This is a genomic window from Desulforhopalus sp. IMCC35007, assembly GCF_005116575.1.
Classification (GTDB): Bacteria; Desulfobacterota; Desulfobulbia; order Desulfobulbales; family Desulfocapsaceae; genus Desulforhopalus_A.
Map to the genome: position 1 here is coordinate 115,344 of NZ_SWCN01000009.1, position 57,671 is coordinate 173,014.

Genomic DNA, 57,671 nt, shown 5'->3' on the forward strand with positions numbered 1-57,671 from the left:
ATCCTTGAGATCAACCAACTCCTCATTGAATTCCATGAGAACGTCGTCTGTAATCTCCCAGTCTATAGAGAGAACAAGACTTTTTAAGCGACTTATGGGAGACTCATCATCTGGAGTATAACCAAAAAGGTCCTCAGCACCTGTATAATAAGAATCATCATACTCACCGCTGCTATCCGTCAAGTCGTCATCGTATTGTTTTTCAGTATACTGTTCCACCACAGCTCTCTCTAGAGTAGTTTTTTCTGAATTGAAATCACAGAAGAAGATATGATTTTTTTCAATGTAGCCGCCACATTGTATCCTGTAATTGCACTCGCCTCAAAATAAGGTACTTTCAATCTACTGTTGAGATCTTTATCCAAAACTTCTGTTGGCAAAATTGGGATACCATGCTCTTTGAGATCAATTTTATTGTACTGCATGACAAGGGGAATTTTAAAAATGCTCTCTTTATATGATTGGAGATTTTCATGGAGCTGATTTAAAGACCGAATATTTTTTTCCCTCTGCTTCTCCATGGCATCAGCTACAAAAACTATCCCATCGACTCCCCGTAACACCAGTTTTCGGGTGGCATTATATTTGACCTGACCAGGAACAGTGTACAGTTGAATTTTTATATCATAGCCTTTGATCTGTCCCATATCAAACGGTAAGAAATCAAAAAACAAGGTCCTGTCACCATGGGTCTTCAAACTGACCATCTCTGACATTATCTGCTTACGGTAGGTCCTGTTTATATATTCGAGGTTAGTGGTTTTTCCGCATCTACCTGGCCCATAATATACAATTTTAACCTGAACAACTTTGTCTTTTAAGTTGATAAAACTCAACGTTCTACTCCCTATCGGCGTATCGCCATAAACATTCCTGAAATGAGCGACTCAGTTTCTAGCAGTTAAGTCCACGTTCGCTGAAGGTATTACTTCTTATGCCATATGGCTCTAATTTTTTCTATAACATCAACAACATTCAACCGTAGAAACCCAAGTGAAATATCCCGTCCAAACATCGATATCAGCAATAATTCATCATCGATTTTGCTAAAATGAATATTTGACTCCTGTCCCTTGTGAAAAAGAAGAGAAAATTCCTGTTCACCAACAAGTTTGGCCATCGCATCAACGGTTGCAAAATTCCCTGCAGCTAGGGCAGCAAAAGAGTAGACATCGTACTTGCTCTCGCCGTTATCTTTTGCAGTTATTATATTTCCAGCCATGTCAATAATAATGACACAATCAACGCCGAGTTTTATTAATTTCTCCGACAAGATCCCATCTATCTGCTCGAGTTGCTCTTGACTGACAATCCCATAATTCATGCCACAAACCTCATTGTAAAGTTGGTTGCTGCGATCAGCTTATTTGAAGGCCTAATAAAAAACGTGTTTTATTTTACGTGATTTAGGTATTTAGATTTATTACAAACTGTGGGGCTAGACATGCTTATACAATTTTCTTCGAAGAAATAATTGTCGTCCACCGTATTGTTTGATTATAGTGCATTTAATAATAGTCAAAATGTACAACAAAATTTTACTGTTATCAATATACGATAGATTTCTGATGATATGAAGAACTATTTTACAATTTGTAACGATTCCATTCCACCATGAGTAAGGCAGAGTCTACATTGATACTTGAGGCTTAACGGAGTAATAATATTACGACCTTAATTTCTATATTTTTTTCAGCTCTGTTTCAATCATATTAAATCCCCTATCTGAGAGAATGCTTTTTTGAAAAATCCACTGAGTTCATTTCCCAGCCTGTCAGCCGGCAGCTATTTAATAGACACCCATTGCCATCTCGACATGGAGGCATACGCTGATGACCTCAACGAGGTGATTTTTCGGGCACAAAAGTACGGAGTCAAGACTATTATTACGATTGGTATTGACTTACCAAGCTCTAAAGCTGCAGTCAAACTTGCTCAAAAACATAAAGGTGTCTATGCCACAATAGGAGTCCATCCACACGACGTTGACCATCTCGACGAACACACGTATGAAGCTCTTCGTCTTCTTTACCGTAACCATAAACAACAAATCGTTGGATATGGTGAAATTGGCCTCGACTATGTAAAAATGTATTCAGAGCCAGCCAACCAGAGGAAACATTTTACCAGGCAACTGGAATTGGCACAGAACCTTGGCCTGCCTGTTGTAATACACAACAGGGAAGCTGATACCGATACGCTTTTCACCTTACAGGCACAAAAGAACTTTCCTAATGGTGGAATTATGCATTGCTTTTCCGGAGATTATGATTTTGCTGTTAAAATTATCGATATGGGTTTGAAAATATCAATTCCTGGGGTTGTAACTTTCAAAAACGCCACAAAACTCCAAGAGGTAGTTACCAAAATCCCCATAGAACATATGATAGTCGAAACCGACGGACCGTTTCTGAGCCCCCATCCCTTTCGGGGTAAGCGCAATGAACCGGCTCATGTGTTGTTTACCGCAATGAAAATCGCAGAACTAAAAAACATTTCAATAGACGAGGTCGCGCACCACACCTCTGTCAACGCAACAACTCTTTTCAATCTTAATTAGACAATGATATCTGACAATATTCATCACATTAAACAGCAAATACAAAAAGCCGCAAAACAAGTAAACAGAAATGCTTCAGACATTAAACTCGTGGCAGTCTCGAAACGCTTTCCCATAGAAGCTATCCAGGAGGCATGCCACGCAGGTCATTTTTTATTTGGAGAAAATTACATCCAGGAACTCATCCATAAACGACCAGCAGTACCAATGAATGCCAGTTTTCATTTTATAGGTAATCTCCAGAGCAACAAAGCCAGACACGCGGCTGAGCTCTGTGATATGGTTGAAACTGTAGACAGGGAGAAGCTCGGCAAAGAGCTGAATAAACACTGCATCACTCTCAACAAAACACTCGACATTCTTGTTCAAGTAAACATAGGCAATGAACCGCAAAAATCGGGCGTTGAACGGAGAGAGGCGGGATCCTTAATCCAACACCTTAATCAACTGGATAACTTAAGAGTCTGTGGACTAATGACTATTCCTCCAGCTACAGACACCCCGGAAGAAAGCAGAGCATTTTTCAGAGAACTGCGCACTCTCTCAGAAGATTTTATGGCCAAAGGACTCTTCCCCAAAATTGCCCGACCAGAATTATCAATGGGAATGTCGAGTGATTTTCATATTGCAATTGAAGAGGGTGCAACTATCATTCGAGTTGGAACAGCCTTGTTTGGACAACGTGGGACCTGATACACCGCATACGAAAAGGGCGCGAATCAAACTCGATTCGCGCCCTCAAAAACAATTTGACCTTGTATCCAGAATTACTTTCTCTTGGAGGCTCTCTTTGCAGCTTTTAGAGGGTTAATCCTTACCTTCACAATGTTGATCTCAGGCTTTGCATGGGTGGCAAAATTACAAAGTCCGAGCTTCCATTTCGCTTCGGGATAGAGATAACTTTTACAATACTGAACACCTTCCTGTTCAACAACACGAGCACAACCATCACATTTCTCGATAACTGGCTGGAACCGACCATCACTATAGCTTACAGTGGTCTCATTTTTCATAACTTAGTCCTCCGACCCATATAATACTTACTGGTTTCTTATCACCAGGAAATAGCTATTAAAAGCTACAATTAATATCAAACAATACTTCACAACCTTTCATCATACCAAAACGACATGGACAACACAAGGGTTTTTCTCTACTGATATTGCAATTCTCATATCATTTTTTACATCATCCTTACCATCGATAAGATTTGCTTGTGGAATAAATGCCAAAAGGTTGTAATCAATAACCTCATGATATATAATCGATATTGCGTGATGCGATCTGTTTTATTCAAGATTAATATTATACACTATAGTTAGCACAATTGGAGAAGCAAATGCCAACGTATATCTGGAAGGGGAAAAACTCATATGGTGAAAAACGCAAAGGTGAACTTGAAGCCCCCGACCTCTCATCTGCTACATCTCAAGTAAAACGACTTCGCATCTCAAATGCAGTAGTTAAAGAAAAGCCAAAGGATATTTTAGCTGAAATACCCTTTTTCAAACCAAATGTTACAGGCAAAGATATTGTAATATTCACAAGGCAGCTGTCAACTATGATAGATGCCGGTCTTCCTCTTGTTCAGGGACTGGAAATTTTAGAAAAACAGCAGAGTAATACCACTTTTAAATCTGCGCTCGGAGAGATCAGACTCGACGTTGAGGCGGGCTCAACGCTTGCTGATGCCATGCGGAAAAAACCAAAAATATTTGACAATCTTTTTACCAACATGATTGAGGCCGGTGAGACAGGCGGTATTCTTGATACCATACTTTCACGTCTCGCGGTTTTTATGGAAAAATCAATGGCACTTAAAAAGAAAATCAAAGGGGCCATGACCTACCCTGCGATTTGTCTTGCCATCTCCCTACTCATCACAGCTATTATTCTGGTGTTTGTCGTTCCGGTATTTAGTAAAATGTTTGAAGATTTTGGTTCTACACTGCCACTTCCCACTCAGATTGTTGTGGATATCAGTGATTTTTTCAAAAACAATTTTTTTTATTTTATAATTGCAATCGTTTTTCTGGTTATGGGGGTTAAGAAATTCTATTCCACTGAAAAGGGGCAAAAGGCTATTGATAAAGGTTTACTCCATGCCCCTGTTATTGGAATGCTCCTGCGTAAGGTGGCTGTGGCAAAATTTACCAGAACTCTCAGTACCATGCTGCAATCTGGTGTTCCTATTCTTGAAGCTCTGCAGGTCGTTGCTAAGACAGCTGGTAATAAAGTTATCGAAACCGCTGTGTTCAGAGTCGGTGACTCGATAGCGGAAGGTCGCCCACTTGCTGACCCTCTTGAAGAAACAGGTGTTTTTCCAAATATGGTTGTACAAATGATTAATGTAGGTGAATCTGTTGGTGCTCTTGATGCGATGCTTGAAAAAATAGCCGACTTTTATGATGAGGAGGTCGACCAGGCTGTAGAGAATCTCACAGCCATGATTGAACCTTTTATGATGGTTTTCCTAGGTGGGATGATAGGTGGTCTTGTCGTCGCTATGTACTTGCCGATATTTAAGATCGCCTCTGTCGTGTAACAATTTGTTTTCAACTTTTCTTCATAGAATTTGACTTTCCCGTAGCAAAGTATATGATTAGTGAATGGTTGACAAAGACATCAATAAAATATGGAGGAAAATATGACACTTACGAAAGCAGATCTCGTTCAGCAAGTGTATAAAAACCATGAGGAGCTTACAAAAGCTCAGGCGACAGATTCTGTTGAAGCTTTTCTTAGAATCTCAAAAGAATCGCTCATAAGTGGCTCAGATCTACTTCTTAGCGGTTTTGGCAAATTTAACGTGAAAAGCAAAAATTCAAGACGGGGGAGAAATCCTCAAACTGGAGATGAATTGACATTGGATGCCAGAAGAGTCGTAACCTTTAAACCATCAGGAATACTAAGAGACAGAATAAACAAATCTTAGATTATAGCTGATACATTAATATCCAAATTTCTCATTCTGGTTTTAGAGATCTCCCCTAAGTGCAGACGTGCTTAGGGGAGATTTTTTTCAAGGCCTGCTCCATACTTCTTTTCTTTCTCGACGAAATGTATCTTCAATACCGTTCAATATCACTTGATAATATTAGTCCATCAACAAAGTGGAATCTGCATCCATGGGCTCTAGAGAACTGCCCCGAGCCACTTTTCCAGTCTTTTGAAAAATTTGGCGTTATATTCCCCCCTCTGATACTGGAAACAGAGGACCATTTTTACCAGATAATCTCCGGATATCGAAGAATAGAATTTACCAAAAAACATACTTCAATATCACGCATTGACTGCAGGGTAGTACAAAGTGGGATTGACCCTCATCTGCTTTTCAGTATTATCTTAATGGATCAGGCTGCTTCAAATAGTCTGTCCTTAGCTGAGAAAGCCATGTTTCTTTTAAAAGCTTCAGAATTTTTATCAAAAAACAAACTGGCGAGCATGTTTTTTCATGATCTGGGTCTTCAACGGAAACAATCATTTGTAGACGACCTGCTGACATTGCTGGGCCAGAATAAGGTTTTTATTGAACAAGCAGACAGTGGTCTTATCGAAGAACAGATGCTCACAGAACTTTTACGCCTCAAAGAATCTGACCGGGAGGCGCTGCTGCATCTTTTCTGCCAATTGAATTTAGGTGCGAGTAAACAGAAAAGAATGCTAAACCTTCTTCGTGACGCGGCATATAAAAGTGGCGCAACGCTCCAACAGTACCTGAAGAACGAAGATATCCAATCTATCCTCGCTGACAACAATTTGAACATACCCCAGAAAGTCAGTCACCTCGACAGGTTTCTACAATTACAGATATTTCCCCAGATACTTGCGGCTGAAAACAACTTTGCAGCAGAGGTAAAAAAAATAAAACTTAAACCAAATCAGCAAATTACCCATGCCCAGGCATTTGAGAGAGACACGGTCACACTCGCAACTGAATTTCAGTCACTTGATGAATGTCGATCCTTCCTGGAAAAAATGAATTCTAAATAATTACTCTCTATCGGGATACAGCAGCTTTCCGCTAACCAACATATCTTCGCCAAGTGTTTTATATCGAGGCGAAGATATGCTTGGCGCCATATCACGGGATGTAACGTTGAATCCCCGTACAAGTGCTTGCCCCGAATCCCCCGCAAAACGGGGGCCATAAAACAGATATGCATAGTCGTAGAGTTGTTCTCTTAAAAAACTCCCGTGTAACAAGCCACCACCTTCCACAAGTACGGAAAGAATACCCTCCTGTCCTAAACGAGAAAGCACCTCTTTCAAATCCAGACCATCATTATTTTTTTTTACGGTGAATACTCGCACGCCAATTTTTTCAAAAGCATTGCGTTTTTCCTCGCGTACAGTCTCTGCACAAAAGACCATAGGTGCAGCATCTGATGTGTGCTGATAGACCTTTGAACGAAGCGGTGTTGCAAGAGTTGTATCAAGAATTATTCGTACGGGATCTCTACCATTTTCTCCAGGCAGACGGGTGGTAAGAGACGGGTTGTCAATTAAGATTGTGGAGGAACCAACCATTATCGCATCCAGTTGATTTCTCAACTGATGAACAGTACGAGATGTTTTATCACCGGTGACCCAACCGGACATCCCAGATTGATAGTTGATTCGGCCATCTAGGCTTATACCAGCTTTCATCACCACGTATGGTATCTTTGTTTTTATATATTTTATAAATGGCCTATTGATCTCTTCGCACTCTTTTTCAAGAACGCCTGATTCCACGTCAATTCCGTGATCTCGTAGATATTTGAGACCTCTACCATCAACGAGAGGATTAGGATCCCTCATACCGACAACAACGCGGTTTATGCCGGCTTTTTCTATAGCTGCACAGCAGGGTGGAGTTTTTCCTGTGTGGCTGCATGGCTCAAGGGTAACATAAATTGTAGCTCCCTGAAGCGGGATTCTCGCATTATTTATCGCATGAATTTCCGCATGAGGCGTTCCTGCCTTTTGGTGATATCCTCTCCCTACTACTACACCGTCTTTAACTATCACTGCGCCAACAGCGGGGTTTGGTGAGGTACGACCAATGCCTTTTTTCGCTTCTTTAAGCGCAAGCTTCATATAATCGGAATCGAACATCAATATTCCCCTTCACTTCGAGACTCAAGTAAAGATTTCAGCTCATCCATAAACTCATTTACATCCTTAAATTGTCTGTAGACCGAAGCAAATCTTACATAGGCAACCTCATCAAGATGGGGTAATCCTTCCATAACCCATTTCCCGACTACCTTCGAAGGTATCTCTTTTGCACCATAATCTTGAAGCTTACGTTCTATTTCGTCGGTGAACTCATCAATTTTATCTCGACTGACCGATCTTTTTTCACAGGCCTTTTCAAGACCTGCAATCAACTTATGCCGGTCCCAAGACTCACGTCGTCCATCTTTTTTTACAAGTACCGGCAGCATGACTTCAAGCCGCTCATAGGTTGTAAATCGCTGGTCACATTTCAGGCACTCCCTGCGTCGCCGCGTAATCGTTGCATCCTTATTTAACCGTGAATCAATCACTTTGTTGTCTAGATGTTCACAATATGGACATTTCATAACAAGTCTCCTAAATATTTACAAAAAGCTCTACAAGCAGTAAACAGCGCCCGACAATAGAATCTGCAACAATCATAATAGCCAACTTTCACAAAATATCGAGTAGGGTGAGGCAAGTTAATTAAGCTCGCCTCATCCCTCTCACAGAACCGTACGTACGGGCCTCGTATACGGCTCCTGTTTATTTTCCTTCATATTGAAACAGAAATTCCGGTTTTTACAGCGCCGATATCAAAGAGCCAGTGATCTTTATGCAAACAATCATTGGGAATCGCATAATGGCTCAACGGACAGCCTGCGTTTGCCCAGGAGTTCATGCGAATGAAATCAAACTCACCAGTATAGCCAAGCTGTCTCAACCTGCGGTGAAGCCGCTGTGGCTTTTTCCACAATTTCAACTGAATGGCTCGCAAACGCCTACGTATCCACGACGACAACTTCCGCATCAATCCGCTACAATTAGCTATCCGATAGTAGAGAGCAAACCCTCTTAATATTGGATTGAGATCGTCTATGATCGTATCCAGGTTAACCGGGACGGTTCGCCGGGTCATTGCTTTCACTTTCTCCTTGAATGACTTTATCTTTCCCTTTTTGATTTGCGTATAATTGGAGTGTATCACTACTCCAAGAAACTTAACACCTTTCCAACTGTGGGTGATATGAGTCTTTTCACGGTTTACGGTGAGGAGCAAATCTTCTTCCAGATAACTGCTTGCTTTGGCAAGTGCATTTGTTGCCGCGATCTTCGACTGACAGAGGATCAGAAGTCGAGTAGCCCGAGAGAACCTCCCCCTCAGGCTCTCACAGAACCGGACGTGAACGTCTCCGCTCATCCGGCTCCTATCGTCCAGCCATTGCGTATAATAATCTCCAATGAGCAAACAAGTACGGCTGTTTTCTCGCAATGCGGTCCAGCCAGTGTGTTGCTCGTCGTCGGTGATTCCGTAAACGCTTGTATTTTCTTGTCGCCCACATTACAAGGCGACGATCGAGACATCTTAGGGTCGGGTAGAGAGCTGATTTGTAATAGCGACCGTAATAGTTGATCCACCCTCGTATGGTCGAATTGAACATATAGGCCAGATCTTCTAAGTCTTTATCACTACGTAACGACCAGTTCCAGTCACGCGATTTCTGCCGGATGGCTTTTGCTGCTTTATTGCTGATTGCTGGTGTGAAGTTGATAAAATGTTTACCCCATCTGTTCTTCGAACGACGTGCACGAAAAGTATACCCCAGAAAATCGAAACTCACCTGCGGATACTCACCTTGCCGATCATCATCTTTGCAGTAGACGATCTTCGTCTTCTCAGGATGAAGCTCCAACCCCACCTCTTTCATACGAGCTTCAAGATCACTCTTCAATCGCTCAGCTTGAGCCAAAGTTGTACAATGACATACTGCATCGTCGGCATATCTTTCAAATGGTACATCAGAATATTCCCGAGATAACCATTTGTCGAATGCATAGTGCAGGAAAAGGTTCGCAAGCAGAGGACTAACCACGCCACCCTGTGGGGTGCCTTTCTCTGGAAATACCAATGTCTCATCCAACATTTTCACAGGAGCCTTGAGCCACCGTTTGACATACAAGAGAATCCACATCTCTTTTGTATGTGCTCTTACAGCCTTCATCATCAACTCATGATTAATATTGTCGAAAAATCTTTTGATATCAAGATCCAGAACCCAGTCCCTTTTCCAACAGCATTTCCGCGCTCTTCCCACTGCATCAAGTGCCGATTTTCCAGGGCGGTAGCCGTAGGAACACGGAAGGAAATGTTGTTCCAATTCCGGCTCCAGGCTTTGTTTAACCACCATCTGAGCAATTCGATCAGCTACAGTAGGAATTCCCAATGGCCTCATCCGCCCATCTCCTTTAGGTATCTCTACCCTCATGACTGGTGGCGGAAAGTAACTGCCTGATGACAAACGATTCCAGAGTTTATACAGATTATTAGTTAAATCCGAATCAAACAACTCTATCGTCTGGCCATCAACTCCGGCAGCACCTTTGTTGGCCTTGACCCGTTTATATGCCTCCCAAACCTGCAGTTTGGAAATACTAAACGGCTTTGCCTGTTTCAATCCAATCCTCCCGTTTCCGGTTGTTTTCTCTAATCCAAGCTGGACAATGCTTCCCCTTCGCTCCAGTTCCATTACAGAACCTTCATCACTACTACGGGTCGCTCCGCCCCTGTGCTCTGCATCGGTACTCTCACACTTATGGGGCTTCCACTTGTGTTTCTCCCTTAACATCAGAGCGACAGGTTCCCACGTTCCGCATAAAAGCCTGTATCACGTTCACGCCATCTTCATGCCGGAGGCCAGCTGGCCAGTAAACAGGTTGCCGCCAGACTTATCCCAAGATAACGACTACCCCTTGGTTTTGACACTCGTCCCTACGCTTTCGACACTTCAGCAACGGTTCATTTGCATTCGTCTCCGTGATACCTATCTGACAAGATCAAGCCCTGCCTTTTCCGTAACGCTCACCACCCCGGCTCTTTACCGACGCAGCTTACGGTGATTTGAAGCCTCCACCTGTATGGCGGCTCCGAGGGGCCGACCCTCATCTTTTATGCAGCATAGCTGCACGGGGTGTGAAACACCCGTGCGTGCCTTCGTGGCACACTATCATCCGCATAGCGGACTATTCGGTGCCCGCGCCCTTTCATAAATTGATCGAAAGAGTCAAGATAAACGTTGGCAATCAGAGGACTAATAACGCCTCCTTGTGGACTACCTATCTTGCTGGCCTGCCATTCATCCCCTACCATAACTCCGCTTTTCAAAAACTTCTCCAGTAAATCCAGAATACTCCCATCTTTTACCCGCTTGCTAAAGGAGGCGATAATTAAACCATGATCCAAAGTATCAAAACATTTGGACAGATCCATATTAACAAACCATTTTCGCTGGTACTCACGGATAAACATTGTCGCTTTCGTTATCGCATGGTGACAACTGCGACCAGGACGATAACCATAGCTTGACGGATGAAACTCTGGATCAAATATAGGCTGGAGAATATCTAGCAGAGATTGCTGAACTACACGGTCACGGACTGCAGGAATGCCAAGCAACCTTACTCCTCCTCACGCTTTGGGTATTTCAACCCGACGCACCGGCTGAGGCTGGTAACTCTTCTCCTGTAATTCCGTCAAAATTTGGTCTATGTTGCTGGTTAGCGATTCAGCAAAGTCTTTAATGCTCTGACCGTCTATGCCGCCAGCTCCATTTGAAGATTTTACCTTTGAGAATGCTTTGACAAGATTACTCCTGTTTAACATCCTGCTATACAGACTGTACCAGACTTTGACCATTCTCTTGTCCTGCGTTTTCTTCTGCCTGCTTTGCATACAATCATTGGGTCTTCACAGCAGTCCTGCTGCCTTCTAGCCATAAGGCAATGTACAGTGGGTGCTCTTGCTACTCCAGTGGACAGCCAGAATCAGCAGTGTTCCTGTCACGGTGTACCGCCGATAACGCGCCTCGCCCCGTCGGGCAACTTATGTCCAGACTGTATGTGTTGCCAAGTTTCTAAAAACCTTCAAATAAACTTCATCCCTTCGCAACCGACACGGCTTTGGGCACATATCAGCTCCAGACGAACAGGCCGTCCAGTCATCCCGGTTTTACCCTCCACACTGTTACCAGCTTTCACAGGCCGGGACTTCAACACTACTACGGAATCATCTGCCACCTCACATCGCTTCGGTCGGCCTTGAGCTACCTCTTGAACCTCCCTATCCCAGCTACTACATTGACTTACAGGAACAATGCAAGGCTTCCCCGGTTAAGGCGAACTCCCTGTGGGCAATCGCATCCTCAAACACATTACGGGACTGATCAGGTATCGGGCTTCGTGCTATTTTGGACACTTACCCTCCCGCAACGCCGAATCAGGTTTGCTTACGCTATGTACTGCTCACTTCCTATCGCTTCCTTCAAACCTCGCCGTTACCAGCAACGCCCTTGCGATTCGGATTGTCTTCCCCCTGATCGGGGTGACGCCAGCTTCACGCTGGTTGGGGTTGCCCGCCATGCCGGGCAAACAAAAAAAGCCAGCTTTGCATTTGCAAAACTGGCTCTCAATAAGAAGACCTAAACTTTGTATTATTTACTAAACTTTTCAATTCTTGTAGTGTGTCTGCCACCAGCAAAGTCAGTCTTCAACCAGATCCGAACCATATTTAGAGCTGTCTCTTCAGAGAGTACCCGTGCGCCAAGACAAAGAACATTGGCGTTATTGTGTTCGCGACTCAAGGCTGCAGTGTTTTCGTCAAAACAGTTGGCTGCCCTTATCTCATAATGGCGGTTCGCGGCAATAGACATACCTATCCCTGTTCCACAAATAAGTATACCATATTTTGCCGTGCCACTAACGATTTCCTGAACCACCTTTTCTGCATAGTCGGGGTAATCGACGGAATCATTGGAGTGACAACCTACATCGCTTACAGTATGACCATTTTCCGTCAACCAATGTATTATCTTTGTTTTTAGTTCATAGCCACCGTGGTCGGCTCCGACTGCAATAATCACAAGATTCTCCTTTTGTCCTTACTCCAAAATGCCCCGTATACAGTTTAGTACATTTGCAAGCCCCTGATCCTTCGAGTGAGGTACCTACAATAATTGAGGATGTACACCTGCCTTTTATGAAATAAGATTATATCAAACCTTCTTCATGGCTATAACTGCATTGGTACCACCAAAACCAAAAGAGTTACTAATGGCTACATTAATATCCATGTTCCGTGCTTGATTGGGTACGTAATCAAGATCACATTCAGGACTTGGCTGCTTATGATTGATTGTCGGTGGTGCAATATTCTCACTTACACTAAGAGCAGTAAAAACAGCCTCTATACCACCGGCCGCCCCAAGCATATGACCGGTCATGGACTTGGTTGAGCTGACGGCAAGTTTTTTGGCATGTGAACCAAATACGGTTTTAAGGCCGAGCGTCTCACATTTATCATTTAATGGAGTGGACGTCCCGTGGGCATTGACATAATTGACATCTTCAGGGGAGAGTTTGCCATCTTTCAAGGCCATTCTCATAGCCCTCACACCACCAGCACCATCTTCTGGAGGAGCTGCTATATGATATGCATCACTGCTTAATCCATAGCCACATACTTCTGCGTATATCTTTGCCCCGCGAGCCTTGGCATGTTCGTATTCTTCGAGAATAAGCATACCTGAGCCTTCGGACATAACAAAACCATCCCTGTCCATGTCAAATGGCCGTGAAGCTTCTTTGGGATTATCATTTCTGGTAGAAAGTGCTTTCATCGCCGAAAAGCCTGCGACCCCTAAACCGCAAATAACAGCCTCAGTTCCTCCGCTTACAACCATATCACACATACCATACTTGATGTGTCTATAACCTTCTCCTACGGCATGGGTACCTGCAGCACATGCGGTGGTCAAGCACAGATTGGGCCCGGTGCTGTTAATTTCCATGGAAATGTGCCCGGAAGGCATATTGGGAATAACCATCGGAATAAAAAAAGGGGTGACACGTTTAGGCCCACGCTCCATTGAAACCTGATGATACTTTTCGATGGTAGGTAGTCCTCCCATCCCGCATCCGGTGATAACTCCCACACGTTCCCTGTTGGCTTCAGTAACAACGTAACCACTGTCCTGCATCGCCATTCGAGCGGCGGCAAGAGCGTACTGAACAAACAGGTCAAGATGTTTTGCGACCTTTGCCTCAAAAAAATCTTCAGGCTGAAAATCTTTAACTTCGGCAGCAATTTTCACTGCATAATCACTAGTATCGAAGCGCGTAATGAAATCAACACCACTCACCCCTGCACAGATATTTTTCCAGCTTTTATCAACACCTGTACCCAGCGGTGTAACTAAACCGACACCCGTAACTACAACCCTTCGCGTCACAATGAAACTCCTTCTCTTTTATTGCCACACTTTAAACGTGGGAAAATAAAAATTGCTGCCTTCTGACCTGAAAAAACTTACTTCTGCTTCGTCACATAATCGATTGCGTCCTGAACTGTGGTGATACCCTCAGCGTCTTCATCAGGAATTTCGATATCAAAACCTTCTTCCATGGCCATAATCAGTTCGACGAGATCGAGTGAATCTGCACCGAGATCATCAACAAAAGATGCCTTTGGTACAACCTTATCTTTTTCTACACTGAGCTGCTCAACGATGATATCGATCATTTCTTGTTCTATAGACATTATGTTCTCCCTTACTTGGATTTGCCCTGGTTCATTTATCATTCCATGGCATGTTTTTAGTTGTTTCAAAAAAAATAACCCTCAAAGAAGGTTACATATACATACCGCCATTAACATGTAAAGTCTGACCTGTAACATAGGCTCCATCTTCAGAGACTAGGTATGCCACAGCGCCTGCAATATCTTCACATCTACCAAAAACAGCAAGTGGAATTTCACTTTTTATCTGGTCCTGGGTTTCGCTACCGAGCAGTTCAGTCATCTCCGTTTCAATATATCCTGGTGCAACACTATTGACGGTTATGTTTCTGGAAGCATACTCACGTGCCATTGATTTCGTTAGCCCGATAAGCCCTGCCTTGGCTGCTGCGTAATTCACCTGCCCGGCGTTGCCTGCAAAGCCTGAGACAGATGAAATGTTTATTATACGTCCGGATTTATTCTTCATCATGGAGCGAGACGCCGCTTTGGCACAGAGAAACGCCCCTTTTAAATTGGTATCAAGCACATCATCCCAATCCGATTCTTTCATCCTGGCCATGAGGCCATCACGCGTAATTCCTGCATTGTTAACAAGTATATCAACTGATCCGGCTTCATCTACAATAGTTTTGAATGCCTGTTGAACAGCTGTACTGTCGGCAACATCAAAACCCACAATTTTTGCTGTGCCACCGGCAGCTTCAATTATTTTCACTGTCTCTTCTGCGGCTGTAGACCTTGAGACGTAATTGACATATACAAGAGCACCCATAGCCGCCAGTCTGAGACATACAGCCCTACCGATACCACGACTACCACCGGTGACAACGGCTATCTTACCTTCTAAACTCATTGCTTTCGACGCTCCTCAATCTTGCTTATCAATTTAGGTACAATCTCAAAAATATCTCCGACGATACCATAATCAGCCACATTAAAGATCGAGGCATTTTTATCCCGGTTTATGGCGACGATAGTTTCAGCAGATTGCATACCTGCTACATGCTGAATGGCTCCTGATATCCCGCAAGCTATATACAGTTTTGGTGCGACAGTCTTGCCGGTCTGACCGACCTGATGAGGATAAGGAATCCAGCCCGCATCAACAACGGCTCTGGATGCAGAAACGTTGGCACCCATGACATCAGCAAGCTGATGCATTAGCTCAAAGCCCTTAGGACTCTCAAGGCCTCTTCCTCCAGAAATCAGAATATCTGCTTCCTGGATATTCACATTGGAGGCCTCAGCGACGACACTTTCAACAACACGAATACGGCTTTGTTTTTGACCTTCCTTCAAGGCCACCTCGATTACATTACCTTTCCGGGCCGAATCAAACTCAAGACCTTTCATGACCTTCGGACGTACGGTCGCCATCTGGGGTCTGGAATTCTCACAGACAATGGTTGCCATGATGTTGCCACCAAAAGCTGGTCGCGTCTGCAACAGCGCCCCATCACTTTCTCTAATCTCGAGTTGGGTACAATCGGCTGTAAGTCCGGCATTCAAATCGGTTGCAACGCCAGGAACAAAAGATCGCCCGATTGCAGTAGCTCCCGCAAGGACAATTTCTGGCTTGTGTTCTCTGATCAAAGAGGTCGTTACAGAGCTGAAGACATCCTCTTTGAAATCCACAAAAACTTCGTTATCACAAACGTAGACATTGTCTGCGCCGTGTCCAATCAATCGCTGTGCAGTTTCACCCACATTGTAACCGAGAAGTACAGCGCTGAGTTCTACTCCTCTTTTATCCGCGAGTCGTCTTCCGATGCCTAATAATTCAAGTGAAACAGATGCAAGTTCACCACCTCTGAACTCACAAAAAACCCAGACGCCTTTCCACTCTGAGAAATCACTCTGGACTTTTGCTTGTTGAATTTCAAGGGTAATTGCCCCGACTTCACAACTTTCGACACAGGCTCCACAGAGTGTACAACTATCCCCTGCAACCGCGAGACCGGCAACGACTTCAATTGCACCAAAGGGGCAACTGTCCTCACAGATACCGCAACCAATGCATAATTCTTGGCTAATTTTTAACATATCAGGATCGTCCGGTAGTCTTATAGATATGGAACAAGCTTGTCAACGAGTTGTTCAATCTGTTCATCAATAGAGCCCTCAAGTACCGCCCTTTCTCCTCTTGCTGGAGGCGGAAACACGTCAACGACCTTGGTTGGAGAGCCTGGCAGACCAATACAGGTAGTATCAGCGCCAATATCTGCTGCGGAAAGTGTAATGATCTCCGCTTTTTTTGCCTTCATTTTACCTTTAAGTGAGGGAACCCGGGGCTCATTTATATCTTTGACAACTGTTGCGAGAAGAGGAAAATCGGCAGCAACTACATCATAGCCGTCATCCATCATCCTTTCCATGACAAGTCCCGTTGCAGTTGCTTCCCGAACCTTTTGAACACAGGTGACAAAGGGAATACCAAGTCTTGTGGCCAGCCCTGGTCCAACCTGTGCGGTATCGCCGTCGATGGCCTGCTTCCCGCAAAGAATAAGATCATAGTCGCCTATCTTTTTCAATGCCTTTTCAAGGGTATAGGAAGTAGCCCAGGTATCGGCACCAGCAAAAGCACGATCTGACACCAGAACCACCGTATCTGCACCGCAGCTGATTGCAAGACGAAGCATTTCCTCAGCCTGGGGTGGTCCCATCGTCACGGCGACAACCTCTCCACCATGAACTTCTTTCAGACGCACAGCCTCTTCAAGTGCATGCTGATCGTAAGGGTTCATAATGGATTGAACCCCTTCTCTTGCAAGGGTATTTGTGACAGGATCCAGTCGTACATCCTTGGCATCTGGAACCTGTTTTATACATACAATAATCTTCATTAAAATCTCGTCATTGGGATGTGGTGCAGAAACATTTAAGCCTTTGAATATTCTTTGTTGAGTTCCTGGCCAATAACGTTCCGCTGAATCTGGTTTGTTCCTTCATATATTTGAAGAATTTTAGCGTCCCTCATCATTTTTTCCACTGGATATTCAGACATATACCCATATCCACCCATAACCTGAACAGCATCGGTGGTAACCTTCATTGCCATATCGGTTGCAAATGTTTTACATATTGCAGACGCCTTGGACATATCTTTTGGATGTGCCTGAATATGTTTGGCGGCAGAATATACCAGTGCGCGCGCTGCTTCAACACCAATTGCCATGTCTGCAAGCATGTGCTGAACTGCTTGAAACGCCATAATAGGTTTGCCAAACTGTTTTCTCTGTTTTGCATATTTCCCTGCCTCATCAAGAGCTCCCTGGCCAAGTCCAACTCCAAGTGAAGCAATTCCAGGGCGGGAAAGATCAAGAGTTTTCATGACAGTGATAAAACCTGTCCCCTCACGTCCGATCAGCCTGTCTTTGGGTATACGGCAATCTTTAAAAATCAATTCCGTGGTTGAAGAGGCACGGATCCCCATTTTCTTTTCTTTTGGACCGCATGTAAAACCGGGATCACCCTCCTCAACGACAAATATGGAAGCGCCCCGAGGTCCACGACTTCTGTCAGTGATCGCAACAACAGAATAGATCTGGGCTTCACCACCGTTGGTGATCCACTGCTTGGTTCCGTTGAGAACCCACTCATCCCCGTCTAAAACTGCTGTCGTCTGAATACCAGAAGCATCGGAACCGGCATTGGCCTCAGTAAGACCGAAGGCTCCAAATTTTTTACCAGTTGCAACATCAGGAAGATATTTCTGTTTCATCTCCTCGGAACCGGAAATAATAATAGGATAAACCCCAAGAAAGTTTGCAGCAAACGCGGTTCCTACCCCGATACACCCCCGCCCAAGTTGCTCTACTGTGAGGACAATATCAAAACAGCCACCACCAAAGCCACCATACTCTTCAGGAATTGGAACACCAAAGAGGTCGGCTTTGGCCATGTCATTTAATATTTGCCTTGGGAACTCATGATTTTTATCGAGTTCTGCACGGTTTGGTATTATGCGTTCGTCAGTGATTTGTCGAGCAATATCAACAATCATCTGCTGTTCTTCTGATAAAAAATAATCCATATCCAAATCTCCTGTTTACCACTTAATCAGGGCTGCTCCCCAGGTAAAACCACCACCGAAGGAACAAAATAAAACCATATCACCTTCTGCTATCAAACCTTGTGAATTTGCATCATCCAGGGCAATTGGTATAGAAGCAGCAGAAGTATTACCATACTTAGAAACGTTAATAAACACCTTATCTGGCGTTACTTTTAAGCGTTCAACCAATTTATGAAGTATCCTGATATTTGCTTGATGAGGAATAATCAAAGAAATATCATCGATGCTTAAACCTTTACTGGCAAGCAGCGTATTAACGGAGTCTTCCATCGCCCGTACCGCATGCTTAAATACCTCTCGGCCTTCCATGCGAATGAAGGCACCGGTATTATTTTCAACTTTCAGATCAGGATTGGAGCTTTCCGGACCATGCATATGTAAGAGTTCCCAGAGACTTCCGTCAGAGAGCATATGCGTTCCAATGATTCCACGATCATCATCAGTAAAGCCAAATACTGCAGCTCCGGCACCATCGCCAAAAAGTATGCAGGTGTTTCGATCAGCCCAATCAAGTCTACTGGAGAGTGTTTCTGCACCAATGACCAGCACTTTCATTGAATGATCGGCGAGAATATATTTGTAGGCCAGATCCAGGCCATACATGAATCCCGAGCAGGCCGCATTGAGATCATAGGCAAAAGCATTTTTTGCACCAATTTCAGTCTGGACAAAACACGCTGTAGATGGCATCTGCATATGTGAGCTGATCGTACCAACAACAATGAGGCCTATCTGATCTGGTGTAACCTCAGCCGCGACCATCGCTTTTTCAGCGGCTCTTGAGGCAAGTATGTAGGTCTGTTCGTCTTTACCGCCAATGTGTCTTGACTCTATGCCCGTTCTCGTTCTGATCCACTCATCATTCGTATCGACAATTGATTCAAGATCCACATTACTCATAACCCTTTTCGGCAGGCAAGAGCCGGTACCCAGTACAACAATTCCCATTACATCTCCAAATATTCGACGTTATGTCGCAAGTCCTTCGAGGATATCCTGATTAATGTTGCCCTTAGCCATTTTTTCAGCTTCGAGTACCGCGTTTTTAATTGCGTGGGCACTGGACTTACCGTGACAGACAATACCAACTCCATCAATTCCCAGAAGAGGTGCTCCACCATATTCAGCGTAGTCAACCCGCTTTTTAAAAGACTTGAAGGCTTTTCGAGCTAGAAGATATCCAATTTTTGCAGGCCATGACTTCATTATTTCATCGCGCAACATCATCATCGCCGCATCTGCCAGACCTTCGCTGACCTTAAGACAGATATTTCCAACAAAACCATCACAGACGATAACATCAACGTCTCCCTGGAACACATCCCGTCCTTCTACGTTGCCAATGAAGTTGAGTGAACTCTTTTCCAGTAGCGGGTATGTTTCTTTAACAAGACTGTTTCCCTTACCCGTCTCTTCACCAATGGTAAGCAGCCCCACTCTTGGTCTCTCCAGACCATGGATGCGGGAAAACGCCGATGCCATCACAGCAAACTGAAAGAGATGCAATGCCTTGCAATCTACATTTGCACCAATGTCCATCAGTACAACTGGTTTTTTCCGGGTTGGAAAAATCGAAGCAATACCCGGTCTTGCGATACCATCGAGGCGACCAAGCTTTCGTATTCCAGCAGCCATGGTCGCACCGGAGTTACCCGCACTTACGGCTGCATGAGCTTCACCGCTTCGAACAAGATCGAATGCGACCATTACAGATGCATCTTTTTTCTTACGTATCGCATCGACCGGATGTTCATTCATCTCAACAACCTGAGAGGAATGAACTATATTTAGCAAACTCGCAGTTTTGGAATCAGGGGCAAGGGTCTCAAGATGAGATCGAAGAATAGTCTCATCTCCGACAAGGCTAACCCTCAGGCCAGACTTTTGGATGGCAAGCAACGCCCCGGCTATTAATTCCTTTGAGCCATGGTCTCCGCCCATGGCATCCAGGGCTATATGCACAACGTTCTCCTACTCTACTTCAGTATCAAGAGAATATACGGTTCTTCCCTTGTAAGTACCGCAGTTGCCGCAAAGACGATGTGGTTGTTTGGGCTCTCCACACTCGCTGCATATTGACAGACCGGTTGCGGTTAAAGCATCATGGGAACGTCTGAGGCGGGTACGGGAACGGGAGTGTCTTCTTTTAGGTAAAGCCATTTTATCCTCCAACTTTGGTATATTTGATACCAGTATTTGCTACTTATTATTAATCTTGCCAAGAATCGCAAAAGGCGAGTCACTATAATCAACAGAGCACCTGCAGCTTTCACTGTTCAATTGTGCTCCACACCCGGGACAGATCCCCCTGCAGTCCTCACCACAAAGCATCCGAACCGGGCTCTCAAGATATGCCTGCTCTCGCAGAACTTCATCTATATCGAGTTCGGGTCCCAGAAGATAGATAGTGTTGAGATCATCCTCAGGACACTCTATTTCCTGTACATCCTGCACTTCTTCTTTCTGATTGGTAACAAGGTGTTCGAAGGCAAACTGTAAGCACTCATCAACCTCAATACCACAACGGGCACAGATTCCGTGCAGCCGGCCACTACACTCTCCCTTAAGACTTAGCGTCTCAGGGGTATGCCGAACAACGGAAACCCACGATGGTCCTGTAATGACCAGATCTCCGAGCTCTTTTGGAAACCAGGCCACCGAAGTAAGATCGTATCGCTCTGTTTTATCGGTAATTTTGTCAAATGTAATCTTCATCACATAATATCCAGAACCAAGGTAAAGCTAAGCCCAGAAAATAAAAGAAAGGAAAAATAATCAATTTATTGAAAATTGGCTAGAAAAAAAAGACAAACCACCAAAGAATCTATAGATAAACATTTCCCTGTTGTGACGCCACCCATGAACAGCAGCACCACATTGCTGTAGCCAACCTACTGATATGAAGAAGATTAAAGGATATGAGCCAGACGCTCGGTACTGCTTTTAAGGCGAAGAGAAACACGCCCCAATAACCAGCGAAAAAAAGTCACTCCAAAATCAGGCCGCTCTTTACAGAGCTGGTCAAATGCGTTTTTCGAGAGATACAAAAGCGTTGAGTCTTCAACGGCCACAATTGTGGTCCCACGAAAGGACTCAGGCAAGAGCCCTGCCTCACCCACCGGTGCACCTTTACCAAGTAGAGCAACAACCTGTTTTCGCGAGGCAAATCCAGTATTTTTTTCAACTGCAAGTCTGCCTGCAACGACAAAATACATCCCTTCAGCTGTGTCACCATAGGTAAAAAGCGTACCACCACTTGCAAGAGAGTGAGACTCCATTACCGCAAAAAGCGGTTCCACATCTGAGTCTGTCAAAAATAATGTAAAGAAATCGTGCAATTCCGCCTGATATTTGACCATAATCTTTTACTGCTGTCCCTCAGCAAAGGATTTGTTTTTTTCTTCAAGAACCTTAACCAAACCGGAATATTTGTCTTTTCTCAAAATAGACTTAAACTGCTCCTGGTAGTTTCGCACAAGGCTCACACCTTCAATATTAATGTCATAAACCATCCATTTCGCATCCTCTCTACTCATAATGTAGTGTACCGGAAGTTTTACATCATTATCCTCAATAAGTGTTGTGACCTGCGCTCTATCACCTTTAATAATTTCATTAACATATTCAATTTCACCGCCGGAATACCCCTCAAGCTTGCCGACATAGACATTCTCCAGCAGTTTCGTCATGATTTCCGTAAACCTCTCCTGCTCTGCTGCATCGATATCCCGCCAGGTTTTACCCAATACACGCTTGGACATCTCTTTAAAATCAAAACCTTTTTTAATTTCGGTCATTATTTTTGCGCGTCGCTCTTCTTTTTTTTCATCCCCCTTAAGGCTTTCATCTCCGAGCAACCCCACAAGACTGGTGAGTGCAGGCTTAAGATCTTCAGTGGGAGATTCTCCGGCAAAGACAGAGCTACTACAGGCAAGACATATAACACACAACAGCTGAACAAAGATTTTCATCGAATCACACCTACAATATAATTATACAAGAATTGAGTTTGAACATCAGTATCCTTACTACTTACCTATTTTGCACTACCAAAAGCAAACTTGGAAATAAGCGATTCTATATCCAGGGAGGATTCAGTATCACTGATAATTGAGCCAGGTGCAAACACTTCTTCATCCCCTCCTGGACTCAGCTGAATATACTTATCTCCAATTATACCCTGGGATTTTACAGAGGCCATTGAATCAATTGGGAGCTTAAGGCTCTTATCTATCTTCAAAGAGAGAATAGCAGCTTCATTATCACCAAGCCGCACCTCAGCAACCTCTCCTACAACAACCCCTGCAACCTGAACCGTCGCACCTTTTTTCACACCGGAGACATTATCAAACTCAGCCTCTATGACATAGGTTCTACTGTCAGTCAAAAAAGAGACCTCTCCGAGCTGCAACGCCAGATAAACGAAAGCTGCAAATCCTACTACCATGAACAAACCGACAAACATCTCTATAGCATTCTTCATTTTTCCACCAATTGGCTCTGATATATTTCGCCCATAGTTGTCTTTACAAAATCCTGTATATGTTCTTTTTCCGACCACTGTATTTCTTCAGGACTTTCAAAAACATCCATCCGGCCCTTATCTAAAATAATCACCTGGTCGGCAAGATTAAAAATCTTCGGAATATCATGACTTACAATAACTGAAGTAAAGCCAAATTCAGCCTGCGTACTGGCAAAGAGGTGATATATTTCCTGGGTCATCACAGGATCAAGTCCGGTCGTAGGCTCATCAAAGAGCATTATAGAAGGCTGCAGCTGCATAGCTCTTGCCAGTCCCACTCTTTTACGCATTCCACCGCTCAACTGGGCGGGATACTTTGCATCATGGCCTGTCAACTCAAACTGAGCAAGACTTGCATGTACCTGCTCGAAGATTTCTTCTTCACTCTTTGATGTTCTTTCCCGAAGAGGCAGGGCGATATTTTCGAAAACTGTTAAAGAATCAAAAAGAGCGGATCCTTGAAAAAGCACGCCAAACTGGGTTCTCAAGGTTTCAAGCTTTTTCCCTCTCACCCGGGTCACATCTTCACCGTGGATAAAAATCCTGCCGCTGTCAGCATCCATTAAGCGAAGAACTAGTTTTAGAGTCACACTCTTTCCCTGACCACTGCCACCGGCAATAACGGTTGTCTTGCCCGGCGGTACTATAAAGTCCACACCGTCTAGAATGTGCTGCACAGAGCCATCTTTTTTGGTAAAACTTTTACGTACATCTTTGAATTCTATTGCCGCGTTAACCATCAGAGCAACACCGCCGTTAAAAGATAATCAAAAACCAGCACCGAAATGGAGGACAAGACCACTGCCTGGGTGGTTACCCGACTCACACTCTCCGCACCAAAACCGGCTCCACGGATTTCCTGGACAAAATAACCACGGCCACAGCATATCCATACAACCAAAACAGCAAACACTACGGATTTTACAGCACCAATCATAATATCATGATTGGTAACACTGCTCGTCATCCCTTGCATATAACTTCCAGGACTCACACCCATAAGCTTAACTCCTGCAATATAGCCTCCTGCAATACCTACGACATCAAAAATTGAAGTAAGCAATGGAATTGCAATAATGGTTGCCAGAAATTTAGGGGTAATAAAATACCGAAAAGGATCGATGGCCATACAGTCTAAAGCATCAATCTGTTCTGAAATCCTCATGATACCAAGCTCCGCACACATGGCCGAACCAGCGCGTCCTGCCACCATCAAGGCAGTAAGCACCGGACCTAGTTCCAGTATCAGGGTGAGAGAGACCGCAGAACCGAGCATGCCATCGGCTCCAAATTTATTCAGAGAATAATACCCCTGCAGGCCAAGGACCATACCCGTGGATAAAGCGGTAAAGAAAATTACAGTGAGGGAGCCCACTCCGATAAAATGAATTTGACGAAGAAATTCTCCCATTCTAAAAGGACGCCTGAAAACACCTCGCAGGGCTTTTGATACAAAAAATGCCATGCGCCCAAGATCCGTGAGGACATACATACCTGTATTTCCGAGGCGTGCCAAAAAATTGGTGTTCATGAATTATCTACATAGTAGTGGTTAATGTTCATCTGCATTACCGTATAAAATTGTCTGCAATATAGAGTAGATAATTTTACACACGGCCTCACGATAAAAACTGTATGACAAGAAGTCAACAATCAGAGAGCAATTACCATAGAGAGATATAGAGTCGCAAGCTCTCTTTAGCTTCCACCTTCCGTTCTGACAAGCATCGATGGTTTTTTTCATAATCTCCCCGAGAACCTCGTGAGTAATTATGTCGGGGTCTGCGGTGCTATCCTGGACGTTAAGCCACAGTAAAGAGACCAGCAGAATCCCAAAATGATGGGAGATTGGTAACAGGGAGCGTGTTAGAATATACCAGATTATCCAATACCCGTGTTTTAAACGCGGGATGGCGTATACGATCCAGCAAAGGCTACTATAGCAATTTAAAGATTTGAATAGAATAATATTTCTTGTCTTTTTTTACTCTTTATGTCTTTTTACACTCCTAGAGATACGACTTCATTGTCCGCTGACAGATGTCACCACATGGTATGCATAAAGAGCATCTTAAAGAACTCTACAATTCGTGCAAGGTGGTCGAAAAAAACAATAAACTTCTCTTTCTTTCTCAATCAGGCGGACAAAACACATTAACCACGGCAGATAAGTCATTGATATCTACAACAGACAATTAGGCAACAGGCATGGAAAAGCTGAACACATTAATACAAAACGAGAAGGACCTCGACCTGCTCGTTCAAAAAGCACGACAAACTGATGCGGTGGCCCTGGATACTGAATTTGTCTGGGAAAGAACCTATTACCCGCAACTCGGCCTGATCCAGATCGCTCTCTCCGACGAAGAATGCTATCTGATAGATCCACTTGCCATCAAAGACCTTTCTGCCCTGGGTAAACTCCTCTCCGACCGTGGAGTTGTGAAAATTCTTCATGATGCACCTCAGGATCTTGCAATCCTCCAGCGGGCAACGGGTGCAACCCCTCAAAACATTTTTGACACAAGGCTTGCCGCCGGCTTTTCAGACCTCTCCGCGACCCTCTCGCTTGGCAATCTGATCAAAGAACTTCTGGACATTGACCTTGCCAAAAATGAAACGAGAACAAATTGGCTAATGCGCCCGTTGACTAAGGCACAGGTTGACTATGCCCTCGACGACGTACGATATCTCCGAGCAATCCGTATTATCTTATTAACCAGAATAATCGGACCTAAAATTAAATCCTGGCTGCAGGAAGAGCTCAATCTCCTCAATAATCCTGCTACTTACAATGGGGTCAGCAGCAATGATCGCTATCTTAAAGTAAGAGGAAGCAACAGTTTGAACCGACGAGGCCTTGCAGTTTTAAAAAATCTGGCCACATGGCGCGACGGTACGGCCCAGAAGCTTGATCGGCCAAGAGGACACATCATTTCTGACACCAACCTGGTCGAAATATCCAAATCATGTCCGCAAAACGCAGAATCACTGAAAGAAAAAACATCTCTCTCAGACAAGGCAGTCACACGTTACGCCGCAAATATCACGGCAATTGTCTCAGCGACTCTGGACCAGGATCCTGCACTCTACCCGGAACCAAAAAAGCCAACCCGACTAACAGCTGGTGATAAGCAAAATCTAGAAAAGCTGAACGGCCTCATCACCCTCAAATGCGACCTGCTGGGTATAGCACCAAGCCTTGTGGGAAACAGTTCTGAGCTCAAGCAGCTGATCAAGACCTTGCGAGCCAATAGAGAAAAAGAGGTACAACAACTCCGTCAGGCGTCGGGGTGGAGAAAGAGCTTTCTTGAAGATTTTTTCAGGCAAAACCGGGAAAAATAATTACCGTTGTCAATCAGGATATTATATAAACCTCACCGGTGGAGTGCACCATGAAAACAGGATATACAATTCTTTTATTTCTCTTCATCTTCCTGATATCTACATGCATACCTCTGCACAACAGCCATGCCGAGGAAGCCTATTTGGGCTGGGAAGAGGATTCTCCTTACAATAAGCTCTACAACAACCAGGACCGGGACTCACTGAAAGGCGTTCTCGTCAAATTCACAGAAATCACACCCATGAAAGGTATGGTGGCTGGGACCGGCTTCATTCTCCGTGAAGGTAACGAGGAGATCAACGTCCACCTCTGTCCGTCAAGCTACGCAAACGCTAAACAGACTGGACTCAAGACGGGGGAAAAGACGAAAGTAAAAGGTGCATGGGCTGTCGTTAGCGATAAGGACGTGTTTATGGCCGCCAAAGTCAAGCAGGGTGAGAGTTTTGAATTTAAGGTCAGGCGAACCAAAGATGGCACTCCTTTCTGGACAATGTCTGAAGAAATGCTTGCACAGGAAAAAAATCAAAACTAACACAAAATATGTTTGAGACCATACAGCATCGCTACACTACGGTGTAGCGATCTCCAGAGGGACCGCAGACTCAACGGTTCGGGCTGGGGATTCATTGCAAACATCCTGATTCTCACTGCAAAGGATACTGAGATTTCGCCGGGCAACCTCATTACCGTTTGCAGCAGCCTGGCTTAACCAGAAACGTGCCTTCTCCGTATCAGTTGCAACCCCCACCCCTTTAATATAACAGTATCCCAGCCTGCTCTGTGCCAGGACAAAACCCTGTTCTGCCGCTTTTTCCCACCAGAAAAATGCTTTTTCCGGATTGCGATCAACTCCCAATCCTTTATAATACATACGCCCTATATTGTATTGCCCCGATGGATCACCGTTCTCGGCAGAACGTTCATACCAATGGGCCGCCTGAATATAATCCTGTTCAACCCCGATACCATTGCTATATTTCCAGGCAATATTATTCTGGGCCAGAACATAGCCCTGCTCGGCTGCTTTTAAAAACCATTGAGCCGCTTTTTCTTCAGAGGGTTCAGTACCATCACCTTTAGCATACATCATAGCTAAATTATATTGCGCTGTGACAACACCCTCCTGAGCAGCCTTTGTCGTCCAGAAAAAAGCTTTCTCGATATTTTTTTCTGTACCTTCTCCGAGATAATACATACTTGCAATCTTCACCACGGAGTTCAGGTCTCCTCCTTTTGCAGCTTTAAGGAAGAGGTCCAAAGCAACGATTTTATCAGGAACCACACGTTCACCACGGTAGTACATCCAGGCCAGCTCGCGAAGGGCGTCGCTGTCGCCAGCCGACGCCGCCTGCCTTCTCCAAAAGAGCGCCTGCTCATAATCCTGGGCAACGCCATCACCTAAGGCATACATTTCGCCGAGCTGTCTTTTTGCTGGAATTGATCCTTTTTCAGCCGCCTTTAAAAACCAGCTATGAGCAAGAACCTTGTCCACGGCAACCCCTTCACCTAGAAACAGAGCCCGAGCGTACATGAACTGCCCTTCCGCATCATCTTTTCCCGCAAGGATTTTCAGCCAGTACACCGCTTTTTCAGAGTCTTTTTCAGCACAGATCCCATCATTATACATCTGTGCAATATACTTTTGCCCCTCGGTATTATTTTGCCGGGCCGCCTTTAAAAACCAACGATAAGCAAGACATTTCTCTTTGCCCTTAACCGTAAGGTAATGCCTGCCGAGTTTCATCATAGAAGGAACACTTCCCCGATCAGCAAGAGTCGTCAGCTCCTCTACGGACTCAGCGCAAACAGGGGGGACAGTCAGGGCGCACAGCCAAAAGCCGAAACAGAGAACAGAAGCTGAAATTCGCAAGATTAAAGACAACTTTTTTTCAATTACCATTAAGAACATCAATACTCACCGCAACACACAATAATGACCCACGTTGCTTAAAAATTAATACCGTACAACAATTTCCACTTACTCACTTACCTTCGGCAGTTGATCAAGATACCATTTCAATGGATCAAGAAGTTCAAATCCTAAGTCAATGAGTTTCTTCTTCACCCCTATGACATTATTGGTAAGCAGATAGGGAAATATAGCTCTCTTATCTTCTTCCCAATAACGGGTAACTAAAACACTTCCAAGGGAGATATTCTCTTCGCTAATTATGTCTACAATTTTTTTCATTTGTCCAGGCTGGTCTTTAACAACAATACACAGCAACGTCCCGGGCTCATCAATATTAAGCACATTGACAAAGGCCCTCAGCAGATCTCTGGTTGACAAGATACCTTTCAGATACCCCTCTTCATCGACCACCGGTAATGCTCCCACCTTTTTTTTCTGCATGACAAGTAACGTATCCTGCAGGGTATAATAGGGATAAATAGTAAGAGGCTTGCTTGTCATGATATCTGAGACCGGAAACCCGCCAATCTTCCCAAGAGTAATCTCGTAATCGGGTTTTTTTAAAAGAGTAGACGGCATGGCATCACGCATATCCCTATCAGAAATTATCCCAAGGAGCTTTCCCTTGCTGTCGACCACCGGGAGATGGCGAATGCTTTTCTCACCCATCAGTTTCTTTGCCTCAAAAATAGTCAAATCAGGCCCTACTGTGATAAGATTTGTTGCCATTCTTTCGCTTACAAACATAATTCCTCCTGTAATCCTTCACTGTTTAGGACATCAAAACAAAATTGGTTGGGCTATCAAAAAGAGCGCAGTTCACACAACATTTTTATATGATTTTCTACAAGTACAGGCAGCATCTCGAGATTATAGCCACCTTCCAGTACTGAGACCACCTTGCCATTGGTATAACGGTTAACAAGATTTAAAATGACCTGCGTTACAAAATCATAGCCATCGGTGGTGAGGTTCGTGCCGGACATCATATCATCAATATGGGCGTCAAATCCTGCAGACAAAAGAATAAATTCCGGTTCAAATTTTTTAATAGCTGGAACCAGATCCTGCATCATAAGGCGGCGATACTCCTCATCACCCCGACCAGGGAGAACGGGAGAATTCTTGGTAAAACCATCTCCTTCCCCGATCCCCTCCTCAAAATCTCGGCCCGTACCGGGATATGCAAAAGAAGGATGCTCATGTATAGAGTAGTAGAGCACGGTGGGATCGTTATCAAAAATATGCTGGGTACCATTCCCGTGGTGCACATCAAAATCAATAATAGCCACCCGCTTAATCCCGTGATTTCGCTGGAGATACCTCGCCCCGATTGCCACATTATTAAAATAACAGAACCCCATAGGAGCAGACACCTCAGCGTGATGCCCTGGGGGTCTTATCGCGCAAAACGCCCGGTCAATCTCACCTGACATCACCAAGTCAATGGCCTTGAGTACCCCTCCAACTGCAAGATATGCAACGTCAGAGGTCTCTCGACATATTGCATTGTCAGGATGTTCGAACTCCGTAAGACCATAAATGCAAGCCTCTTCGAATTTCGTTATATAGTGTATGTTATGTACAGATTCAATCCACCGCTTATTGGCAGGTTCCGCTTCAATCTTTACCAGTTTGTCAAGCATCCCGGTTTTAACCAGATGGTTGTATATGGCTATCAGGCGCTCCGGTGATTCCGGATGTGCTGCACCGGTATCGTGTAACAGATATCTCTCGTCGTAAACAAATCCTGTTTTCTTCATAAAAGTTCCTCTGTCCAGTTAGTCACTTCCCTCCAGCTCGTCCATGTCAGATATTATTTCGAACACCCCAGCATATCAACGACAACTCGTCCTTTTTGCTTGCCATTTAAAATAAAGCCGATCTCAGCACCCAGGTCTTCTAAAGAGATCTGACGTCCTATTTCCTCAAGATGCGTTATTTTCCAATCAAGGGCCAGTTTATGCCATACCTCTTTTCTATGACCAAGAGGACAGTTCTGCGAGTCGATGCCAACAAGACTCACCCCCCGTAAAATGAAAGGAAAAACATTGAGCGGGAGCTCTGGAGAGGCGACGTTTCCGCAGCAGGTGACCACACCCAGTGGCTGTGTAGACTTTATCGCAGCTACAAGAATCTCTCCACCGACTGTATCAACTACACCCGCCCAGAGGCTTTTCAAAAGTGGCCGATCATAACCTTCTGCCGCTGTTTTTCGGTCAATGACCTCCCCTGCCCCAAGTTTTTTTAGAAAATCTCCTGCACTCACTTTACCACTCACAGCTGTCACAGAATACCCAAGTTTTGCAAGAATAGCGACAGTAAGCGAACCAACGCCTCCTGAGGCCCCGGTCACAAGAATTCTCCCCATGTCGGGGGCAACGTGCTCAACCAGAGCAGCAACCGACATACCCGCTGTTAATCCAGCCGTACCAAGAATCATACTCTCTTTCAGACTGAGCCCTTTCGGCAAGGGGACCACCCATGAGGCAGGAACCCGGATATAGCCACCGTACCCACCGGGGGTATTCATGCCCAGATCGTAACTTGTTACAATAACCTCTGAACCAGGCGAAATTGTATCGACACTGCTTTCTTCAACAATTCCGGCAGCATCTACACCAGGAGTGTGGGGATATTTTTTGGTTACCCCTTTGTTTCCTGTGGCCGAAAGAGCATCTTTATAGTTCAGAGATGAGTAGATGACTTTCACAAGAACCTCACCGTCCCCCAAACTATCAAGAGGCCGATCCTTGATCGCCCGCGAGAACGTGCCGTCCTCTTCTTCTGTTACCACCATCGCCCGAAAGGTTTTCCCACTCATCGTTTTCCTCCTTATAAGTTTCCCGGCTCTATATAGATTTCATTTCCGAGATATCAGACAACACTCACAATATCTGAAAATAGACAATTCCACCAGAGTCTTAGCGTAGCTTTTTCTCTATTATCCGGCATTGGTCATCCAGACGACAGGCCCCAACCAGAGGATCGTGATACAAGGTAAACCATGCCTTTTGCCTGGAATATTGAGCAAACAGTTCTCTTTTCTTTTGTATCACCTCAAGGGGAAAGTTGTCGTAGGCCATCACCCAGAGAGGATTTACATGGGCGGTTGTTGGGAAGAGGTCCCCAAGATGCACTGCCACCTCCCCATCAGAGCTGATCTCCACCATCTGATGCCCTCTGGTATGGCCACCTGTATGGACTACAGTCACCCCGGGACAGATCTCCATGCGACCAGCCACAAGCTTTAGCCCCTCACACCCTTTTGTAAAAACAAAATTCTCAGGTAAATAGGTTGCTTCTGCTCTTATATCAGGATTTTGCACATCCTCCCACTCATCTTTTTGTACCCAGTATTGAGCATTACCAAAAACGGGGATATTTTCCCCGGCGGCATCAACCATCTCAAGCCCGCCTGCATGATCAAAATCACAGTGAGTCAAAACCACATCGGTCACATCAGCACACGAATATCCAAGTTCACTCAGAGCTGCAGGAATTGACCATTGCGGGCCTACCTGAAATATCGCATTCTGCTTTTGAGTGAGTTTAACGCCAAGACCTGTATCAATAAGAATCTTCCGGTCAGGCGCTACAATAAAAAGAGGATCATTGCACATCTCAATGGTGTTATCGGCAGCCACAGAATATTTTTTACTCCAGAGAACCTTGGGAACAGGGCCAAACATTGTTCCGCCGTCCAGACGAAACGTCCCACCAGGCAGCCAGAAGACATCAAAAGCACCAAGTTTCATGGTTGAGCAGGCCATCACTATACTCCTTGTTTCAATTATTCAACGCTCGAACCTTGCGGTCACAGAAGCAGGCTAAGCGGCCATTCTTCACGCAATAACGGTCCAGAGAATGCAGGCTATCACTCACGATAAAAGGGTGGACAAAAAACTACAATATCCATTTACTCAAAGAACCTGGATCTCTTTTTTCTTGACAAAAAAACGAGACCTAATATATACAAAGAGTAACATTGTTACACAACACCGAATCACATTTTCTAATTTTTTTTTACTTTTCTTTTTTTTTACACATTTTCAAATACTAAGGCTACAGATTTAATAAATAACAACAATATATAGTCTCATTCAAAATGAATCTCTCTAAACATAAAATACGTTTTATCAACAGTTTAACAGGTGAGAATTATTTAAAACAATCACAAATTGCTGCTGATGATAACAATGTTAGACAACCTTAATGAAGATGTAAAAAAAAGACTTGAAGTGGCGGTCATGGAGGTTTTTTCAACTTCCGACTTTCACAAAGCAAGCATCAGAGACATTGCAGATACTGCCGGGGTAAGTTTTACTACAATTTACAAACATTTTGGGAGTAAAGAACGTCTTCTCTTTGCTTTTGTAAATATCTGGATGGAGCGACTCACCGATCGAATCGAGGACCACCTCAAAGGAATTGAAGACTTAAAAGAAAAACTCCGCAAAGTGTTTTGGCTGCATCTGGATTTTTACGAACGCCATGAAGAACTGGGAAGAATATTGTTCATAACTCTCCCCATGAAAACCTGGATGGCCGATGACAGCTTTGACCAGAAAAGAAGGGTTCGTCTTATCATTGAGGTTTTTAAAGCGGGCCAGAAACAAGGCATCATAAACCCACATATGCGTGCTGGCTCTCTACTTGATTTCTTACTCGGATTTATCCAGCGTATTTTTTTCATGTGGATAATCAGAGGGAAGCAGGAAAAGCTTGCCGATGAGGCAAATGCACTGTTTGAAATGGTCTGGCAAGGAATAGCAAACCCAGCAATTATAGAATACAAACAACCCCTCGTCGAGGAATAGGCTCCATGAAACTCTTCGACCAGATAACCAAGACTACCCCCGGTAAACGGGAAAATAAGCCGGGATAGGTACCTTCACGAAATTCAATCCCATAAAACAAGAAATGAATTTCTAAGGTACTCAAACGCAGCACAAAACAAACTGATCACGGAGCTCATAACATGTCGGTAGAAAAAAGAGAATTCCTCAAACAGAAAAAAGAAAAAATCGCCCAGGGTGGCGGCGAGGCAAGAGTAAAAAAACAGCACGCCCAGGGGAAGATGACGGCCAGAGAGCGCCTCGTTCATCTTTTCGACTCCGGAACTTTTATTGAAACAGACGCCTTCATAAAAAACAGATGTACCCGGTTTGGCATGGATAAACTTGACTTCGAAGGGGAATCCGTTGTTACCGGCTATGGCCAGGTCAATGGTCGTATTGTCTATGCCTTTTCCCAGGATTTTACAATCACTGGTGGTGCCCTTGGAGAGATGCATGCGAAAAAGATTGTAAAAGCAATGGACGCAGCCGCCAAAATCGGCGCTCCCATTGTCGGCATCAACGACTCGGGTGGAGCCCGCATCCAGGAGGCCGTGGATGCACTTTCAGGTTACGGAGACATTTTTTTCCGAAACTCCATCTACTCGGGAGTTATTCCACAGATATCAGCAATAATGGGTCCCTGTGCAGGTGGAGCCGTCTACTCCCCTGCTCTCACGGACTTCATCTTCATGGTTGATAAGACATCCCAGATGTTTATCACCGGGCCCCAGGTTATAAAAACGGTCACAGGAGAAATTGTGACAGCCGAGGACCTCGGTGGAGCCATGACCCATAACAGTGTCTCGGGTAATGTCCATTTCATGGCAAATGACGAGATACAGTGTCTTGCGGACATCAGAACCCTTTTAAGCTATCTCCCGTCAAACAGCCTGGAGACAGCACCAGTGGTCGAAAGCCCGAACGACATTAACAGACAGATAGATGAACTTGATGAGCTTATCCCCGACAACCCCAACAAGCCTTACAACATTCTTGACGTCATCCTTCCCATTGTCGACAACCGGACTTTTATGGAATACCAGCCATATTTTGCAAAAAACCTGGTCACCGGGTTTGCTAAAATCAACGGAAAATCCGTCGGTGTTGTCGCTAACCAGCCAAATGTCATGGCGGGATGTCTCGATATGAATGCGGGGGATAAGGCCGCACGTTTTATCAGGACCTGCGACTCCTTCAACATCCCTCTGCTTACCTTTGTCGATGTCCCTGGCTTTCTCCCCGGTACCAATCAGGAATACGGCGGCATCATCCGACATGGTGCAAAAATCCTGTATTCCTACAGTGAAGCTACGGTTCCCAAGGTCACTGTCATAACAAGAAAAGCATACGGTGGTGCCTATGTCGCCATGTGCTCCAAATCTCTTGGTGCCGACATGGTCTTTGCCTGGCCTTCAGCCGAGGTTGCCGTTATGGGCTCAGAAGGCGCTGTAAACATCATCTTTAAAAATGATATTGCAAAAGCCGAGAACAAAGAAGAAACCAAAAGTGAAATACTAAAAGAGTATGCTGCGGAATTTGCCACCCCTTATAAGGCCGCAGAACGTGGCTTTGTCGATGATGTCATTGACCCTCACGCCTCACGCCAGCGTATTATCGATGCCTTTAACATGCTGGAAGGAAAACGTGAAAAACGCCCTGCCAAAAAGCATGGTAACATTCCACTTTAACAGGAGATTCCAATGACAACCACAGAACTCCTGGCGGTCTTTGCAAACCCGGAAACAATGAAAGCCCTCAGCATCTCGGACAAGCTTTCTGCAGGTCTTGTGACAACGGTCCTCGGCATGGGGATCACCTTTGCCGCGCTGATCATCCTAATGGTCATTATCTCCTGGATGAACAAATTATTAGGTAAAAGCATGGCAGTATCAGCCAAGAAGGTTGCCCCGGCGCCTGTAGAGGCTGTTGTACCGGTAGCGGCTCAAACCAGGGAAAATGACAATGAACTGGTCGCAGCCATCACCACAGCCCTTGCCGTTAGCCTACAGACATCAACATCTAATATAGTAATTCGAAACATTGAAAAGGTTGAGCATGGCACGCCTAGATGGAACAGGGCAGGAATCATTGAGCAGATGAACAGCAGACTTTAATTACGTATAATCATAGAGGGATGAAATGAAAAAATTCAGAGTAGTTGTCAATGGTAGTGAATACAATGTCGAAATAGAAGAACTCAGCGAGCAGGTTACTGCCCCCCGACCTGTAGCCCAGACGAGCAGCCCGGCGCCTGTCGCACAGCCTAAGCCCGCCTCACCTGCGCCGGCCAAACCTGCCGCCCCTCAGGACACATCCGTCGGCGGAGCAATTGTCGCCCCCATGCCCGGTACCATTCTTAGTGTTGCCGTTGAAGCAGGTGCTACTGTGAAAAAAGGCCAGACTCTTCTCGTCCTCGAGGCCATGAAAATGGAAAACGAAATCCAGGCACCCGCTGACGGTGTCGTTCAACAGGTCAACGTTTCGAAGGGACTCTCAGTGAATGCAGGCGACACCCTAATCGTCCTGTCTTAATAACCAGGAGACATTACCATGCTGGAAGCACTACTCAATTTCTTCAAAAGCACAGGTTTTTTTGGTCTCACCTTTGGCTCTATTACAATGCTGGGTGTTGCCTGCCTGCTCCTCTATCTTGCCATTGTAAAAAAATTTGAACCCCTACTCCTTGTCCCCATCGCCTTTGGAGTACTTCTCACCAACCTTCCCTTTGCAGGTATGATGGCAGCCCCTGTCATGGAGATTACAGAAAATGTCATCCATACCGTCGAGCCGGGAGGCCTGTTATATTACCTTTTTCAGGGTGATCATCTTGGCATCTTTCCCCCACTGATATTTATGGGGGTCGGGGCAATGACTGACTTTGGACCACTGATCGCCAATCCGAAATCACTCCTTTTAGGGGCTGCCGCCCAGTTCGGCATTTTCATAACTTTTATCGGAGCCATCGCCTCGGGTCTTTTCACCGCCCAGGAAGCCGCTTCCATTGGTATCATCGGCGGCGCTGACGGACCCACGGCCATCTTTCTCTCCTCAAGACTTGCGCCACATTTACTCGGACCTATTGCAATCGCGGCATATTCCTATATGGCACTGGTACCCATTATCCAGCCGCCAATCATGAAAATGTTGACCACCAAAAAAGAACGGGTTATTCGTATGACCCAGCTGCGGGCGGTGAGCCAGCGGGAAAAAATAATTTTTCCGATTATTGTTACGATTGTGGTCTCTTTGATGGTACCTCCAGCGGCAACTCTCATAGGCATGCTGATGCTTGGCAACCTCTTTCGAGAGTGTGGAGTTGTCGGTCGGCTTGAAGATACGGCCAAAAATGCATTGATTAATATCATCACCATTTTTCTCGGAGTAACTGTAGGTGCTACCGCCACTGCAGAACAATTTTTAAAAATAGAGACCCTCGCTATTCTGGCCCTTGGAGTAACTGCCTTTGCCATCGGGACTGCTTCGGGTGTTCTTCTTGCAAAACTCATGAACAAGCTTCTCAACATGAACATCAACCCGCTTATTGGCTCCGCCGGTGTTTCAGCAGTACCCATGGCCGCGAGGGTGTCACAGGTGGTAGGCCAAAAAGAGGATCCGGGCAATTTTCTCCTCATGCACGCAATGGGGCCTAATGTAGCCGGTGTCATTGGCTCGGCGGTCTCAGCAGGGGTATTACTTTCACTTTTTGGTAGCAATTAGGCTTTACAGAGCAGCACTGAGGAAATATTGAGCATTTATGTACCAGAATTTAAAGCAACGGACAGCCAGATGAAAACAGAACAACTCAACGCAGATATTCATAAACGGCTCGAAGAAGCTGTACTTGAAATCTTTTCGAGTTCAGATTTTCACAAGGCTTCTATTCGTGATATCGCCAACCGGGCAGGAGTCAGCTTCACCACTATCTACAAACATTATGGGAGTAAGGAACAACTCGTATTTGCCTTTGTAGACATCTGGATGGGAAAATTGACGGATCGAATCGTCGACCATCTCCATGGGATCGAAAATCTCAAAGAAAAACTTCGCAAAGTATTCTGGCTGCAACTGGACTATTATGAACGGCACGAAGGGCTCGGCCGGATTGTCTTTATGACACTGCCCATGAAAACCTGGATGGCCGATGCAACCTTTGATCAGCCAAGAATGATGAGCCTGATGATAGATGTACTCCGTCAGGGACAGAACGAAAAAATACTCAACCCCAACGTAAGGGCTGGTACACTTCTTGATTTTCTCATGGGATTTGTCCAGCGCAGTTTTTTCATGTGGATATTACGCGGCAAGACAGACTCACTCACCGACCAGGCAAACGTCATGTTTGAAATGGTCTGGCAAGGAATGGTCAACCCTGAAAAACAGCTTCAGGACAAGACCGGAACAAAAAAATAACCAATACAAAAGTAGGAACCGCCAACAGGCAACAATTCTGACTTTTTGGAGGAACAACAATGGAAATACTCAAAATTGATCATTTAGGAATCGCCGTTAACAGCATAGACAGTGGAAAAAACTTCTGGTCCGATGTACTCGGCCTTAAATTTGAAGGCGCAGAAACCGTCGAGGAGCAAAAAGTGACAACTGCCTTTTTTCCTGTAGGTGAAAGCGAGGTAGAGTTGCTGGAGTCCACCTCTCCCGACGGACCGGTTGCAAAATTCATAGAGAAAAAAGGTACAGGTTTTCAGCATGTCGCCTTTCGGGTAGCAGATATTGAAGCAGCTCTCGAAGAGTTGAAAGAAAAAGGCATCCAGCTCATCGACCAGACACCGCGAATAGGTGCCGGTGGGGCAAAGATTGCTTTTCTTCACCCGAAAGCCACAGGCGGGATACTCGTCGAACTTTGTCAACGTTAATCATTTTCACAACCATATCAGATTGTAAGACCAGCGAGACTGGTAATAAAGGAGCAGATGATGTCCCAGCATCCAGATTACACCAAATGGCAGGCCCTTGCCGAAAAACAGATGAAAGGCAAATCCATTGATACCCTCAACTGGAACACCCCTGAGGGCATTACGGTAAAACCGCTGTATACCGCCGAGGATGTCGCAGGCCTTGATTCGGTCAACACCCTGCCCGGCATGGCACCCTATGTTCGCGGCCCCATGGCTACAATGTACGCCGGCAGGCCCTGGACCATTCGTCAGTATGCAGGTTTTTCAACAGCAAAAGAATCCAACGCGTTTTACCACAAGGCTCTTGCCGCCGGCCAGAAAGGGCTCTCTGTAGCCTTTGACCTCGCAACCCACAGAGGCTATGATTCAGATCACCCACGCGTTGCCGGAGATATCGGCAAGGCAGGCGTGGCTATTGATTCTGTTGAAGACATGAAGATCCTCTTTGATGGAATTCCACTTGACAAGATGTCCGTTTCCATGACCATGAACGGTGCGGTTATTCCAATTCTGGCCGGATATATCGTCGCTGCCGAAGAACAGGGCGTCAGTCATGATCAGCTCTCAGGAACCATTCAGAACGACATTTTAAAAGAGTACCTCACGCGAAACACCTATATCTATCCTCCGACCCCTTCCATGCGTATCATCTCTGACATTATGTCATTCTGCTCAAAGAATATGCCCAAGTATAACACCATCAGTATCAGCGGATACCACATGATGGAGGCCGGAGCCAATAGTGTATTACAAACAGCCTTTACCCTGGCCGATGGCGTGGAATACGTAAAAGCTGCTATCAAGAGTGGGATGGATGTGGATGAGTTTGCCCCGCGCCTGTCGTTCTTTTTTGGCATTGGGATGAATTTTTTCATGGATATAGCCATGCTTCGGGCCGCCAGATTTCTCTGGCATCGGCTCATGAGTCAGTTCAATCCTAAAAACGTAAAGTCTTCCATGCTGCGTACCCACTGCCAGACCTCTGGCTGGAGCCTCACGGAACAGGATCCGTACAATAATGTCATCCGCACCACCCTTGAGGCAATGTCTGCGGTGTTGGGCGGCACCCAGTCCCTGCACACCAACTCCTTTGATGAAGCCATCGGCCTTCCTACCGATTTCTCAGCCCGGATCGCCAGGAATACCCAGATCATCATCCAGGAAGAGTCTCAGGTATGTAATGTCATCGACCCTCTTGGTGGCTCATATTATATCGAAGCTCTCACCAAGGAAATTATCGACGAAGCCCAGAAAATAATCGATGAAATTGAATCCCTTGGTGGTATGGCCAAGGCCATCGAAAGTGGCATGCCGAAAATGCGTATTGAAGAATCTGCTGCAAGAAAACAGGCACGGATTGATCAGGGAAGTGATGTTATTGTTGGAGTCAATAAATACAAATTGGCCGACGAAACCATAGACTTTGAAGTGCGTGAAGTTCCGGCAACTGTACGTGATGAGCAAATAGCCCGGATTGAACAGATAAAAGCCAGCCGTGACAAGGACCTGGTCGCAAAGGCACTTGCAGATCTCACTGAAGCTGCCAAAAATGGTGGCAACCTTCTTGAAGCCGCACTTCCCGCTGTCCGGGCCCGAGCTACAGTAGGTGAGATTTCAGATGCTATGGAATCTGTATTTGGACGGTTTGTGGCAACAACCCGCTGCATTTCCGGTGCCTATTCGTCTGAATGTGAAGCCAAGCCCGATGTCATCAATGCCATTAAACAAAGAACCACCAAGTTTCTGGAATCCCAGGGTCGTCGTCCACGCCTGCTGGTTACCAAAATGGGCCAGGATGGCCATGACCGTGGTTTCAAAGTGGTTGCCAGTGCCTATGCGGATCTGGGCTTTGATGTTGATATCAGCCCAATGTTCCAGACTCCTGCCGAAGCCGCTAAAATGGCTATCGAAAACGATGTCCATGTCGTTGGCGCATCAAGCCTTGCTGCCGGCCACAAATCCCTGATTCCTGCACTGATTGAAGAGCTCAAAAAACTTGGAGGTCAGGAGATTATCGTAGTTGCCGGTGGTGTCATTCCGCCTGTTGACTATGATTTCCTCTTTGAAGCAGGGGTCGCTGCCGTTTTCGGACCCGGCACACCTATTCCGGATTCAGCAGACCGAACACTGAGCTTGCTGGAAAAGAAATATCTCAGTTAACATCTCAGTCGCTAACAGGTGGACAGCTCGCTTGCTATTCTGTCCACCTGTTGCTATTTTATGGTTCCGTAACGCTTTAGAATTTTTTTTTCTGTTGATATTTCCACCGGGTGCAAGACATGTTTACATCAGCTACAGACTATGTTTCCGGCATTCTCGCAGGTGACAGGCGCACTCTTGCAAGGACCATTACCCTTATTGAAAGTGTTCTTCCTGCCCACCAGGAACTCGCACGTAAAATCGTCGATCAGTTGCTGCCCCATACTGGAAAATCTGTGCGGATTGGTATTACAGGTGTGCCCGGTGCTGGAAAAAGTACTTATATCGAATCCTTTGGTACCATGCTCACCGAAAAGGGCCACAGGGTGGCAGTTCTTGCAATCGACCCAAGCAGCACCCGAAGTGGTGGCTCCATCCTTGGTGACAAAACCCGAATGGAAAAACTGGCGGTAAACGACAGGGCATTCATCCGCCCCTCTCCTTCCAGCGGCACCTTAGGTGGGGTTGGTCGTAAAACCCGGGAGACGATGCTTGCCTGTGAGGCCGCCGGCTACGATGTTGTGATCATTGAAACGGTGGGAGTCGGCCAGTCAGAAACTACAGTTGCCTCGATGGTTGATTTTTTCCTTGTTCTTATGATAGCAGGCGCCGGCGATGAACTGCAGGGCATAAAAAAAGGTGTACTTGAGGTGGCCGATGCCATCGTCATCAACAAGGCAGATGGCGACAATATCAACAGGGCCAAGATGGCCAGAAGAGAATACGAAGCAGCCCTGCATATGCTCATGCCAGCGAGCGCAAACTGGAGTCCGCCCGTTCTCACATGCAGTTCACTTTTTTCCGAAGGCATTGAGACAATCTGGGAGACCATCCTCGACCACAAACAGAGATTCATCAAAAGTGGCGAATTTGATGTAAAGCGAAGAGAGCAGGCTCTGGAATGGATGCATTTTCTGCTGGAAGACGGCCTTAGAACCTGGTTTTATACCAACCCTGAGGTTGCCCAGCTTCTACCGGGCCTTAAAAAAGACATTGCCCAGCTTAAAATATCCCCCACAGCCGCCGCAGACAGGCTTCTTGCTTTACTCAAAAGATAAAAGAAGGAGCAGATGCCAGCTATTCTTCCTTGTACCAGCCTGAATATTTAATATAGTTATTGGCAATTCTCTCAATTTCTCCCGCGATCAGCTCGCCGCTAATATCCTTTATTTTGCGTGCTGGAATGCCTGCGTAAATTGAAGCACCTTCCACCTTGGTGCCCTGGGTAACCACAGCACCTGCTGCGATAATAGTATTACTTTCCACTACACAATCATCCATCACAATGGAGCCCATGCCAATGAGCACATTGTCTTTTATCGTACAGCCATGAACTATTGCATTATGGCCTACAGAGACATTGTTGCCAATATTGGTCGGAAATTTTTCATAGGTACAATGAACCACAGCACCATCCTGGATATTGACCTTATTACCCATGCGAATATAGTTCACATCACCTCTGATGACCGCCCCGTACCATATGGAACATTGATCGCCCATCACCACATCTCCAACAAGCACACAGTTTTCAGCAAAAAAACAATCCTTGCCGTAAGTCGGTGTGTACCCATTTAACTCTCGAAGTATCATTGCGGCCTCCTCATTTTCCTCAGAGAACAAACAGGCCCCATTGATATTTCAATGAGGCCTGCAGTTATCCGTTCATACGACCAGAGTAAAAAATGGTTCCTGGTCGCTTACTCTTTAAGGTGTCAGACAATAGCGCAGAGAACCGCCCCTTTTGCAACCGTGTCACCACTTGCAAATTTAATTCCCTGGACCGTACCATCACAGGGTGCGGTGAGGCTGTTCTCCATTTTCATCGCTTCCAGAACGACAACTGTATCACCCTTCTTCACCGTATCCCCGGATTTTTTCGCAAAACTGACAATCATCCCAGGCATTGGTGCCAGCATAAGGGTTCCATCACCCACAGCCTCAGGAACTGGTGGAGCCGCTGCCGCAGGAGCTGCAACAGGAGCTTTCCGTGCAGGGGCAGCCGCCTGGACAGGTCTTGTCTGCTGGACAGGAGCTGAAAATGCCTGCATCTCTCCTGTGGGATCAACCTCAACACTGAAATATTCATTATCCACAAAGACATTAAAAGATCTGATGTTTTCAGATTTTTCCGGTGCATCTGCCTTCGCCTCAACAAGCAGGCCAGCTTTGGCCTTTTTGATTATCTCGTCTTTCTTCTTCACTTCCTCCATGGTTATCGGCTTTACAGATGCAGGGGGCTCAGCCTTGCCATATTTCCACTCAAGGAATTTACGCCCGGTAACAGGGAACTGGGCATAAAGAATGAGATCGTCCATATCAACCGCCAGATCTCCAATCTCCGCTTTTGCCTTATCCAGTTCAGGCTCAAGTACCTCAGCAGGACGACAGGTAATCGGCTCTTCACCACGAGGATATCCCTTGAGCGCTTTTTTCTGTAACTCCGCATTAATCGGCACTGCAGTTTTTCCATAAAGTCCGTAACATAAATCCTTCACCTGGCCGGTGATCATCTTGTAGCGCTCATCGGGAGTGTCATGAAGGACGTTATTGACGGTCTGTACGCCAACGATCTGGCTGGTCGGAGTAACCAGAGGAATCTGGCCCAGATCTTTACGCACCTTAGGCAATTCCTTGTAGACCTCATCAATCTTATCCAGTGCATCCATTTCCCGTAACTGATTGACGAGATTTGACAGCATACCACCAGGGGTCTGGTGCAGAAGAACATTGATATCAATGATTGATACCTTCGAGTCATCGAGCAGGTGTTTATATTTAGGCAGAATTTCTTTTTCGAATATCTCATTAATCGCTGCCAGTTTTTTAATATCAAAACCAGTGTCACGATTTGTTCCAAGGAGTGTCATTACCAGCGGCTCAACTGCAGCATGGGAGGTCCTGTAAGCATACGGTGTCATACAGGTATCGATTATATCAACACCAGCCTCTATTGCCTTCAGATGAGTCATTGGCGACATACCTGAGGTAAAGTGACTATGGAGATGAATCGGAACTGAAACGGCTTTTTTGAGGGCCTTAATCAACGGATATGCGTCGTATGGCGCCATAAGACCAGCCATGTCTTTTACACAGATGGAGTCTGCACCCATGGATTCAAGAGATTTGGCCCTGTCCGTATAGTAATCAAGGTTATATACTTCTCCACCAAGACGCGGTTCGGTCAGGGTATAGCAAATACATCCCTGAAAATGCTTCCCGCTCTTTTTGATCTGCTTGACGACGGTTTCAAAGTTTCGATAATCGTTGAGTGCGTCAAAGGTCCTAAATACATCCATACCGTTTTCAGCGGCCCTATCAACAAAAGCATAGGCCAGGTCATCGGCGTAATTTCTGTATCCGACCAGATTCTGTGCCCGCAGCAGCATGGAAAACGGCGTCTTTTTAATATAGCGTTTCAGTGTTCGTAAACGCTCCCATGGATCCTCATTAAGAAACCGATGCATGGTGTCAAAGGTTGCTCCACCCCAGGTCTCAATAGCCCAGAACCCAACTTCATCCATCATCTCCGCCACTGGAATCATATCTTCTGTCCGTCCGCGTGTGGCAAACAAAGACTGATGCCCGTCCCGCAGTGACAGATCCATAATCTTCAGGGGATTCTTTGCCGCAGCCCGGTCAGGCGCATAGTTTAATGGGGTCATCTTTACTTGATCGCTCATCCTGTATTCCCTCCTACCTTCTCAATGTTGAAAGTAAATCAAAAGCGGGTAAATGTACGCATTTGGATTAGTCTCCGCAAAGCCATCATCTCCTGACGACCACTATGGCCCCACATACTCGTCTGTGTTCCGGGAGCTGCTTGCTCAGAAACCATCTGCTCTTCCTGGGCAGCCTGTTCCTGCTGCAGATAGACACTTACAGCAGCAAGAGCTGCAGCCATCTTTTTACTTTTTTTTGCCATTGGCACACCCGTTTCATTACATATTGCGATAAACTCAGGTAACGTGTCTACGCGCTGTACATTGCGTATTCTGTCTCTTCTCCGAGTATATTGTCTATTTCAGTCTGAATTTCTATTCGTTTAGGATTATTTACCCAGCGGTTCCAATCCTCAACGGACCTCCAGCTGCTGATAACCATGCATTCATCTTTTTTATCGATTCGCCCCAGGGTTTCGCCTGAAATATACCCTTCCTGCTCTAAAGTAAGAGTACGTAGTCTTTTCAGCAGCACAGTCAGTTTTAAAATATTCTCCTGCTGCACTTTCCGCTTTATAAAAATCTTCACCGTCATGGGAATCTCCTTCAAAAGTGAACAATCAGAACATCATCCTTTCAGCACTCTTTAGTGACATTTCTCATACTACAATGGAATATTCCCATGCTTTTTCATGGGGTTGGTATCCCGTTTGTTGTCAAGTAAACCAAGTGCCCTGACTATGCGCGCACGGGTCTGGGCTGGTTCGATAATATCATCAATGTAGCCCCGCTGCGCTGCCACATATGGATTAGCTACGGTGTCTTGGTACTCCTGTTCTTTCTGGGCAAGGAATTCTTTTGGATTTTTCGCATTTTTCGCTTCTCGACCATACAAGACCCCAACCGCACCCTTGGCACCCATGACTGCAATTTCAGCGCTTGGCCAGGCGTAATTTATATCTCCACGAAGATGCTTGGAAGACATCACGCAATAGGCACCACCATAGGCCTTTCTGGTGATCACGGTAACCTTTGGAATGGTTGCCTCGGCATAGGCGTATAGAATCTTAGCACCGTTTCGAATAACCCCGCCATACTCCTGAGCTGTGCCCGGTAAAAAACCTGGGACATCAACAAAGGTTACAACGGGTATGTTAAAACAATCACAGAAACGTACAAACCGGGCACCTTTAATCGATGAATCAATATCAAGAACACCGGAGAGATGCAGCGGCTGATTTGCAACAATCCCGACAGGAAGACCACCGTACCTTGCAAAACCGACAATAATATTAGGCGCAAACGCCTCTTTAACTTCAAAAAAGTCACCGTTATCTACGGTCTGAAGGATAACATCCTTCATGTCGTAGGCTGCATTAGGATTGTCTGGGACAATTGCATTCAAACGGTTTGAACTCCTCATAATTGGATCAGAAACCGGGATAACCGGAGGGTTTTCCATATTATTTTGGGGCAGAAAGGAGAGAAGCCGCCGGATATATTCGATGGCATCCGCACCGGAGCAGGCAGCATAGTCAGAAACACCACTTCTACTGGCATGCATTGCAGCGCCACCGAGCTCTTCTGTGGTTACGTCCTCGTGGGTCACCGACTTGACGACTTTTGGCCCAGTCAAAAACATGTAGGACTGGTTCTGCACCATCACAACAAAGTCCGTCAAGGCCGGTGAATAAACAGCACCCCCGGCGCATGGGCCGAAAACTGCTGAAATCTGGGGCACCACACCAGATGCCATAACATTTCTCTGGAAGATTTCAGAGTAACCGGCAAGACTTTCAATACCTTCCTGTATCCTGGCTCCACCTGAGTCATTTAACCCCACGACCGGTGCACCATTTTTCATGGCAAGATCCATTATCTTGCAGATCTTTTCAGCAAAGGTCTCTGAAAGAGAGCCGCCTAACACAGTAAAATCCTGTGCAAAAACATAAACGATACGTCCATTGACCGTGCCATGGCCTGTAACCACACCGTCGCCAGGATAGACCTCATCCGCCATGCCAAAATCCCTGCATCTATGGGTCTTGAACATGTCAAACTCTTCAAAAGAATTCTTATCAAGCAGCAGGTCTATACGTTCGCGCGCGGTCAAACTACCCTTTGCATGCTGCTTATCTATCCGAGCCTGTCCACCGCCGAGACGGGCCTTGGCCCGCAGTTCCTTCAGGTGCTCGAGTTGGTCATTTGTTTTCATTAGATCTCCTTAAACAAAAATCACAATCCCCTTTTTACAAACGGTCCGATACATCTCTTAGGAGAACGCCTCTTTACATAGCCTGCCCAAAGAGCCAAGATCCTCGCAAACGTACAGACCCGCTTGCTGCATTGCCTCTATTTTAGCGGCAGCTGTCCCCTGTCCACCACTGACTATAGCACCGGCATGGCCCATTCTTCTTCCTGGAGGTGCGGTAAGGCCTGCGATAAAACCTACAACCGGCTTTTTCATATTGGCTTTAATCCAGGCAGACGCCTCTTCTTCTGCACTGCCACCAATTTCACCCACCATAACAACAGCCTCCGTTGCAGGATCATCGTTAAAGGCGGAAAGACAGTCAATAAATCCCGTACCATTGACAGGATCACCACCAATACCGACACAGGTTGTCTGACCAAGGCCTACAGCCGTCAGCTGATGAACAACTTCGTACGTCAGGGTTCCGGAACGGGAAACAACACCTACCGGACCACCGGGAGTATGAATGGCACCCGGCATAATACCAATCTTGCATTCACCCGGTGTAATGATACCAGGACAGTTTGGACCAATCAGACGACAGGTCTTGGTTGCCAGATAGTTTTTCACCTTCAGCATATCCATTACTGGCACACCCTCGGTAATGCATACGATCAGTTCGATTCCTGCATCCACCGCCTCAAGGATTGCATCGGCTGCAAATGGGGGTGGCACCAGAATCATCGAGGCATTCGCCCCCGTCTGATTTCTTGCATCCTGAACCGTATTAAAAACTGGAATATCATCCATGGCCTGCCCACCTTTTCCAGGGGTGACTCCTGCCACGACTTTAGTCCCGTACTCAGCACACTGCCGAGTGTGGAACTGCCCTTCTTTACCTGTGATGCCCTGGACAAGGACACGTGTTGCGGAATTAACTAGAATGCTCATTTTTTTCCCTTACAAGTTATCCTGAGTTGCTCCATCAATAAGACAGGTTATTTATCGCCGTCGTATTTTAAAAGCAAACCTATCAGCGTTTTTATCGTGTAATAACAATATTTTTGATAGTTCGTTGTTTCCTTGCTCTTTTTCCTGAGAAATCAAAAAGTCCAGAATACCTGCTTGAGATTTTTATTTTTAAAAATCAGGCATTAACAATAAAAGCTCATGTCCGGATTGAATTTGACTACGCAGGAAATATCACAGTATCAGGCAACAATTTCAGCAACTTTTTTGGCAGCATCAGACAAATCTTTTGCGTTTATCAGTTTGAGCCCTGACTCGCTCAAGATTCGACGCCCTTCTTCCACATTTGTCCCCTCCATTCTTACTACAACGGGCACCGACAATGCGACCTTTTTCGCCGCCTGAACAACACCCTGGGCAAGAATATCACAACGTAGAATTCCCCCAAAGATATTGATCAATATACCTTTTACCTTATCATCACTCAAAATGAGTCTGAAACCGTTTTCCACCATTTCAGCATTGGCTCCACCGCCTACATCGAGGAAGTTGGCGGGCTCTGCACCAGCCTGTTTGATAATGTCCATGGTCGCCATGGCAAGACCTGCGCCATTTACCATATTACCCACATTACCATCCAGGTTGATATAGTTGAGGTTAAATTTAGCGGCTTCCGCTTCAATCGGGTCATCTTCATTGGGATCATGCATTGCCACGACATCAGGATGTCTGAAAAGTGCATTGGAATCAATATCCACCTTTGCATCAAGGGCAATAATTTTATCTTCTGCTGTTATGACCAGAGGATTAATTTCGACCATTGAGCAGTCATAATCGACAAAAAGATTGTAAAGATTTTTAAGAACCGCACCAAACTCCTTCATAACCGGTTTTTCCAGTTCCAGGCCGAACATCACCCGTCTCAGATGGTAACCCTGGATACCGGTAATGGTACTGATCGGCACCTTGATGATACGTTCAGGGGTTTTTTCTGCGACATCTTCAATGTCCATGCCACCATCCTGACTGGCAACAATTGTGATAGTTGCAGTCGCCCGGTCGGGAATAATGGAGAGATAGAGTTCTTTTTTTATGGCAACACCCTGCTCTACCAGAACCGTTTTGACCAGTCGCCCTTCTGGCCCAGTCTGCTTGGTAACCAGTGTCATTCCAAGGATAGCTTCAGCTGCTGCAGTGACCTCTTCTGCTGTTTTTGCAATCTTTACCCCACCGCCTTTGCCGCGACCACCCGCATGAATCTGAGCTTTCACAGCAACAGGATAGCCCAACCGGGCAGCATGCTCTTCGATACCCTGCACGGTTGTCGCCACCCCATTCTCGAGGGTAGGAACCTTATATTTTTTAAACAGCTCCTTCGCCTGATATTCATGAATCTTCATAAACAATAGTCCTATGAAAATGGTGCGGAAAAGACCAATTCCGCTCTTTTAATAAAAATGGCAGCTTCCTGTTAAAGAAAGCTGCCATAGACACTCACCTACTTCTTCACATACCCCATTTTTGTTAAGGTTTCGGTGATTTCACCCAAGATTGCAGGATCATCAATTGTGGAAGGCATCTTGTATTCTTTATTATTTGCAATAGACCGCATCGTACCTCTCAGGATCTTACCCGACCGCGTCTTTGGAAGACGAGCGACCTGGCAGGCGTCACGGAAACAGGCTATTGGACCGATGGCTTCTCGAACCATCTTCACCAGTTCATCTTTAATCTCATTGCCATCGCGGGTGACCCCGGCTTTCACCACAAAGAAACCAACGGGGAGCTGGCCTTTCAGTTGATCATCAGCACCAAAGACCGCACATTCAGCAACATCAGGATGATTTGAAATAACCTCTTCCATAGCCCCAGTGGAGAGTCTGTGTCCTGCGATATTTATAACATCATCCATCCGGCCCATGACATAGACATAATCATCTTCGTCCATGTAACCGCCATCGCTGGTCTCATAGAATCCAGGAAACTTGCTCATATAAGACTTGATAAAACGCTCTTCGTTTTTCCAGAGTGTGGTCAGGGTACCAGGAGGAAGCGGGAGTTTCACAACGATATTACCTTCTGTCCCCTTAGGCACTTCATTCCCGGCATCGTCGACCACGCGCACATCCCAACCCGGCAAAGGCCTGGTGGGTGAACCCTCTTTCACAGGGAGCAGTTCAATACCCCTGCAGTTTCCAACAATCGCCCAGCCGGTCTCTGTCTGCCACCAGTGGTCTATTACAGGTACCTTGAGAAGATCTTCTGCCCAGTGAAGAGTATCAGGATCTGTTCTTTCCCCTGCCAGATAGAGACACTCAAAGGAAGAAATGTCATATTTCTTAAAGAGTTCTCCCTTAGGATCCTCCTTTTTAATAGCCCGAAAGGCCGTTGGGGCTGTAAACAATGTTTTGACTTTGTGCTGGGAAATAACCCGCCAGAACGCTCCCGCATCCGGGGTTCCGACTGGCTTACCTTCATAAAAAACTGAGGTGGAACCCTGCAGCAATGGGGCGTAGACAATATAGGAGTGTCCAACAACCCAGCCAACATCAGATGCAGACCACCAGACATCACCGGGATCAATATTATAGAGATTTTTCATTGTCCAATAGAGAGCAACGGCGTGACCACCGTTATCCCTCAAAACGCCCTTAGGCATCCCGGTGGTACCTGAGGTGTACAAGATATAGAGAGGATCTGTTGCATCAAGCTCCACACATGGAACAGGTTCACTTTTGGCTGCGAGCTCTTTCCAGTCCAGGTCTCGTGGCCCTTTCATCTCGGCTTTCACGATATCCCTCTGAAAAAGGATGACCTTTTCCACCTCATGGGTGGATTGATCAATGGCACTATCAACAAGAGGTTTATACTGGAGAACTTTTTTACCTTCGACCGCCCCTGAAGCCGTAATAAGCACCTTGGGTGCAGCATGGTCAATTCTGATTGCCAGCTCATGGGGGGCAAAACCGCCAAATACCACTGAATGAACAGCACCGAGACGGGCACAGGCCAGCATGGCAACCGCCGCTTCAGGGATCATAGGCATATAGATGACTACCGTATCACCCTTGGTAACACCTAAGCTTGCAAGGCCCCCTGCGAATTTTGAGACCTCCCCGAGGAGTTCTTTATACGTGATTTTACGAATGGTATTTGTTACAGGACTATCATAAATAATTGCGACTTTATCGCCATTGCCATTTTCCACATGACGATCAACGGCATTGTAGCAGGTGTTCATCTTACCACCAACAAACCACTTATAAAAAGGTGGGTTGGAATCATCTAACACTTTATCGCATTCTTTAAACCAGGTGATGCTTTTTGCTGCTTCTCCCCAAAACTCTTCAGGACTTTCTATACTACGCTTAAAAACCGCATCATACTTGCCCATAACTGCTCCTTTTAGGTCTGAATTTTATTCCATCCACCAGTCTCCACTCATTTGTATAACGCAATTCAAAAGAGACTTCAACAGGTAAATTTAACAGCGTTACACCTTCATAATTACAATCACTCAGAGAAAAATAGTTTTTACTAAATACTTTCATACAGTTAAATATCTATACCAGGAAGAAATTTTATTGTTTATCACTCCAACAGTATCCTCAACAAAATATATTGTTACATGAGATATGCTTGATTATTATCCAATATATACAGTAATTTAGATTGCATCTCAATTCAACCTACAATGATAAAAAGAACATTGTTACACCATTGAACTACAGCTCAACATCATTGATATTACATTTCAGTTTTATTTATTCTTAAAAGTTAAACACTTCGATGCATGAAAGGTCATGTACATTTCTTTAAACAACTGTTATTTTGTAATTCTTAATTTCACAAAAAATATTTTTTTACATTTCCACAACAAATACAAGATTGTGGCTGGGAGCAAAACAGCAAGAACAGAAAAGAGAAGATAATAATTGTGTTCCGGTTGTATAACGTCAGACTCCACCATTAAAGTCACGGTGGTCTGATGAACAACCATAAGCGATCCAGCACCTTAGGCCGCCCATGAAAACATCTCATAAAACACCCCTCCCAGATGCAGTACCGGCAAAAATATTTATGCCCGTTCTCCTGTCCATGTTCCTTTTTATAGGTACCTTTTTTGGCTATATCCTTCCCAAGGTTGAAGCGCACCTTATGGACCGAAAGCGTGAGATGATACATGCTTTAAGTGAAAGCGCTATGGGATCAATACGATACTACGCAAAACTTGCGGAAACCGGGGCTATCAGCACAGCCGAAGCAAAGCTGCAGGCGGCCTCACACCTCAAGAGTCTTCGTTATGGCCCGGACGGAAAAGATTATTTCTGGATTAATGATACCCATCCAACAATGATCATGCACCCCTACCGTCCTGATCTTGTCGGACAGGATGTCACTGACACAAAAGATCCGGCGGGTAAAAAACTTTTCCAGGCCTTTTTAGAAACCGTCAAAGAGTCAGGGGGAGGGTATGTCAATTATCACTGGCAGTGGCAGGACGATCCCCGTCGTATTTTTTCAAAAATCTCCTATGTTCAGGAATATCCACAATGGCACTGGATAGTTGGTACGGGGGTATACGTTGAGGATGTAAGAACTCAGATCGCTGCAATTACCGAGAGAATGACCTTTATCTTCCTTGGAATTCTAGCGGTCATTGCGATTCTCTCGGTCTATGTTGTCTGGCAGGGAGCAACCGGAGAAACCCACCGAAGGGAAATAGAAGAATCGCTGAAAAAAAGTGAACACAAGTACAGACTGCTTGCCGAAACTGCCCGGGAGATCATTCTCCTGTTCAACTCTGACTTTGTTATAACCTACGCAAACACCGCCTGGACTAGAATTAGTGGCTACAGCCAGGGCGAAATGACCCTCTGCTCCATCTACGACTTTATCCCTGCCGGTCATACACAGCTATTCAAAGAAAAGATCAACAAGACTACAGACAAACAATCCTACGACCAGTTTTTTGAGACAGAATTAATTCTCAAAAATAAGACAACGATTACAGTCGAGGCCTCATTTGCCAAAATGGAAGCAAGTTCTGAGGACACAACCTTTTTGATGACCGCACGTGACATTACCGAAAAGAAAAAAATCGAAGCTCAGGCCAAAATGCATCAGGAGCAGTTGATGCAAACAGACAAAATGGTATCTTTAGGTACCCTTGTATCCGGTGTTGCCCATGAGATCAACAATCCGATTTCTTCAGTTATGCTGAATATTCAGGTTTTTGAAAAATTCTGGAGGGCCGTACGCCCGGTGCTCGACAACCACTACAACCTCAACCAGGATCTTGAGATCGGCACGATGAGTTACCCGCAGATGCGGGAGCGCATGCCAAAACTCCTGCAATTTTCAGAGGAAGGAGTCGAAAGGGTCAAACGGATTGTCGGAGACCTGAAAGATTTTTCAGGTCACAAACCTTCTGATTTACGAGAGACCGTCAATCTCAACGAGGTGGTAGAGAAAGCAATGGGCCTTATCTCCAGTCTTACCAAAAAGGCAACCAATGACCTTAGAATAGATTATTCTGAAAACCTGCCGACCTTACAAGGCAACAGTCAGCGACTTGGACAGGTTGTCATCAACCTCGTGGTGAACGGCTGCCAGGCCCTGGGAGAGACGAAACGGCCTCTCCATCTCACAACCGGATACCTCGAAGAATCGGAAGAAATTTTCCTTGAGGTGAAAGATTTCGGCAAAGGTATGACTCCGGAGGAACTCAGCCGAATCAAGGATCCCTTTTATACCACAAAAAGAGACAGCAACGGTACCGGTCTCGGCCTCTCAATTTCCGACACGATTATCCGCAACCATGGCGGCTGGCTCGACTTCAAATCACAACCGGGCCAGGGAACAACCGCCACCATTTTACTGCCACGTTACGGTACAGACGAAATCCAGGGAAGAATGATATGAGTAACGACAAATACCCCGAACATCCCATTCTCGTTGTAGACGACGAGGAATCCATCCTCCTGTCAATAGACACAACCCTGCAACTTGCCGGTATCAGCAATGTTATTACCTGCAGTGACAGCAGGCAGGTTATGGGCATAACCAGAAAAAAACCTCCATGCGTCATTCTGCTTGATTTGAATATGCCCCATGTCGATGGGGATGCCCTGCTGGATCAGATCCAACATCAGCTTCCCAACACACCGGTTATCATCATAACAGGACGCATCGACGCCGAGACGGCTGTAAACTGCATGAAGTCAGGAGCCTTTGACTATATTGTCAAACCGGTGGATGAAAACCGCCTGGTAGCCTCTGTGAAAAAAAGTTTGCTGTACAGCGAACTGCACCGTGAAAACCTTGCACTCAAAGAAAAACTCAGAAATCAGGAAACAGAGCGCCCAGAGGCCTTCAAGGATATCATCAGCCATTCTGCCAAGATGGAAACAATCTTCAACTATACCATATCAGTTGCCCCCACTTCCCAGCCGGTCTTGATTCGCGGGGAAACCGGCACAGGCAAGGAACTCATGGCCCGGGCGATCCACGCTCTCAGTAAAGCCACAGGTGATTTTATCGCAGTCAACGTGGCAGGCCTTGACGACAACATGTTTTCCGACACCCTCTTTGGCCACACAAAAGGTGCCTTCACAGGCGCTGACTCAAACCGGGCTGGCCTGATCGAACGGGCTGCCAACGGCACCCTGTTTTTGGATGAAATCGGCGATCTTAACAGCAGCTCACAGATAAAATTATTACGCCTTCTACAGGAAAAAGAATACCTTCCCATAGGCCTGGATCAGTACAGAAAGAGCACTGCCAGAATCATCACCTCGACCCATGTCGACTTGTGGAAATTGCAACGAGATGGAATATTCAGAGAAGACCTTCATTACCGGCTGAGAACCCATCGCATCACCCTGCCACCACTGCGGGAGAGAAAAGAGGACCTCCTTATTCTGTGCAACTATTTTGCTCAAAATGCCGCCATCTCCCTTGATAAAAAATGTCCAAGCTTCCCACCGGAAATGATTCCTCTGTTATCAACGTACAACTTCCCGGGAAATATCAGAGAACTGCAGGCAATGATTTTTGATGCCATAGCCCAGAACAGCAACGGAATTTTACCCCTTACCTCAATGAGAAGGCATATCAGCCGGGAAAAAAGCGAACGGATCACAACAGACAGCATCCCCATCACCTTTGCAGATCCACTCCCCACTTTAAAAGAAGCCACTCGACTCCTGATCAGCGAGGCGATGGAAAGGTCCGAAAATAATCAATCTATCGCAGCGACAATGCTCGGCATATCACAACAGGCCCTCTCTAAACGGCTCAAAAATATTGAATCGGAATAGGTCTACAACTTTTATTGTGGCTACAATAAAAGTTGTTACATATTAAAAAGTACGCTGGCATGAGAATATACCTTGGGTTCCCAAGTATTTAACAACTTTTTTTGTACCCCTGTTTCACCAAAGACAGGGGGCTTACCCCTTGTTTTCCTGGATTACCGGATCATTTCCAAAATGGCATGACCATTGCTATACAGACGGTGTAGGTTACAAGATGTGTATTATCAACAGCCAACCTCACTTCAAAGGAGAAGAACATGGCAAACGCTCAGGCACCAATGGGAAATCCAGCAGTAGTCGGTCTCGCAGGTTTCGGCCTTACAACTCTGATACTCCAGCTTCACAATCTCGGGCTTTGCGGGCTTGGGCCTGTCATTGCCTGCGGAATCATTTTCGGCGGCCTCGCCCAGCTCATGGCCGGTTTACAGGAATTCAAGGTTGGTAACAACTTTGGCTATAGTGCTTTTGTTTCCTATGGTGCATTCTGGATTGCGCTCTGTATTATTCTCCTGTTCAACAAGTATGATATCTACAAATCAAGTGGTACCGACATCGGTTACTTCCTTGTTGTCTGGACTCTTTATACTGCAATAATGTGGATAGGCGCAATGCGCATTCATGGGGCCATGGCGTCCACCTTCACCTTGCTTCTCGCAGGCTTTATCCTGCTTGATCTCGCCCATTTTGGTTACCCTGCCATGACCAAGGTTGCGGCTTATGTACTCATACTCTGTGCACTGAATGCCTGGTATATGATGGCCCACGTTATCTTCATGCAGGTTTTTGGGCGCGACGTCCTTCCTGTTGGGAAACCATGGATCGAGCCACGACCAGTTGCACAGGGAGAAGCCCAAAAAGCATAGAAACTTTTCCCAGATGTAAACAGCACAACAATATGCAAGGGGCCTTACAACTCAAAGTGTAACTTTACCTACAGCGTCGAATACAACGCCCGGGGCGGTGCCCAGTCTCCAGAAACACAAAACACTGAGGCCCATCGAACTAACCTGTGTGCGCAAACACCAGTAGGTACTCCCCTTACATAGTTAAAAGACAGGGATAGCAGATCATGTATCCCTGTCTTTTTTTTCTCTCTTTCTTCCCCCCAGTCCATTGATCTTCTATCTGATATCAAAAGAAGTTGTGATTGGCCATTGCCTGCGATAAGATAAGAGTTACTACTATCTTTGCTTTTAATTTTCTCTTTCAAAATATTGTAAGTGCAACATACCGAGTAAAAGGAGCAGAAACATGCCAAATACCGAGTACTGGGCAGATACCTACCTGGAAAAAGCTGTCACAGCTGAGAAAGCTATCTCAAAAATCCGTTCCGGCCAACGGGTTTTCATTGGCTCTGGCTGTGGAGAACCCCAGATCCTGACCAAGACCCTTGTTGAAAAAACAAATAATTTCAGCGGACTTGAGATAGTCCGTCTGCTTGGCATGGAAACAGCGTCTCTTACCGCCATCGCAGACAGGACAAAAGACACCAACCTCAATATCCGCTCCATCTACCTCGGCTCAACAAAGGTTCAGTCCATCGCCAAACAACGGCGTTTCATCACACCGATGAACATGTCCGATGTACCAATGCTCTTTACCACAAGAAAGCTCCCCCTGCATGTCGCTCTGGTCCAGGTCTCTCCTCCAGACGATTTTGGCTGGATGAGTCTTGGCGTTTCAGTTGATGTCACCCTGGCTGCAGCGCGATCAGCAGATTTCGTTATCGCTCAGGTGAATCCCTTTATGCCAAGGGTCATGGGCCAGAGCTTTATTCATGTCAACGATGTAAATCTCATCGTCGAACATGAAGAAGCCCTCCTGGCAATTCCACCATCTGCGGTATCTTCTCCTGCCGCCATCCAGATCGGCCAACATATTGCAAAACTGATAGAAGACGGTTCAACCTTGCAGATCGGCCTGGACGCCGCCTCTCAAGCTACAGTCCAGGCACTGTCAGATAAAAACGATCTCGGAGTGCATTCTCAATTTCTCACAGATGACATCATGCACCTCTACGCCACGGGAAATATCAACAATAAAAAGAAAGGGTTAAACGATGGCAAGATGGTAGCTTCCATGGCAATAGGCAGTCACAACCTTTATGAATTCCTCAACGACAACCCGGCCGTTGACTTCCATCCATCCGATTATGTCAATGACCCATTCGTCATCTCCCAGCACAACAAGATGATTTCCATGAATGTTGCCAGCACCATGGACCTCACGGGTCAGGTCTCGACGACAGCTTCTGCTGCAACAAGGTACGCCGGGGTCTCAGGCATCCCTGACTTTGTCAGGGGAGCTCGAAGATCAAGGGGGGGAAAATCAATACTTATGCTCTTTTCCACCACTGAAACTCCTGATGGTCTGCGGTCAAATATTGTACCACAGCTCAACGATGAGGTGACGGTCGTGCCCAGAGGCGACGTTCATTACGTTATTTCTGAGTACGGTGCGGTAAATCTCTTTGGAAAGAGCATTCAGGAAAGGACGATAGCTATGATAAGTATTGCCCATCCCGATTTTCGGGACGAGCTCTTTCAGGCCGCCAAAGATAAAGGCTATATCGGTAGTGAACGTACTCTTGGTGAGGCATCCAAGGCTGTCTACCCCGTCAACCTTGAAGAAACCCTGATAATCAATGGAGAGAAAATATTTATTCGTCCATCAAAACCGGTAGACGAACGGCGAATACAAGAGCACTATTACAGCCTGCCCAAGGAAGATGTCCTTACCCGTTTCTTCTGCCAAAAAACAATATTTGGCAGAACAGAGATGGAGTCACGCTCCCATGTCGACTATGTCAACGACCTCACACTGGTCGCCGTCGTTGGTGAATTTGGGTTTGGCAAGGTGGTAGCAGTTGCAGAAAGTATGAAAATCACGGGAAGCAATATTTCCGAGGTAGCTTTTTCCGTCAGTGAAGAATACCAAGGTAAGGGCCTGGGAACATTTTTTATAAAAAAACTGGCAGCCGTTGCAAGAGAAAATGGCATTTCCGGGTTGACAGCCTATACCTTTCCATCAAACAAGGCAATGATTGCGTTATTCAAGACCTTGCCTTACAAGGTAAAAACAGTATACGAAGATGGTGACCTTGTGCTGTCCTGTAAGTTCAACGAACTTGCTGATTAACGTCTCCCCTTACATACAAAAAGATGCACAAGCTCTTATCCACATAACCTTGTGCATCTTAATTTGACCAATTCTCTAGCCAAAAAAATCAGTATTCACACAGCCGTTGCCCATTACCGTGGTGATGCTCCGCAGAAGAGTTCCTCTTTTTGGATTGTTAGATATTCAGAGAAAAAGTAGTCAACCATACAACGACAGGAGTGACGATTGCAGAAACGCCTTCAAAACCTGTCAGTCGA

Annotated in this window: 58 protein-coding genes and 1 pseudogene (2 of these 59 cut by a window edge); 20 read left to right on the top strand and 39 right to left on the bottom strand. The window is 45.6% G+C overall.

The genetic code is table 11. From position 1 onward, the window contains the following. The 3 genes from FCL48_RS11420 to FCL48_RS11430 form a co-directional block, all read right to left on the bottom strand. Window positions 1-219, bottom strand: partial view of a hypothetical protein gene (locus FCL48_RS11420; RefSeq protein ID WP_136872412.1) — the 5' portion only. Its footprint begins 2,607 nt before the window's first position; only the first 219 of its 2,826 coding nucleotides appear in the window; it begins with the start codon at window positions 217-219; its stop codon lies off the left edge, out of view. 11 nt (window positions 220-230) lie between these two features. Next, window positions 231-836 carry an ATP/GTP-binding protein gene (locus FCL48_RS11425; RefSeq protein ID WP_136872413.1) on the bottom strand — a complete coding sequence of 202 codons (606 nt, stop codon included), beginning with the start codon at window positions 834-836 and terminating at the stop codon, window positions 231-233. Between the two features lie 89 nt (window positions 837-925). Further along, window positions 926-1,324 (bottom strand): roadblock/LC7 domain-containing protein, encoded by a 399-nt coding sequence (locus FCL48_RS11430; RefSeq protein ID WP_136872414.1) that lies wholly within the window; start codon window positions 1,322-1,324, stop codon window positions 926-928. A gap of 417 nt (window positions 1,325-1,741) precedes the next feature. On the opposite strand from FCL48_RS11430, the gene FCL48_RS11435 reads away from it, so the two are divergent. Continuing rightward, on the top strand, window positions 1,742-2,560 hold the full coding sequence (locus tag FCL48_RS11435) for a TatD family hydrolase (RefSeq protein WP_240744821.1): 819 nt from the start codon (window positions 1,742-1,744) through the stop codon (window positions 2,558-2,560). Between the two features lie 3 nt (window positions 2,561-2,563). Then, window positions 2,564-3,253: a YggS family pyridoxal phosphate-dependent enzyme gene (locus tag FCL48_RS11440; protein WP_136872415.1), complete on the top strand. Its 690-nt coding sequence runs from the start codon at window positions 2,564-2,566 to the stop codon at window positions 3,251-3,253. A gap of 74 nt (window positions 3,254-3,327) precedes the next feature. On the opposite strand, the gene FCL48_RS11445 is transcribed toward FCL48_RS11440, so the two are convergent. After that, on the bottom strand, window positions 3,328-3,573 hold the full coding sequence (locus FCL48_RS11445) for a PxxKW family cysteine-rich protein (RefSeq protein ID WP_136872416.1): 246 nt from the start codon (window positions 3,571-3,573) through the stop codon (window positions 3,328-3,330). Between the two features lie 326 nt (window positions 3,574-3,899). Here FCL48_RS11445 and FCL48_RS11450 point away from each other — a divergent pair, with 326 nt between their 5' ends. The 3 genes from FCL48_RS11450 (at window position 3,900) to FCL48_RS11460 (ending at window position 6,553) form a co-directional block, all read left to right on the top strand. Further along, window positions 3,900-5,105, top strand: a complete 1,206-nt coding sequence (locus FCL48_RS11450; protein ID WP_136872417.1) for a type II secretion system F family protein — start codon at window positions 3,900-3,902, stop codon at window positions 5,103-5,105. Window positions 5,106-5,207: 102 nt separating this feature from the next. Beyond that, on the top strand, window positions 5,208-5,495 hold the full coding sequence (locus FCL48_RS11455; RefSeq protein ID WP_136872418.1) for an integration host factor subunit alpha: 288 nt from the start codon (window positions 5,208-5,210) through the stop codon (window positions 5,493-5,495). Window positions 5,496-5,554: 59 nt separating this feature from the next. Beyond that, window positions 5,555-6,553: a ParB N-terminal domain-containing protein gene (locus tag FCL48_RS11460; protein WP_136872419.1), complete on the top strand. Its 999-nt coding sequence runs from the start codon at window positions 5,555-5,557 to the stop codon at window positions 6,551-6,553. On the opposite strand, the gene ribD is transcribed toward FCL48_RS11460, so the two are convergent. The 21 genes and pseudogenes from ribD to FCL48_RS11565 form a co-directional block, all read right to left on the bottom strand. Continuing rightward, the gene (gene ribD, locus FCL48_RS11465; RefSeq protein ID WP_240744822.1) at window positions 6,554-7,660 is read right to left on the bottom strand and encodes a bifunctional diaminohydroxyphosphoribosylaminopyrimidine deaminase/5-amino-6-(5-phosphoribosylamino)uracil reductase RibD; all 1,107 of its coding nucleotides are present in this window, start codon (window positions 7,658-7,660) and stop codon (window positions 6,554-6,556) included. Beyond that, window positions 7,660-8,130, bottom strand: coding sequence for a transcriptional regulator NrdR (gene nrdR / locus FCL48_RS11470; protein WP_136872420.1), 471 nt, complete (start codon window positions 8,128-8,130; stop codon window positions 7,660-7,662). The genes ribD and nrdR overlap by 1 nt, the downstream gene beginning before the upstream one ends. Before the next feature lie 191 nt (window positions 8,131-8,321). After that, window positions 8,322-8,966 carry a group II intron maturase-specific domain-containing protein gene (locus FCL48_RS11475; protein WP_136872421.1) on the bottom strand — a complete coding sequence of 215 codons (645 nt, stop codon included), beginning with the start codon at window positions 8,964-8,966 and terminating at the stop codon, window positions 8,322-8,324. Between the two features lie 7 nt (window positions 8,967-8,973). Next, the gene (ltrA, locus tag FCL48_RS11480; protein WP_136872422.1) at window positions 8,974-10,392 is read right to left on the bottom strand and encodes a group II intron reverse transcriptase/maturase; all 1,419 of its coding nucleotides are present in this window, start codon (window positions 10,390-10,392) and stop codon (window positions 8,974-8,976) included. A gap of 377 nt (window positions 10,393-10,769) precedes the next feature. Then, window positions 10,770-11,459, bottom strand: a pseudogene (locus tag FCL48_RS25890) (reverse transcriptase domain-containing protein); the annotation flags it as partial. Window positions 11,460-12,252: 793 nt separating this feature from the next. Continuing rightward, window positions 12,253-12,681: a ribose 5-phosphate isomerase B gene (rpiB, locus tag FCL48_RS11490; RefSeq protein ID WP_136872423.1), complete on the bottom strand. Its 429-nt coding sequence runs from the start codon at window positions 12,679-12,681 to the stop codon at window positions 12,253-12,255. A gap of 132 nt (window positions 12,682-12,813) precedes the next feature. Next, window positions 12,814-14,049, bottom strand: coding sequence for a beta-ketoacyl-ACP synthase II (gene fabF / locus FCL48_RS11495; protein ID WP_136872424.1), 1,236 nt, complete (start codon window positions 14,047-14,049; stop codon window positions 12,814-12,816). 77 nt (window positions 14,050-14,126) lie between these two features. Next, a complete protein-coding gene (gene acpP / locus FCL48_RS11500; protein WP_136872425.1) occupies window positions 14,127-14,357 on the bottom strand; it encodes an acyl carrier protein in 231 nt (76 codons plus the stop codon). 91 nt (window positions 14,358-14,448) lie between these two features. Then, a complete protein-coding gene (gene fabG, locus FCL48_RS11505) occupies window positions 14,449-15,192 on the bottom strand; it encodes a 3-oxoacyl-[acyl-carrier-protein] reductase (RefSeq protein WP_136872426.1) in 744 nt (247 codons plus the stop codon). Then, complete coding sequence (locus FCL48_RS11510; RefSeq protein WP_136872427.1) at window positions 15,189-16,382, bottom strand: electron transfer flavoprotein subunit alpha; 1,194 nt, start codon at window positions 16,380-16,382, stop codon at window positions 15,189-15,191. The genes fabG and FCL48_RS11510 overlap by 4 nt, the downstream gene beginning before the upstream one ends. Window positions 16,383-16,402: 20 nt before the next feature. Next, window positions 16,403-17,182 (bottom strand): electron transfer flavoprotein subunit beta/FixA family protein, encoded by a 780-nt coding sequence (locus FCL48_RS11515; RefSeq protein ID WP_136872428.1) that lies wholly within the window; start codon window positions 17,180-17,182, stop codon window positions 16,403-16,405. 35 nt (window positions 17,183-17,217) lie between these two features. Continuing rightward, window positions 17,218-18,372 (bottom strand): acyl-CoA dehydrogenase family protein, encoded by a 1,155-nt coding sequence (locus tag FCL48_RS11520; RefSeq protein WP_136872429.1) that lies wholly within the window; start codon window positions 18,370-18,372, stop codon window positions 17,218-17,220. A 15-nt stretch (window positions 18,373-18,387) separates the two neighbouring features. Beyond that, window positions 18,388-19,362 (bottom strand): beta-ketoacyl-ACP synthase III, encoded by a 975-nt coding sequence (locus tag FCL48_RS11525; RefSeq protein WP_136872430.1) that lies wholly within the window; start codon window positions 19,360-19,362, stop codon window positions 18,388-18,390. Window positions 19,363-19,383: 21 nt separating this feature from the next. Continuing rightward, a complete protein-coding gene (gene plsX, locus FCL48_RS11530; protein WP_136872431.1) occupies window positions 19,384-20,376 on the bottom strand; it encodes a phosphate acyltransferase PlsX in 993 nt (330 codons plus the stop codon). Between the two features lie 9 nt (window positions 20,377-20,385). Next, window positions 20,386-20,574 (bottom strand): 50S ribosomal protein L32, encoded by a 189-nt coding sequence (gene rpmF / locus FCL48_RS11535; RefSeq protein ID WP_136872432.1) that lies wholly within the window; start codon window positions 20,572-20,574, stop codon window positions 20,386-20,388. A gap of 39 nt (window positions 20,575-20,613) precedes the next feature. After that, window positions 20,614-21,129, bottom strand: a complete 516-nt coding sequence (locus tag FCL48_RS11540; RefSeq protein ID WP_136872433.1) for a DUF177 domain-containing protein — start codon at window positions 21,127-21,129, stop codon at window positions 20,614-20,616. Between the two features lie 194 nt (window positions 21,130-21,323). After that, window positions 21,324-21,773, bottom strand: coding sequence for a Crp/Fnr family transcriptional regulator (locus FCL48_RS11545; protein WP_136872434.1), 450 nt, complete (start codon window positions 21,771-21,773; stop codon window positions 21,324-21,326). A 6-nt stretch (window positions 21,774-21,779) separates the two neighbouring features. Continuing rightward, the gene (locus FCL48_RS11550; RefSeq protein WP_136872435.1) at window positions 21,780-22,385 is read right to left on the bottom strand and encodes a phospholipid-binding protein MlaC; all 606 of its coding nucleotides are present in this window, start codon (window positions 22,383-22,385) and stop codon (window positions 21,780-21,782) included. A gap of 65 nt (window positions 22,386-22,450) precedes the next feature. Then, window positions 22,451-22,897 carry an outer membrane lipid asymmetry maintenance protein MlaD gene (gene mlaD, locus FCL48_RS11555; protein ID WP_136872436.1) on the bottom strand — a complete coding sequence of 149 codons (447 nt, stop codon included), beginning with the start codon at window positions 22,895-22,897 and terminating at the stop codon, window positions 22,451-22,453. Continuing rightward, entirely contained in the window at window positions 22,894-23,679 is a 786-nt protein-coding gene (locus FCL48_RS11560; RefSeq protein ID WP_136872437.1) for an ABC transporter ATP-binding protein, read from the bottom strand. Before FCL48_RS11560 ends, mlaD begins: the two co-directional genes overlap by 4 nt. Next, window positions 23,679-24,470: an ABC transporter permease gene (locus FCL48_RS11565; protein WP_136872438.1), complete on the bottom strand. Its 792-nt coding sequence runs from the start codon at window positions 24,468-24,470 to the stop codon at window positions 23,679-23,681. The genes FCL48_RS11560 and FCL48_RS11565 overlap by 1 nt, the downstream gene beginning before the upstream one ends. A gap of 677 nt (window positions 24,471-25,147) precedes the next feature. Here FCL48_RS11565 and FCL48_RS11570 point away from each other — a divergent pair. Both FCL48_RS11570 and FCL48_RS11575 read left to right on the top strand, forming a co-directional pair. Next, entirely contained in the window at window positions 25,148-26,284 is a 1,137-nt protein-coding gene (locus FCL48_RS11570; protein WP_136872439.1) for an HRDC domain-containing protein, read from the top strand. Between the two features lie 50 nt (window positions 26,285-26,334). Then, window positions 26,335-26,817 (top strand): hypothetical protein, encoded by a 483-nt coding sequence (locus FCL48_RS11575; protein ID WP_136872440.1) that lies wholly within the window; start codon window positions 26,335-26,337, stop codon window positions 26,815-26,817. 36 nt (window positions 26,818-26,853) lie between these two features. On the opposite strand, the gene FCL48_RS11580 is transcribed toward FCL48_RS11575, so the two are convergent. From FCL48_RS11580 to FCL48_RS11600, 5 genes are all read right to left on the bottom strand, one after another. Further along, window positions 26,854-28,194 (bottom strand): tetratricopeptide repeat protein, encoded by a 1,341-nt coding sequence (locus tag FCL48_RS11580; RefSeq protein ID WP_136872441.1) that lies wholly within the window; start codon window positions 28,192-28,194, stop codon window positions 26,854-26,856. A 69-nt stretch (window positions 28,195-28,263) separates the two neighbouring features. Next, entirely contained in the window at window positions 28,264-28,944 is a 681-nt protein-coding gene (locus tag FCL48_RS11585; protein ID WP_136872442.1) for a CBS and ACT domain-containing protein, read from the bottom strand. Between the two features lie 56 nt (window positions 28,945-29,000). Further along, window positions 29,001-29,960, bottom strand: coding sequence for a histone deacetylase (locus FCL48_RS11590; RefSeq protein WP_136872443.1), 960 nt, complete (start codon window positions 29,958-29,960; stop codon window positions 29,001-29,003). A gap of 53 nt (window positions 29,961-30,013) precedes the next feature. Further along, on the bottom strand, window positions 30,014-31,021 hold the full coding sequence (locus tag FCL48_RS11595; RefSeq protein WP_136872444.1) for a YhdH/YhfP family quinone oxidoreductase: 1,008 nt from the start codon (window positions 31,019-31,021) through the stop codon (window positions 30,014-30,016). Window positions 31,022-31,121: 100 nt separating this feature from the next. Further along, window positions 31,122-31,970: an MBL fold metallo-hydrolase gene (locus FCL48_RS11600; protein ID WP_136872445.1), complete on the bottom strand. Its 849-nt coding sequence runs from the start codon at window positions 31,968-31,970 to the stop codon at window positions 31,122-31,124. Between the two features lie 426 nt (window positions 31,971-32,396). Between FCL48_RS11600 and FCL48_RS11605 the strand changes: the two genes are divergently transcribed. The 9 genes from FCL48_RS11605 to meaB all read left to right on the top strand — a co-directional run bounded on the left by FCL48_RS11605 (window position 32,397) and on the right by meaB (window position 41,208). Then, window positions 32,397-33,017, top strand: a complete 621-nt coding sequence (locus FCL48_RS11605; protein WP_136872446.1) for a TetR/AcrR family transcriptional regulator — start codon at window positions 32,397-32,399, stop codon at window positions 33,015-33,017. A 161-nt stretch (window positions 33,018-33,178) separates the two neighbouring features. Beyond that, a complete protein-coding gene (locus FCL48_RS11610; RefSeq protein ID WP_136872447.1) occupies window positions 33,179-34,726 on the top strand; it encodes an acyl-CoA carboxylase subunit beta in 1,548 nt (515 codons plus the stop codon). A 12-nt stretch (window positions 34,727-34,738) separates the two neighbouring features. After that, window positions 34,739-35,152, top strand: a complete 414-nt coding sequence (locus FCL48_RS11615; protein ID WP_136872448.1) for an OadG family protein — start codon at window positions 34,739-34,741, stop codon at window positions 35,150-35,152. Window positions 35,153-35,177: 25 nt separating this feature from the next. Next, window positions 35,178-35,570: a biotin/lipoyl-containing protein gene (locus FCL48_RS11620; RefSeq protein WP_136872449.1), complete on the top strand. Its 393-nt coding sequence runs from the start codon at window positions 35,178-35,180 to the stop codon at window positions 35,568-35,570. An 18-nt stretch (window positions 35,571-35,588) separates the two neighbouring features. Next, window positions 35,589-36,755 carry a sodium ion-translocating decarboxylase subunit beta gene (locus FCL48_RS11625; RefSeq protein WP_136872450.1) on the top strand — a complete coding sequence of 389 codons (1,167 nt, stop codon included), beginning with the start codon at window positions 35,589-35,591 and terminating at the stop codon, window positions 36,753-36,755. Window positions 36,756-36,824: 69 nt separating this feature from the next. Continuing rightward, window positions 36,825-37,448, top strand: a complete 624-nt coding sequence (locus tag FCL48_RS11630; protein WP_136872451.1) for a TetR/AcrR family transcriptional regulator — start codon at window positions 36,825-36,827, stop codon at window positions 37,446-37,448. A gap of 59 nt (window positions 37,449-37,507) precedes the next feature. Next, window positions 37,508-37,909 carry a methylmalonyl-CoA epimerase gene (gene mce / locus FCL48_RS11635; RefSeq protein WP_136872452.1) on the top strand — a complete coding sequence of 134 codons (402 nt, stop codon included), beginning with the start codon at window positions 37,508-37,510 and terminating at the stop codon, window positions 37,907-37,909. A gap of 60 nt (window positions 37,910-37,969) precedes the next feature. Continuing rightward, entirely contained in the window at window positions 37,970-40,111 is a 2,142-nt protein-coding gene (gene scpA, locus FCL48_RS11640) for a methylmalonyl-CoA mutase (protein WP_136872499.1), read from the top strand. 119 nt (window positions 40,112-40,230) lie between these two features. Further along, window positions 40,231-41,208 (top strand): methylmalonyl Co-A mutase-associated GTPase MeaB, encoded by a 978-nt coding sequence (gene meaB, locus FCL48_RS11645; protein ID WP_136872453.1) that lies wholly within the window; start codon window positions 40,231-40,233, stop codon window positions 41,206-41,208. 19 nt (window positions 41,209-41,227) lie between these two features. On the opposite strand, the gene FCL48_RS11650 is transcribed toward meaB, so the two are convergent. The 8 genes from FCL48_RS11650 to FCL48_RS11685 all read right to left on the bottom strand — a co-directional run bounded on the left by FCL48_RS11650 (window position 41,228) and on the right by FCL48_RS11685 (window position 50,369). After that, entirely contained in the window at window positions 41,228-41,743 is a 516-nt protein-coding gene (locus tag FCL48_RS11650) for a gamma carbonic anhydrase family protein (RefSeq protein WP_136872454.1), read from the bottom strand. A 122-nt stretch (window positions 41,744-41,865) separates the two neighbouring features. Continuing rightward, the gene (locus tag FCL48_RS11655) at window positions 41,866-43,833 is read right to left on the bottom strand and encodes a pyruvate carboxylase subunit B (protein WP_136872455.1); all 1,968 of its coding nucleotides are present in this window, start codon (window positions 43,831-43,833) and stop codon (window positions 41,866-41,868) included. Between the two features lie 38 nt (window positions 43,834-43,871). Further along, entirely contained in the window at window positions 43,872-44,075 is a 204-nt protein-coding gene (locus FCL48_RS11660; RefSeq protein WP_136872456.1) for a hypothetical protein, read from the bottom strand. Between the two features lie 47 nt (window positions 44,076-44,122). Then, on the bottom strand, window positions 44,123-44,407 hold the full coding sequence (locus FCL48_RS11665) for an antibiotic biosynthesis monooxygenase (protein ID WP_136872457.1): 285 nt from the start codon (window positions 44,405-44,407) through the stop codon (window positions 44,123-44,125). A gap of 69 nt (window positions 44,408-44,476) precedes the next feature. Next, window positions 44,477-46,027, bottom strand: coding sequence for an acyl-CoA carboxylase subunit beta (locus FCL48_RS11670; RefSeq protein WP_136872458.1), 1,551 nt, complete (start codon window positions 46,025-46,027; stop codon window positions 44,477-44,479). A 57-nt stretch (window positions 46,028-46,084) separates the two neighbouring features. After that, complete coding sequence (gene sucD, locus FCL48_RS11675) at window positions 46,085-46,957, bottom strand: succinate--CoA ligase subunit alpha (RefSeq protein WP_136872459.1); 873 nt, start codon at window positions 46,955-46,957, stop codon at window positions 46,085-46,087. Between the two features lie 260 nt (window positions 46,958-47,217). Then, window positions 47,218-48,375, bottom strand: coding sequence for an ADP-forming succinate--CoA ligase subunit beta (gene sucC, locus FCL48_RS11680; protein WP_136872460.1), 1,158 nt, complete (start codon window positions 48,373-48,375; stop codon window positions 47,218-47,220). Between the two features lie 98 nt (window positions 48,376-48,473). Beyond that, on the bottom strand, window positions 48,474-50,369 hold the full coding sequence (locus FCL48_RS11685; RefSeq protein WP_136872461.1) for a propionyl-CoA synthetase: 1,896 nt from the start codon (window positions 50,367-50,369) through the stop codon (window positions 48,474-48,476). A 632-nt stretch (window positions 50,370-51,001) separates the two neighbouring features. Between FCL48_RS11685 and FCL48_RS11690 the strand changes: the two genes are divergently transcribed. The 4 genes from FCL48_RS11690 (at window position 51,002) to FCL48_RS11705 (ending at window position 57,432) form a co-directional block, all read left to right on the top strand. Further along, entirely contained in the window at window positions 51,002-52,900 is a 1,899-nt protein-coding gene (locus FCL48_RS11690) for a cache domain-containing protein (RefSeq protein WP_136872462.1), read from the top strand. Continuing rightward, window positions 52,897-54,297, top strand: coding sequence for a sigma-54 dependent transcriptional regulator (locus tag FCL48_RS11695; protein ID WP_136872463.1), 1,401 nt, complete (start codon window positions 52,897-52,899; stop codon window positions 54,295-54,297). Before FCL48_RS11690 ends, FCL48_RS11695 begins: the two co-directional genes overlap by 4 nt. A 254-nt stretch (window positions 54,298-54,551) precedes the next feature. After that, a complete protein-coding gene (locus FCL48_RS11700; protein WP_136872464.1) occupies window positions 54,552-55,157 on the top strand; it encodes an acetate uptake transporter family protein in 606 nt (201 codons plus the stop codon). Window positions 55,158-55,545: 388 nt separating this feature from the next. Beyond that, window positions 55,546-57,432: a bifunctional acetyl-CoA hydrolase/transferase family protein/GNAT family N-acetyltransferase gene (locus FCL48_RS11705; RefSeq protein WP_136872465.1), complete on the top strand. Its 1,887-nt coding sequence runs from the start codon at window positions 55,546-55,548 to the stop codon at window positions 57,430-57,432. 157 nt (window positions 57,433-57,589) lie between these two features. Here the strand turns inward: FCL48_RS11705 and FCL48_RS11710 are convergent, their stop codons facing one another. Continuing rightward, window positions 57,590-57,671, bottom strand: partial view of a site-2 protease family protein gene (locus tag FCL48_RS11710; protein WP_136872466.1) — the 3' end only. Its footprint extends 578 nt past the window's final position; only the last 82 of its 660 coding nucleotides appear in the window; its start codon lies off the right edge, out of view; its stop codon occupies window positions 57,590-57,592.

What these genes read in the sequence shown, in the direction of transcription:
- FCL48_RS11630 (WP_136872451.1), top strand. Translation starts at nt 36,825, where the DNA reads ATGAAAACAGAACAACTCAACGCAGATATTCATAAACGGCTCGAAGAA.
- FCL48_RS11600 (WP_136872445.1), bottom strand. Translation starts at nt 31,970, where the DNA reads ATGGCCTGCTCAACCATGAAACTTGGTGCTTTTGATGTCTTCTGGCTG.
- scpA (WP_136872499.1), top strand. Translation starts at nt 37,970, where the DNA reads ATGTCCCAGCATCCAGATTACACCAAATGGCAGGCCCTTGCCGAAAAA.
- FCL48_RS11705 (WP_136872465.1), top strand. Translation starts at nt 55,546, where the DNA reads ATGCCAAATACCGAGTACTGGGCAGATACCTACCTGGAAAAAGCTGTC.
- FCL48_RS11670 (WP_136872458.1), bottom strand. Translation starts at nt 46,027, where the DNA reads ATGAAAACAAATGACCAACTCGAGCACCTGAAGGAACTGCGGGCCAAG.
- FCL48_RS11565 (WP_136872438.1), bottom strand. Translation starts at nt 24,470, where the DNA reads ATGAACACCAATTTTTTGGCACGCCTCGGAAATACAGGTATGTATGTC.
- acpP (WP_136872425.1), bottom strand. Translation starts at nt 14,357, where the DNA reads ATGTCTATAGAACAAGAAATGATCGATATCATCGTTGAGCAGCTCAGT.
- meaB (WP_136872453.1), top strand. Translation starts at nt 40,231, where the DNA reads ATGTTTACATCAGCTACAGACTATGTTTCCGGCATTCTCGCAGGTGAC.
- FCL48_RS11625 (WP_136872450.1), top strand. Translation starts at nt 35,589, where the DNA reads ATGCTGGAAGCACTACTCAATTTCTTCAAAAGCACAGGTTTTTTTGGT.
- FCL48_RS11540 (WP_136872433.1), bottom strand. Translation starts at nt 21,129, where the DNA reads ATGAAGATTACATTTGACAAAATTACCGATAAAACAGAGCGATACGAT.
- nrdR (WP_136872420.1), bottom strand. Translation starts at nt 8,130, where the DNA reads ATGAAATGTCCATATTGTGAACATCTAGACAACAAAGTGATTGATTCA.
- FCL48_RS11595 (WP_136872444.1), bottom strand. Translation starts at nt 31,021, where the DNA reads ATGAGTGGGAAAACCTTTCGGGCGATGGTGGTAACAGAAGAAGAGGAC.
- FCL48_RS11700 (WP_136872464.1), top strand. Translation starts at nt 54,552, where the DNA reads ATGGCAAACGCTCAGGCACCAATGGGAAATCCAGCAGTAGTCGGTCTC.
- FCL48_RS11560 (WP_136872437.1), bottom strand. Translation starts at nt 23,679, where the DNA reads ATGGTTAACGCGGCAATAGAATTCAAAGATGTACGTAAAAGTTTTACC.
- ribD (WP_240744822.1), bottom strand. Translation starts at nt 7,660, where the DNA reads ATGTTCGATTCCGATTATATGAAGCTTGCGCTTAAAGAAGCGAAAAAA.
- FCL48_RS11620 (WP_136872449.1), top strand. Translation starts at nt 35,178, where the DNA reads ATGAAAAAATTCAGAGTAGTTGTCAATGGTAGTGAATACAATGTCGAA.
- mce (WP_136872452.1), top strand. Translation starts at nt 37,508, where the DNA reads ATGGAAATACTCAAAATTGATCATTTAGGAATCGCCGTTAACAGCATA.
- FCL48_RS11550 (WP_136872435.1), bottom strand. Translation starts at nt 22,385, where the DNA reads ATGAAAATCTTTGTTCAGCTGTTGTGTGTTATATGTCTTGCCTGTAGT.
- FCL48_RS11685 (WP_136872461.1), bottom strand. Translation starts at nt 50,369, where the DNA reads ATGGGCAAGTATGATGCGGTTTTTAAGCGTAGTATAGAAAGTCCTGAA.
- FCL48_RS11655 (WP_136872455.1), bottom strand. Translation starts at nt 43,833, where the DNA reads ATGAGCGATCAAGTAAAGATGACCCCATTAAACTATGCGCCTGACCGG.
- FCL48_RS11695 (WP_136872463.1), top strand. Translation starts at nt 52,897, where the DNA reads ATGAGTAACGACAAATACCCCGAACATCCCATTCTCGTTGTAGACGAC.
- FCL48_RS11585 (WP_136872442.1), bottom strand. Translation starts at nt 28,944, where the DNA reads ATGTTTGTAAGCGAAAGAATGGCAACAAATCTTATCACAGTAGGGCCT.
- FCL48_RS11615 (WP_136872448.1), top strand. Translation starts at nt 34,739, where the DNA reads ATGACAACCACAGAACTCCTGGCGGTCTTTGCAAACCCGGAAACAATG.
- ltrA (WP_136872422.1), bottom strand. Translation starts at nt 10,392, where the DNA reads ATGTTAAGGGAGAAACACAAGTGGAAGCCCCATAAGTGTGAGAGTACC.
- FCL48_RS11690 (WP_136872462.1), top strand. Translation starts at nt 51,002, where the DNA reads ATGAAAACATCTCATAAAACACCCCTCCCAGATGCAGTACCGGCAAAA.
- sucC (WP_136872460.1), bottom strand. Translation starts at nt 48,375, where the DNA reads ATGAAGATTCATGAATATCAGGCGAAGGAGCTGTTTAAAAAATATAAG.
- FCL48_RS11445 (WP_136872416.1), bottom strand. Translation starts at nt 3,573, where the DNA reads ATGAAAAATGAGACCACTGTAAGCTATAGTGATGGTCGGTTCCAGCCA.
- FCL48_RS11515 (WP_136872428.1), bottom strand. Translation starts at nt 17,182, where the DNA reads ATGAAGATTATTGTATGTATAAAACAGGTTCCAGATGCCAAGGATGTA.
- FCL48_RS11650 (WP_136872454.1), bottom strand. Translation starts at nt 41,743, where the DNA reads ATGATACTTCGAGAGTTAAATGGGTACACACCGACTTACGGCAAGGAT.
- FCL48_RS11455 (WP_136872418.1), top strand. Translation starts at nt 5,208, where the DNA reads ATGACACTTACGAAAGCAGATCTCGTTCAGCAAGTGTATAAAAACCAT.
- FCL48_RS11510 (WP_136872427.1), bottom strand. Translation starts at nt 16,382, where the DNA reads ATGTTAAAAATTAGCCAAGAATTATGCATTGGTTGCGGTATCTGTGAG.
- sucD (WP_136872459.1), bottom strand. Translation starts at nt 46,957, where the DNA reads ATGAGCATTCTAGTTAATTCCGCAACACGTGTCCTTGTCCAGGGCATC.
- FCL48_RS11430 (WP_136872414.1), bottom strand. Translation starts at nt 1,324, where the DNA reads ATGAATTATGGGATTGTCAGTCAAGAGCAACTCGAGCAGATAGATGGG.
- FCL48_RS11665 (WP_136872457.1), bottom strand. Translation starts at nt 44,407, where the DNA reads ATGACGGTGAAGATTTTTATAAAGCGGAAAGTGCAGCAGGAGAATATT.
- mlaD (WP_136872436.1), bottom strand. Translation starts at nt 22,897, where the DNA reads ATGAAGAATGCTATAGAGATGTTTGTCGGTTTGTTCATGGTAGTAGGA.
- FCL48_RS11610 (WP_136872447.1), top strand. Translation starts at nt 33,179, where the DNA reads ATGTCGGTAGAAAAAAGAGAATTCCTCAAACAGAAAAAAGAAAAAATC.
- FCL48_RS11570 (WP_136872439.1), top strand. Translation starts at nt 25,148, where the DNA reads ATGGAAAAGCTGAACACATTAATACAAAACGAGAAGGACCTCGACCTG.
- FCL48_RS11575 (WP_136872440.1), top strand. Translation starts at nt 26,335, where the DNA reads ATGAAAACAGGATATACAATTCTTTTATTTCTCTTCATCTTCCTGATA.
- rpmF (WP_136872432.1), bottom strand. Translation starts at nt 20,574, where the DNA reads ATGGCTTTACCTAAAAGAAGACACTCCCGTTCCCGTACCCGCCTCAGA.
- fabG (WP_136872426.1), bottom strand. Translation starts at nt 15,192, where the DNA reads ATGAGTTTAGAAGGTAAGATAGCCGTTGTCACCGGTGGTAGTCGTGGT.
- FCL48_RS11475 (WP_136872421.1), bottom strand. Translation starts at nt 8,966, where the DNA reads ATGAGCGGAGACGTTCACGTCCGGTTCTGTGAGAGCCTGAGGGGGAGG.
- FCL48_RS11590 (WP_136872443.1), bottom strand. Translation starts at nt 29,960, where the DNA reads ATGAAGAAAACAGGATTTGTTTACGACGAGAGATATCTGTTACACGAT.
- FCL48_RS11580 (WP_136872441.1), bottom strand. Translation starts at nt 28,194, where the DNA reads ATGTTCTTAATGGTAATTGAAAAAAAGTTGTCTTTAATCTTGCGAATT.
- FCL48_RS11605 (WP_136872446.1), top strand. Translation starts at nt 32,397, where the DNA reads ATGTTAGACAACCTTAATGAAGATGTAAAAAAAAGACTTGAAGTGGCG.
- FCL48_RS11520 (WP_136872429.1), bottom strand. Translation starts at nt 18,372, where the DNA reads ATGGATTATTTTTTATCAGAAGAACAGCAGATGATTGTTGATATTGCT.
- FCL48_RS11660 (WP_136872456.1), bottom strand. Translation starts at nt 44,075, where the DNA reads ATGGCAAAAAAAAGTAAAAAGATGGCTGCAGCTCTTGCTGCTGTAAGT.
- FCL48_RS11545 (WP_136872434.1), bottom strand. Translation starts at nt 21,773, where the DNA reads ATGGTCAAATATCAGGCGGAATTGCACGATTTCTTTACATTATTTTTG.
- FCL48_RS11450 (WP_136872417.1), top strand. Translation starts at nt 3,900, where the DNA reads ATGCCAACGTATATCTGGAAGGGGAAAAACTCATATGGTGAAAAACGC.
- FCL48_RS11525 (WP_136872430.1), bottom strand. Translation starts at nt 19,362, where the DNA reads ATGGGAATTGTTGTACTGGGTACCGGCTCTTGCCTGCCGAAAAGGGTT.
- FCL48_RS11440 (WP_136872415.1), top strand. Translation starts at nt 2,564, where the DNA reads ATGATATCTGACAATATTCATCACATTAAACAGCAAATACAAAAAGCC.